This window comes from Janthinobacterium sp. NKUCC08_JDC (genome assembly GCF_019345575.1).
Classification (GTDB): Bacteria; Pseudomonadota; Gammaproteobacteria; order Burkholderiales; family Burkholderiaceae_D; genus Janthinobacterium; species Janthinobacterium aestuarii.
Genome location: NZ_JAHKQW010000004.1, coordinates 57,672 through 113,230 on the forward strand (window position 1 = coordinate 57,672; position 55,559 = coordinate 113,230).

Consider the following 55,559-nt stretch of genomic DNA (forward strand, 5'->3'; position numbering starts at 1 on the left):
GCGCGCGCCGCCGCCCGACAGCACGAGAGCGATGCGCGGGCGGGCCGGCGCGGGGGCAGGAATGGCCACGGTGGAACCAGGGGAAGGCGTGACGGCAGGAACGTCGGCTGCGGCGCCGGCTTGCGGCAAGGCGCACAGCGCCGCCACGCAGCCCGCCAGGACGGCACGGATCGAGAACATGAAGACTCCAGTCGCAATGGCGGCACGGCGCCATCGGCAAAATACGATAAGAACGGCGTTAATTCGACGGCGGCGTGCTGGTGGTGGTCACCTGCGGCGCCGCCGGCATGACGGTGGCCGGACGCTGCTGCTCCATCGGCAGCGGCGGCGGCACCAGATTCGATGCCGGCGCCGGGGCCGGTGCAGGTGTTGGGGTGGCGGACACGGGCCCCGGCAAGGCCAGCGCCTTGTCGTCGGCCACCAGGTCGATGCGCTTGCTCACGCCGCCATCGCGCAGCAGCACGTGGCGCGCATGCACTTCCAGCACCGTCACGCCGGGCACCACCTCGGCGCCTTCCGGCAAGGCCACGGACGGCTTGCCATCGGTCGAGATGATGGCCACGCTACCGCGGCCATTGCCGGCGGCCACCACGCCCTTGAGTTGGTAATTGCTGGCCGTGGCCACGCTGACCTGGCCGCCGAACAGCGAGGCGCCCGCCTCCACACTGGCATCCTGTACCACCGGTACGGCCGGCGGATTGATGGGGCGCTGCGGCGCCTTGAACAGCTGCATGGCCCAATAGGCCAGCGAGACGGACAGCGCCACGACGGCGAGCAAACTTGTAAATTGAGGCAAACGCTTCATGGCTTCCTTGGGTTTCTTATCTGACGAGCTGATTGATTTCGATAATCGGCATCAGCACGGCCAGCACGATCAGCAGCACCACCACGCCCATGGCCAGGATCAAGGCCGGCTCCAGCAGGCCGGCGATGGTGAGCGTGCGGCGTTCCAGGTCCTGCTCCTGCGCGCTGGCGGCGCGTTCCAGCATGGCCGGCAGCTCGCCCGTGATTTCACCCGCGCGTATCATGTGGATCAGCATCGGTGGAAAATGCTTTTGCGCCGACAGCGCGCGCGCCAGGCTCACGCCCTCGCGCACGGCGCCGCTGGCTTCCTGCACCAGTTCCTGCATCGCCACGTTGGTGAGCGTGTCGCGGCTCGTGTCGAGCGCGCGCAAAATCGGCACGCCGGACCCCGTGGTAATGGCCAGGGTGCTGGCAAAGCGCGCCGTGTTCAGGCTGCGCTCGAACTTGCCGTACAGGGGGGCCGTCAGCAGCCAGGTATGCCAGCGCCGTTTCAGGGCCGGCTGCTGCAGTGCGCGGCGCCAGGCGAACCAGGCGCCGGCCAGGATCACGGCCACGATGAGGCCATAGTTGCGCACGAAGTCTGACAGCGCCAGCATGATCACGGTGAGCATGGGCAGCTTTTGCTTGGTATTGGCGAACACGGAAACGATCTGCGGCACCACGTAGGTGAGCAGGAAGATCACGATGGAAAACGCCACCACGGTGACGATGGCCGGATACGTAAAGGCCAGCTTGACCTTCTGCACCAACGCATTGCGCCGCTCGATATAGTCGGCCAGGCGCGAGAGCACGCGCGACAAATGGCCGATCTGCTCGCCCGACGCCACCAGCGCCCGATAGATCTCGGCGAAATCGCGCGGATGGCGCGCCAGCACGTCGGAAAACGCGGCGCCGCCGATCACTTCCGAACGGATCGAGGCGATCAGGTCGCGTAGATACGGCCGCTCGGCCTGTTCCAGCAGCGCGGAAAACGCCTGCTCCAGCGGCAGGCCCGCTTCGAGCAAACTGGCCAGCTGGCGTGTAAACAGGGCCAGCTCGGTGCTGGACAGGCGCTCGCCGAAGCCGCGCCGCTTGGTCACGCCGGCGGCGTCGACCTGCGCGGCGATCGGCTCGACGGCCAGCGGCACCAGGCCTTGCACGCGCAGCTCGGCGCGCGCGGAACGGGGACTGTCGGCATTGAGCACGCCCTTGCGGGTGGCGCCCTGGGCGTCGACGGCTTCATAGCGGAATGCGGGCATGGTGGCGGGCCTAGTCTTTGGTCACGCGCAGCAATTCTGCCTGCGTGGTGGTGCCGTCGCGCAGCCAGCGTTCGCCATCGTCGCGCATGCTCAGCATGCCGTCCTGCAGGGCCACCGTGCGCACTTCCGCTTCCGACGCGCGGTTGTGGATCTGCGCGCGGATCTGCTCCGTCGTGCGCAGCAGTTCGTACACGCCCACGCGGCCCTGGTAGCCCGTCTGGCCGCAATGCTCGCAGCCGACCGCCTGCCAATACTGGCCGTCGAAGGTCTTGCAGGAGCCGCACAATTTGCGCACCAGGCGCTGCGCCAGCACGCCCAGGAGCGACGACGACAGCAGGAACGGCTCGATGCCCATGTCGAGCAAGCGCGTGACGGCCGCCGAGGCGTCGTTCGTGTGCAAAGTCGCCAGCACCAGATGGCCCGTCAGCGATGCCTGCACGGCGATCTGCGCCGTTTCCAGGTCGCGGATCTCGCCGATCATGATCACGTCCGGGTCTTGCCGCAGAATCGCCCGCAGCGCCTTGGCAAAGGTCATGTCGATGCGCGGGTTGACCTGCGTCTGGCCCACGCCAGCCAGGTCGTACTCGATCGGGTCTTCCACCGTCAGGATATTCGTGGTGGTGGCATTGAGCATCGACAGCGCTGCATATAAGGTCGTCGTCTTGCCCGAGCCGGTGGGGCCCGTGACGAGCACGATGCCGTGCGGCTGCGTGATCAGGCCATCGAACTGCGCCAGCATGGGCGCGCTCATGCCCAGGTGCTGCAGGTCGAGGCGGCCCGCTTCCTTGTCCAGCAAACGCAATACGGCCCGTTCGCCATGCCCCGTGGGCAGGGTCGAGACGCGCACGTCGACGGGTTTGCCGCCCACGCGCAGGGTGATGCGGCCATCCTGCGGCAAGCGTTTCTCGGCGATGTCGAGCTGCGCCATGATCTTGATGCGCGAAATCAGCGAGCCGTGGATGGCTTTACGGGGGCGCACGACGTCGCGCAGGCTGCCATCGATGCGGAAACGCACGACGGACGTCTGCTCGAACGGCTCGATGTGGATGTCGGACGCGCCTTCGCGCAGCGCCTGCGTGAGCAGCGCATTGATCATGCGGATGACGGGCGCGTCGTCGGACGATTCAAGCAAGTCCTCGATGGCCGGCACATCCTGCAGCAGCTTGGTCAGATCGAGGTCGGCGTCGAATTCATCGGCCATCTGCGACGCATCGCCGCCGCCGCCCGCGTAGGCGCCGGCAATGGCCGCATCGAGTTCGCCGCGCGGCAAGACCGTCAGCTGGATCTGGCCGAAACGGCGCGACACTTCGGCAATGGCCGCCGGCGCCGTCGATGCGGCCACCAGCACTTCGACGGGGGCGCCGTCGACGGCGCCCGGCCGGGCCAGCAAGCCGAAATCGCGCGCGTAGGCGTAGGGAAGCAGATTGCTCATGACTGCCCCATCACTTCTGCTGCTGCGGCAATTGCTGCTGGTATTGCTGCAGCAGCGGCTGCGGCGGCGTGGCCGCGTTGGCCGGCGCGCCTGGCGGCGGCGTCGGTGCCGGCGGCACGGGACGCGTCACCATGCTGCCGCCCACGGGCTGGCCATCCTGCAAAGCCGGCAGCACCGGCGTGCCCAGGTCTTTCAGCATCAGGTTGCCCGTGGCTGGCACGGCGGCCGTCTCGGCCGAACGCATGTAGTCATAGCGGTCGGCTGCCAGACTGCCGCTCTGCTCCTTGTTACGCACGATGACGGGGCGCAGGAAGATCATCAGATTGGTTTTCTTGCGCTCGCGCGTCTGGTACTTGAACAGGTTGCCGATCAGGGGGATGTCGCCCAGGCCGCGTACTTTTTCCGCATTGTCGCCCGTGCTGTCCTCGATCAGGCCGCCGAGCACGATGATCTGGCCATCGTCGGCCAGCACATTGTTTTCGATCACGCGGTTGTTGATGGTGATGCCGCTGACGGCAGCCGCCGTGGATTTGTCCACGCTCGACGTCTCGTGATAGATGCCCAGCTTGATCGTGCCGCCCTCGGAAATCTGCGGACGCACCTTCAGGGTCAGGCCCACTTCCTTGCGGTCGATGGTCTGGAACGGATTCGTGTTGGTGCCGGCCGTGCTCGTGTACTGGCCCGTCAGGATAGGCACGTTCTGGCCCACCTTGATGGTCGCCAATTCATTGTCCAGCGTGATCAGGTTCGGCGTCGACAGGATGTTGGCGTTGCCGTCCGATTCCAGCGCATGCGCCACGGCGCCCAGGCCCAGCGCGCCGTTGATCTGCTTGAAGATGCCGACCGTCAGGCCGCCCGTCGGCAAGACCTTGCCGCCGCCCGTGGCGATGGCGGCGATGTTGTTGCTGGTGCCCGAAGCGAACGACTGCAGCGCGCCCACGCGGTAGTTACTGGTGCTGTCGCCGGAAAGGCCCAGCCACTGCACTCCGAATTCGGAGGCCTTGGCCGACGTCACTTCGACGATCAGCGCCTCGATATAGACCTGGGCACGGCGCACGTCGAGCTGGTCGATCACGGCGCGCAGGTTGCGGTAGACGGCTTCGTTGCAGGTCAGGATCAGGGTATTCGTCGATGCGTCGGCCTGGATGAAACCGGCCGCGCCGCCCGACGACAGCTGCTGCGGCCCGTTGTTCAGCGAAGCGCCGCCCGTGGTGCCGCTTTGCGTATTGCCGCCCAGGCCAGTGCTGTTCATGCCGCTGTTGTTCTGGTTGATCTGGTTATTCGTGGCGACGTTGCTGGTGCCCTGCTGCGCCGACGCGGCCGTGCCGTCCGATGTCACCACCGAGCGCAGGGTCTGCGCCAGCTTCGTGGCGTCCGCGTTTTTCAGGTACACCACATGCACATTGCCCAGCTGCGTGGTGGGCTGGTCCAGCTTCGAGATCAGCGACTTGGCCAGGTTGGCGCGCGCCGCCGATGGCGCGCGCAGCACCAGCGAATTGGTGCGCGGGTCGGCCAGCACGGACACCTTGCCCGCGTCGGCCCCTGCGGCGCCGCCCGCATTGCCGCCTTCCATCAACTTGTTCACCATCGAGGCCAGGTCGGACGCGATCGCATAGCGCACGGGGATCACGTCCAGGTCCGTCGACGCTGGCACGTCAAGCGCGGCGATGATCTTCGCCAGGCGCTTGAGGTTATCCGCGTAATCGGTGATCACCAGCGAGTTGTTGCCCGGGTTGGCGTTGATCGTGTTGTTCGGCGAGATCAAGGGGCGCAGCACGGCCAGCAGGTTGGCCGACGATTCGTAGTTCAGGTAAAACACCTGGGTGGCGATCTGGTCGCCCTTCACCTGGCTGGCGCCATTGCCCACCTGGGTCGGCACGGATTGCAGCTTGGCGTCCGCTTCCGGCACCACCTTCGCATAGCCGTCGCCGGAGACCACCGCATAGCCTTGCAGGCGCAGCGCGGAGGCCAGCAGCCCGAACGCCTGGGTCTTGCTGATCGACTTTTCCGACACCAAGGTGATCGTACCCTTGACGCGCGGGTCGATGACGAAATTGATGTTGGTGTAATGGCCCACCGCCTTGATCACCGATTCGATGTCGGCGCCGACGAAATTGAGCGCCGCTTCATCGCCGGGCGCGGCCCAGACGGGTGCCGGCATGCCGGCCACGGAACAGCACAGCAAGGCGGCGGCCGACAGGCGGCGCAGCGAGAAGGAGGAGGTAATGGGGCTCACGGATGGTTTTTTCATTGTCTGAACTCTAAGGCGATGATGTTTTTTTCGCTATTGCTACGGCGCTGTCCCAGCAAATTCAACAAACTCGCCAAGGTCTCTTCATATCCTGCTGCGGCCTGGGCCTGGCCGGAAAACTGCATGCGCCCCTGTTGCAGGCTGCCGCTGCCGTCAAGCAGCAGCGGTCCCTTGATGGAGCGCAGTGTCAACGTCGCCTGCTGCCCCTGCCAATCGAAATCGAGCTCGTAGCTGCCCAGCGGACGCAAGGACGACAGGCGCGACGCCATGTCCGTCATCTGCAAGGTGGTGCGGCCGACGGCGGAAAACTGCCGCTGCTCCAGGGCCAGCTGCAAGGTGCTCCACGACAGGCGCATGCTGCCCGTCGGCGCCACGGTATTCAATGGCGCACCAAGGCCACCAAGGCCATCGGCGGGCAGCAGCAGGGCCGCCGGGCTCACTTGCCAGTGCGACCACGAGCCGCGCAGGTCCACCGGCTGCGACAACGCCTGCGGGTTCTGCAGTTCCACGTCCGCCGATCCCCACAGCACCGAGGGCGAAATGCGCCAGCTGAAACGCCCCGGCAGCAGCGGCGTCACGGCGCCATTCGCGCTGGCCGCCCCGCCGATAAAGGCCGAGCCGCGCCACAGGGTACCTTGCGCGTCGCCCAAGGTCAAACGTCCGCCCGTCTGCTTTTCCACGATGCCAGCGACCCAGCTGGCCGGGAAAAACACCAGCAGGGTGACGCAGACGCTGACGATGATGGCCAGCAGCCAGCCAAGCAGGCGCATCATCGTGCCGCGCCCGGGCTCTGGTGCAGGGTCAGGCTGGCGTCGACCAGCCCCGCCTTGGTCTGCGCCGTGATCTTCGCTTCCTGCACCGCCACGCGGCCTTCGCGGCGCAAGCCATCGAGCCACAGCATGACGCTGGCGAACGGCACGCCAGTCAATTGCACGCGCGCGTACTCTCCCGTCAGCGACAGCGATTGCGGCGCCAGGCCGCGCGCTTTCAGCGACGCATCGAGGCTTTCACGGGCCATGGGCGCGACCTGCACGGGCGCCTGGCGCGCCAGTTCGCCCGCTTCACGGGCCAGCGCCTGCAATTGGGCCGCGTTCTGGCGCAGCTCGGGCAAACTCTTTTGCAAGGCGATGCGGCCCGTCCAGGCAGGCTCGAAGAATACGGCGTAGACGAGGGCCAGCCCCGCCACGACGCCGCCGATGGCCAGCAGCTTGCGCTCCTGCTGCGTACGCTCCGTCCAGAACGCCTGCAGGTTCTGTTCCTGGCCAGTCAGCGCGGCGCGGACCTTGTTCAATGCTGCACTCATGCTTTTGCTCCCGTGGCCGGCGTGATCTTCCACACGCCCGGCGCCGTTTCATTCAAGGCCAGCTTGCGCGCGGCCAGGCCATCGCGCACCTGCGCCTGGGCGCTGGCGTCGACCATGTCCGGTTTCAGCTTGACGATCAGGCTGCGCTCGCGGTATTCCAGCGACGCCACCACGCCGCGCCCGGCCAGGCCGCCCAGCGCCTCGCCCAGGGCCGCGCTCATGCTCGTGAAATCATCCATGCTGGCTTGCCCGCTTTGCAGGCGGGCGGCGGCGATATTGCGCCGCATCTGCTCCGCTTCCAGGCCATACACGGGCGCTTCGTTCGGATACGCGGCCTTGAAGGTTTGCTGCATCGAGGTGCGCACGGTGGCGGCTTCGCGCTTCAAGCGCATCCATTCGATATTCATGCCGGCCAGGTTGACGACCACGGCCAGCAGCGCCAGGCGCAGCGGCCAGCGCCAGCGGCGCCATTCGGTGGCCGATCCCGTCGCCGTGCCCAGGGCACTCGCCAGGTCCAGCCCCGCATTTTTGGTGCCGGCGATCCAGTGCGCCCAGTGATCCAGCTCCACCGTCACGCCATCCAGGCCGGCGGCCAGCTGCTGGTACTGCGCCAGCTCGGCCTGCGCCACATAGACCGTCAGCGGCACGTCGCCGGCAAACGCGCGCGTCGTCAGCAGCGCCTGCTGCGGCTGGGGCGGCAATACGAGACCCAGGCCCTCTTGCGGCGCCTGGCGCAAGGCCAGTTCCAGGCCATCGCCGCTAGCCTGCAGAGCAGCCGTCACGCTGCCCGGCTGCAAGGGCAGGCACAGCTGCGATGGCAGCAGCGCCACCTTGCGCGCACCCTGCGCCAGCAAGGCTTTCACGAGTACCTCGGCCCAGGCGCGCTGCGCCACGGCCACCGTGCGCATGCCGGACGCGTCGGGCGCGCCGGCGGCCAGCAGGCAATCCTGGGCGTCGCCAAGGATGTGTTCTTCCACCAGGCCCGGCAGGGCCGCGCGCAGGCGGGCGCCGGCCAGCGGCGGGGTTTTCAGGCGCAGCAGGGTCACGTCGGCCGCCGCCAGCAGCAGCACCACCCGCTGCGCTCCGGCGATCAGCTGGCCCAGGCTGCCCAGCGGCGCGCTGCCCTGCTGCAGCAGGGCGCCGCCGTCGCCAGCCAGCACGAAGGAGCAGGCAGGCGCGCTGTCGGTGGACGCCTTGGCCGGGTGACGGATATACAATATTGTCAAAGTGACTCGCTTTCAGCTGTTAATTTTCCCGCAACCAGACCAGGCTGGTGGTGCGCTGCGGATTCGGCTCGCGCCACACCAGTGCCTGCGCATCGAGCGCGGCGCGGTCCAGGCGCACGCGGATCACGGTGAGGAAGTACTGACTTTTCACATCGATCTCCACGCCGTCGATCGGTTTCTTGCCGTTGATATTATTCTGGAAATTTGATCTATCGACAAACTTTTTACGCGGGTTGCTCAAGGTCAGGGCGCTGGCCTCGGACACGGACATGTCGGTGACGGCCGACAGCACCTCGGCCGGGGCCGTATTCACGTTCACCGCGGTCGGTTTCGGCAGCACGATGATGAAGTCGCGCAATTTCTCGATCATCTGCGGCGTATAGCCGGGCACGGCCAGCAAATCCTCGACCTGCGTGAACGCCACCGGTTCGCTGCTGCCGCCCGATGCGGGCGTGGCGGCGGGCGTCTTGCCGTCAGCGCCACTGTCGGCAGTGCGCGGTTTCGGCCGCGCGCGCAGCACGGCGTCGGCCGTCGCCTGCGCCAGGGAACTATCGAGCTGCAAGTTGGACAGCAAGCGCTGGTAGGCCAGCACGTTGGGCTGGCTGACAATCCCCGTGGCGGCGGCCAGGTTGGTGATATTGAAACGCGCCTGCGCATCGAGCGCGCGGCCCGAGACGGTGGCGTCGAATTTTTCCGTGTCGACCTTTTCGCGGTCCACATAATCGTCGAGCCGCGCTTCCTCGATGGGCGTGGCCCAGACGCCGTCAAGCGCCGTCAGCGTGACATTGTCCTGACGCAGCCAGAAGCGGGCAAAGTCGACCATGCCGCGCATGGCCCACTGCGTCTGCAGGCGCAAACGCTGGTTTTCCATCGAACGCACTTGCACTTGCTGCTGCCAGAACAAGCTGGCAACGACGGTAATCGCCAGCGCCGTCAGCAGCAAGGCCGTGATGACGGCCACACCGCGCTGACGCGAGGGACGTGTAAAAGTCCTCATCCCGGCCCCAGTAAAAAGACCTTGGACAGGCCCGCGTCCTGGCCCGGCATCTGCAAGGTCACTTCCAGGCCCGGCACTTGCGTGGAAATGGCGGCGCCCGCCGTCAGCACGTTCCAGGCGCCATTGCTCCAGCCGCGCATGACCATGCTGTCGACGCCGCGCATCAGGGCCACGTCGGCGCTCGAGGTATCGGTATCGTCGCGCGCCGCCTGCCACAAGGTGTCGAGCACGGCCAGGTCGCGCGTGCCGTTCGACTCGCGCCGCGTCAGCACGCCGCCGCGCAGGCGGTAAGTGACCACTTGCAACTGCTGCGGCTCCTGTTCCGACGCGGCCAGGCGCACCAGGGTCAGGCGGTCGGTCTCGGCTGTCAGGTTGGTACGGCCATTGAGCAGGCTGGCATTCTGGCCGGCGCCAGCCAGGTGGTCGCAATCGCTCTGCATCTGGGCAAACGCCAGCTGCATGCCGCGTGCCTGTTCGAGCTGGCTGGTCAGCACTTCGCGCGAGCGCATGATGCTGTCCAGGCCGCGCCAGCCCAGCACGGCGACCATGGCCAGGATGCCGATCGCCACGAGCAGCTCGATCAGGGTAAAACCGCCGGCAGGGACAGTGCGGCGCGCCATCAGTCGTTGAACGCCAACAACACCAGGCGCACGATGCGCCGGGCCGGATATTGCACGTCGTACACGTTGACGCGCACTTGCCGGATGCGGGGATTCGGCGTGGCCACCACTTCCTCTTCACAGATCAGTTTCAGATCGCCCTGTGGACAGTCGACCGTGCGCTTGCCCGTCTGCGGGAAGGTTTTTGCAAGGCGCAGGCGCACCAAATGGTTTTCCGCCGACCAGGTGGCCATCATGGCGCTGCGCAAGCCATCGCTGTTCTGCGTCAGGCTGCCGACGGCGCGCAAGGAGGCGCCCAGGGCCGTGCCGACGATGACGAGGGCGACCAGGACTTCCAGCAAAGTGAAACCGCGCTGGCGGCGGCGGAATGGGAACCGCATCATTGCTCGACCGTGAAGTGGCCGATGCCGTCGGCGCGGATGGCCACGCTGCGCTCGCCGCTGGCCAGGGTCAGCACGAAAGGCTTGTCGACCGGTTCGCGGCCGAAGATGATACGCAGCGGCTGGGCCACGCTGCTCGATGGCTGCACGCTGAGCAGCATGGGCGTGTTGGCAAACGCCCGCTCGCGCAGCAAATCGTCCTGCGTCACGGGTTGCCACAGCTTTTCATTGAGAACCAGGAAACGGTATTGATTTTCGTCCGCCTCGAACGCCACCTGCCGGCTGCGCACGATGGCTTCATCGCGCGCCAGCTGCAGCAGCAGGGCGATGCGCTCGGCTTCCTTTTGCAGGGCTTGCTGGCCATTCGGCATGGCGTTCAGCGAGACCAGGCCCAGGGTGACGCCGATGATGACCATCACCACCAGCAGCTCGATCAGCGTGAAGCCGCTGGCGCGTGGCCGGGGCAGTGCGCGGCCGGTGGTCATGGCAGGCATGCAATGGAAAACTTACAGTTCCCAGGAACCGATATCGGCGTCGTCGCCGCTACCGCCGGGCTGGCCGTCGGCGCCCAGCGAGATCAGGTCGACTTCGCCTTTCACGCCTGGCGACAGGAACTGGTACGGGTTTCCCCATGGATCCTTCGGCATCTTTTCCAGGTAGCCGCCCGCTTTCCAGCCATTCGCGGCCGGTCCCGTGGTCGGTTTTTCGATCAGCGCCTGCAAGCCCTGCTCGGTGGTTGGGTAGCGCTGGTTATCGAGGCGATACAGTTTCAACGCTTGCATCACGGTGGCGATGTCGACTTTCGCCGCCGCCACTTTCGACTCGCCCGTGCGGGCGATCAGCTTGGGCACCACCAGCGACGCGAGGATGCCCATGATCACCACCACGACCATGATTTCGATCAAAGTGAAGCCGCGCGCGCGGCGCTGGCGTATCGGATGGTTTGCTGCGTTTTGCATAAGAAAGAGAGAAGAAGGTGAGTAATGAGAGCAGAGTATAAAGCGGAAATATGACAAAGCCTGTCATATAGGGAAAAATTTCTGCGGGGGCTGTCAGGCCGGCAAGACCACTTTGCCGCAAACGGCGCAGCCGGGGTCGCGCGCGACGCGCATGCCGCTCCATTCCATGTGCAAACCGTCGAGCAGCAGCAGCCGTCCGGCCAGCGATTCGCCCGCACCCATGATCAGTTTCAGCGCCTCGGCAGCCTGCATGGCGCCCACCACGCCGACCAGCGGCGCGAACACGCCCATGGTCGAGCACGCCTCGTCCGTGAACTGCTGCTCCTGCGGAAACAGGCAGGAATAGCAAGGCTGGGTGCCCGTGCGCGGGTCGAACACGCTCACTTGCCCGTCGAAACGGATCACGGCGCCCGACACCAGCGGCACCCTGGCCGCCACGCAGGCGCGGTTGACGGCGTGGCGCGTGGCGAAGTTGTCGGTGCAGTCGAGCACCACCGTGGATGACAAGACCAGTTCGGCCAGGCGCGCGCCGTCGAGTCGCTCCTGCAAGGCGATGATGTCAATCTCGGGATTGATGCCGGTCAGGGTTTCACGCGCCGACAGCACTTTCGGCTGGCCCACGCGGGCCGTCGTGTGGGCGATCTGGCGCTGCAGATTGGTCAGGTCGACCGTGTCGTCATCGACCAGGGTCAGCTTGCCGACGCCACTGGCGGCCAGATACATGGCGGCCGGCGAGCCGAGCCCGCCCGCGCCGATCACCAGCACATGCGCATCGAGCAAGGCTTGCTGGCCTTCGATGCCGATCTGATCAAGCAGGATGTGGCGCGAGTAGCGCAGCAGTTGATTGTCGTTCATGGTTTTACGTCTACTGCAAACCCAGATCACACCCTGGGGTCGGACCCGCTGGGGGGATGCGCCCCAATGGGGCACATCCCGATCGCGAAGCGACTGACCCCGGCACTTGCATTGGGTTAAGCATCAAGGCTTCCGCACAGGAATCTTCTTGTCATCGGCCTTGATGTCGGAAGCAATTTCCGGCTTGGCGCCGATCTTTTCAACCTTGGCGTCCACCTTGGCCAGCTGCACCGGCAAGCCCTGGAAGTGGTTCAAGGCTTGTTGCAGCTGGAAATCGTCCTTGGCGCCGTATTCGAGCGGCTTGCGCTTTTTCGCCGTGGCGATCAGGCGCTGCTCTTCTTCCAATTGATCCTGCATGCCTTCCATCGTCGGCTTGGCCGCTTCCGGCTTGCCATCGTTGCTGCTCAAGTGTTTTTCCAGGTCCGCCTCGCGCACGCGCAGGCTGTTCCAGCCGTCGCCTTCGGCCGTTTCATCGACCAGCAAGTCAGGCACGATGCCGCGCGCCTGGATGGCCCGGCCTTTCGGCGTGTAGTAGCGGGCCGTCGTCAGCTTGACGGCCGTGTCGGCCGTGATCTGGCGCAAGGTTTGCACGGAACCCTTGCCGAACGTCTGCGTGCCGATAACAGTGGCGCGCTGGTAATCCTGCAGGGCGCCGGCGACGATTTCCGAGGCGGACGCGGAACCGGCATTGACCAGCACCACCAGCGGCACGGTTTTCAGCGCGGCCGGCAGCTTGGCCAGCGGATCGGCCTTGGCGCCGGGCGGCGCATAGAATTCGCGGCGGCCGTAAAACACCTGTTTCGACTCGGGCAACTGGCCCTTGGTCGAGACGATCACGGAGTTGCCGGGCAAAAATGCCGTGGCCACGCCGATGGCGCCCGGCACGACGCCGCCGGGATCGTTGCGCAAGTCCAGCACCAGGCCCTTGAGCTTGGGGTCTTGCGCATACAGCGCGTTGATCTTTTTGACCATGTCGTCGACGGTCGGTTCCTGGAACTGGGCGATGCGCAGCCAGGCATAGCCGGGCGCGACCATCTTGGCCTTCACGCTTTGCACGCGGATTTCCTCGCGCACGATGGGGAAGACCAGCGGCTTGCTTTCGCCCTTGCGCGACATCGTCAGCACCAGCTTGCTGCCGGGCTGGCCGCGCATCTTCTTGATGACTTCTTCCAGCTGCAAGCCTTTCAGCGGAATGTTGTCGAGACGGGTGATCAGGTCGCCCGCCTGGATGCCTGCCTTGGCGGCGGGGCTGTCCTCGATGGGCGAGACGACTTTCACGTAGCCGTCTTCCATGCTCACTTCGATGCCGATGCCGACAAACTTGCCCTGCACGCTTTCGCGCATTTCCTTGAAGGCATTTTTATCGAGATAGACGGAGTGCGGGTCCAGCGACGAGACCATGCCGGAAATGGCTTCCGTCAAGAGTTTCTTGTCTTCCACCTTCTCGACGTAATCGGACTTGATCAGGCCGAAGACGTCGGACAACTGGCGCAGCTCGTCGAGCGGCAGCGGGGCATTCGTGATCTTCTGCGCCACGGCCGGGAACTGCAGCGACATGCCGATGCCGGCCAGTACGCCCAGACCGATCAGGCCGATACTTTTGACTTTGATACCCATGTATTCTTCGCAATCTACAAATTCGCTGCCGCAGCAATGGTGGGAACTTAAAACTTCACCCAGGTGGCGGGATCGAAGGCGCGGCCCTGATGACGCAATTCAAAGTATAGCCCTGATTCCTCGTTGCCGCCGCTGTTGCCCGCGCTGGCAATGGCATCGCCACCCTTGACGGCGTCGCCCACCCGTTTCAGCAAGGATTGGTTATTGCCATAAATACTCATGTACTGGCCGCCATGGTCGACGATGATCAAATTGCCGAAACCGCGCAGCCAGTCGGAAAACACGACCCGGCCACCGGCGATGGCGTGGACTTCGCTGCCTTCGCCCGTACGGATGAACACGCCCTTCCAGCTGGGGCCGTCACCACGCTTGCTGCCGAAGCGGGCGGCGATCTTGCCCGTCACAGGCGCGCGCAGCTGCCCTTTCAGGCTGGCAAAGGCGCCGGCCGGCGCGGCCGGGCCCAGGCTCGGGCGTTCCGGCTCCGGTTCCGGCTTCGGTTCCGGTTTCGGCGCCACCTTGGCCACTTGCGGCGGCTCGTCGTCGTCGATCGGTTCCAGTTTCACGGGCGGCGGAGGCGGCGTCTGCGGCTTGATCTTGCCCGATTTGTTTTGTTGCTCTTTCGCAATGCGTTCGCGTTCGGCCTGCGCCTGGGCAGCCTTGGCGCGCGCGGCCAGCAGGCGTTCGCGTTTTTCCGCCGCGATCTTCGCGTCGGCGGCCGCTTTGGCGGCGGCGCGTTGCTCGGCCAGCAATTGCTGGCGTTTCTTTTCAGCCGCGGCGGCCGCGGCCTGCTCTTCGATCAGTTTGGCCAGCTTGTCGACCAGGTTGCCCATGCGCTGTTCGTCGCGCTCGACATTGCCCACTTCCTTGCGCTGCGCCACCAGGCGCTGCGACAGGGTCGTCAGCAAGGCGGCGCGGCGCGCCTTCTCCTGCACCAGCAGGGCCTTCTGGTCGCGCTCTTCCTGCGCAATTTCTTCCAGTTCATCCTTGGCGTTCTGCACGTCCGCCTGGTTTTTCTCCACGGCCAGCAAGTTGGCGCGCAAGGCTTCCAGCAGGCGCGCCTGCGCCTGCGAGACATACGCCATCAATTGCAAGTCGCGGTTGATGCGGTTGGGGTTGTCGCCCGACAAGAGCAACTTGATGCGGTCTTCGTTGCCGGCGACATATTGCTCACGCAGCAACTTTGACAGCTGCGTCTTTTGTTTCTCGACGGTGGCCGTCAATTGCTGGTGCTCTTGCCCCAGCGCATTGAGTTTCACGCCCGTCTCGCTTTGTTCCTGCGCCAGGTCGCGCAAGGCGCGGTTGGCGTTGGAAATAGCTTCTTCCGACTCGGCCAGGGTATCGGCCGCGTCATCTTTGGCGCTTTCCGTGCGACTGATGTCGCGCTTGAGCGCCGTCAGCTTTTGTTGCAATCCAGCACGTTGTGCTTCCGCGGCCGCCTTCTGCTTGCTGCGTTCGGTGGGCTTGGCGCCCTGCGCGGCGCCGCTGGAAAGCAGCAGCGCCAGGCACAGCATGGCACCGGCGCGCCACGCCGGCAGGGGTCGTTCAGCAGAGGGGGCGATGGCTGTGCCGCGGAAGAAAGACGACAAGTTACTTGGCCTTCCCTTGGTTCGCCACGGCTGCTTGCGCTGCCGCAATCGCTGCCGGGTCGCCCAGGTAGTAGTGACGGATCGGTTTCAGGTCGGCGTCCAGCTCATACACGAGCGGCTGGCCGTTCGGGATGTTCAGGCCGACGATGTCGCTGTCGCTGATGCCATCTAACATCTTGATCAGCGCGCGCAGGCTGTTGCCGTGGGCCGAAATGATGATCTTTTTGCCAGCACGGATGGCCGGGGCGATTTCTTCATCCCAGGCCGGCATCACGCGCGCCACGGTGTCTTTCAGGCATTCGGTCAGCGGAATCGACGCTTTCGGCAAGCCGGCGTAGCGCGGATCGTTGAACGAGGCGCGGTCGTCGTCTTCCGCCAGCGGCGGCGGCGGCGTGTCGTAGCTGCGGCGCCACACGAGGACTTGCTCGTCGCCATACTTGGCGGCCGTCTCGCCCTTGTCCAGGCCTTGCAGGGCGCCGTAGTGGCGCTCGTTCAAGCGCCAGTCGTTCTTGATCGGCAAATACATCATGTCCATCTCGTCGAGCGCCAGCCACAGGGTGCGGATGGCGCGCTTCAGGACGGAAGTGTAGGCCACGTCGAACGTAAAACCTTCCTGCTTGAGGATCTGGCCGGCGGCCTTGGCTTCGTTGACGCCCTTTTCCGTCAGATCGACGTCGGTCCAGCCGGTGAAGCGGTTATCGAGGTTCCAGGTGGACTCGCCGTGACGCATGAAAACGATTTTGTACATAGTTCTATCTTCTCAAGGGGTTCAAATCAAAAAAGCAAAACGTAAAAAGACCTCGTCCAGCTTCTATTTTATAATGCGCGGATTGACTTAAACCATTGGACCCTACGTGAAATTCATTATCGACCACATTTTTCTGTTTGCCATCGTCATTATTTCCGGCGGCGCCCTCCTCTGGCCACTGCTGTCGATGCGCGGCAAGCGCGCGACCGTGCTGGAAGTCACGCAACTGATCAACCGCGGCAAGACCATCATCGTCGACGTGCGTAGCGCGGAAGAATTCGCCACGGGCCACTTGCCTGACGCGAAAAATATTCCGCTGCCGGAACTGTCAAAACGCCTGGGCGAGCTGGAAAAATTCAAAACGCGCCCCATTGTAGTGGTTTGCCAGAAAGGTTCGCGTTCGGCAACCGCCGTCGGCCTGCTGGGCAAAGCTGGTTTCGCTGAGGCAACGAGCCTGGAAGGCGGCCTCGACGAATGGAAAAAGCAAGGTTTGCCATTGAAAACCTTGTCGCTGGCGAAGTAAGCCGGCACTTAACTGGAAGGAATCATCATGACTGTCCCCGTAATTGTGTATAGCACCGCCGTGTGCCCGTATTGCGTGCGCGCCGAGCGCCTGCTGGAATCGAAGGGCGTCGCCGTGCAAAAGATCCGCGTCGACCTCGACCCGGAAGAGCGCATCAAGATGATGGAACGCACGGGCCGCCGCACGGTGCCGCAAATCTATGTGGGCGACACCCACGTGGGCGGATTCGACGATTTGTATGCGCTCGATCAAGCTGGCAAGCTGGACCCCTTGTTAAATGGCACGGCAGCCTGATATAAAGCTGGTTCGAGAAATTGCTTGGTTTTTTGTCGTATTGTTTTGATACAATTGCCCTCGCACCTGATCTGGCCGCGCCTATCCGGCGCGGTTTACATACCGCAAGCACCATATTTGAACGGTGTGCCGTTCTTGTCCTTTACAACGAAAGCGTTCCATGTCTGACGAAAACCTGCAACCAGTCTTCCAAATCCAACGCGTCTACCTGAAAGACATGTCGCTGGAACAACCAAATTCCCCAGCTATTTTCCTGGAACAAGAAGCACCAGCGATCGAAGTCGCACTGGACGTGGGCGCTGCGCCTCTGGCCGACGGCATCTTCGAAGCCACCGTGACCATCACCGTCACCGCCAAAGTCGGCGATAAAGTCGCTTTCCTGGTTGAAGGCAAGCAAGCCGGTATCTTCGAAGCACGCAACATTCCTGCCGATCAACTCGATCCGCTGCTGGGAATCGGCTGCCCGAACATCATCTACCCTTACCTGCGCGCCAACATCGCCGACGTGATCACCCGTGCCGGCTTCCCGCCAGTGCACCTGGCCGAGATCAACTTCGAAGTGTTCTACCAACAACGTCTGCAAGCTATTGCTGACGCCGCTGCAGCAGCTCCCGCAGCCAGCGAAACGCACTAAGAACATCTCACCAAACCTGCTGCGCGGCGCGCCTTGCGGCCTGTGATGCTCGCTGTGCTCTAGCACAGCTGCGCTTCTCGGCCACAATGCACTGCCGCTCGCGACGGTTTTGTGAGTGTTCTATACTGCAGGTAAGAAACGGCGGCCTGGCCGCCGTGTTTCGTTAAGGTTCAAAAATATCATGTTGAAAAGTGCGCTCTTGAGCAAGTTCCGCTGGATGGCCGGCGCCGTGCTGCTGCTGGCGACCGCCGCCAGTCACGCCGTCGATTTCAAAACGGTGGGCGCAGCCCCCGTGATCCTGTACGACGCGCCATCCTCCAAGGGCGGCAAGCTGTACGTGGCGCCACGCGGCATGCCGCTGGAAGTCGTGCTCAGCTACGGCGAATGGGTCAAGGTACGCGACGCCAGCGGCGAAATGGCCTGGACGGAAGCCAAGGGCCTGTCGGCCAAGCGCAACGTCGTGGCGCGCGCCGCGAACCTCAAGGTGCGCGCCAGCCCCGACGATACCGCCTCCGCCATCCTCCTCGTCGACAAGGGCGTGCTGCTGGAAATGAGCGAGCAAGCAAGTTCCGGCTGGGTCAAGGTGCGCCACAAGGATGGCCAGAGCGGCTACGTCAAGACCAGCGAAGTGTGGGGCCTGTAAGCACCGCGTCCGTTCCCCCTGCCCCGTTTGAGGTTGCATGCAAGTTTCTCCTGAAGTCATTCCCGATAGTATTCCCGCCGCCCGCAAGATCACCCTCCTGGGCGCCGGCGCCTGGGGCACGGCCGTGGCCATGGCCCTGGCCGGCCGCCACGACGTGCTGCTGTGGGGCCGCAATGGCGACGCCATGGCCGCCATGGCCGCCAGCGGCGAAAACAGTTATTTGCCCGGCTTCCCTTTGCCGCCGCAACTGCGCATCAGCGCCGATTTCGACGCCGCCGTCGCGCATGCCAGCGGCGAACAGGGCCTCTTGATCGCCGCCTGCCCCGTGGCGGGCTTGCGGCCCATGCTGCATCAGCTGAAAGACAAAGCCATCGGCAACCTGGTGTGGCTCTGCAAAGGGTTTGAAGGCGGCACGGGCATGCTGCCGCACCAGATCGTGCAGGAAGTGCTGGGTGACACCATCCCCGGCGGCGCCCTGTCCGGCCCTTCGTTCGCGCAGGAAGTGGCGCGCGGCTTGCCGTGCGCGCTGACCATTGCCTCGCACAATGCGGCCTTGCGCGGCGCCGTCGTCTCCGCCCTGCATGGCGGCACCATCCGCGTGTATGCAAGCGACGACCTGGTGGGCGTGGAAGTGGGCGGCGCCGTCAAGAATGTGCTGGCCATTGCCACCGGTGTGGCCGACGGCCTGGGCCTGGGTTTGAATGCGCGCGCCGCGCTGATCACGCGTGGCCTGGCGGAAATCACGCGCCTGGGCACGGCCCTCGGTGGCCAGACGGAAACGTTCATGGGCTTGACCGGCATGGGCGATTTGATACTCACTTGCACGGGCGACCTGTCGCGCAACCGCAGAGTCGGCCTGGGCCTGGCGCAAGGCAAGGCGCTGGATACCATCGTGGCTGAACTCGGTCATGTGGCCGAAGGCGTGCCCTGCGCCAAGGCCGTGCGCGAACTGGCGCGCCGCATGGGCGTCGACATGCCGATCACCAATGCGGTGGCCGGCGTACTGTTCGATGGGGATTTGCCGCACGTGATGGTGCAGCAGCTGCTGTCGCGCGATCCGCGCGCCGAGGCGGCCTAAGGCGAAACCTAGCGCCCCGCCTTGGCCATCAAGATCGTCAGCAGCAGCAGACTGTCTTCGCGCGCTTCCAGGGCGTGCGCCTGGCCGCCAAGCAGATACAGCATCTGCCCCGGTCCCAGCACTTGCACGCCGCCATGCGCTTCCACCGCCACCTGCCCTTGCAGGCACAGCAAGGTGATTTCACCGAGCACATGATGCTCGGGCATGGTCTTGCCTTTGGGCATGCACATGCGGATCAGTTCCAGCTCATCCGTCTTGGCCAGCGCAATGGCGGAAAACTGCGACAGGTCGTCGCCGTCCCTGCGCAGCACGTCGATCACCTGTCCTGAACTTGCATGCTCCAATGCCATCATGTGCTCCTTCAGCAATTATTCGGCGACTTCCTCCGGCTCTTTCGCGCCGCGCATCCACTCGACCAGCGGCCACGCATCCTTCAAGCCTTCTGCCAGGGTCGGCAGCAGTTGCTCGGGGGCGTTGACGGGCAGCGGCACTTCGGTCCAGACAAAAAAGCTCTTCAGCTTGATGAATTCGATATGTTCGGCGTCCGCGTCAAACCCCTTGGGCGGGCGCTGCAGCTTGCCCTCGTTCTGGATGGTGCCGAAGCGGGCCTTCAAGCGCTTATTTTTCAGCACTTTGGAAAAGCCTGGCGCATCGTTGACCATGTGCTCGCGCAGCGCCTTCAGGCGGCCTGGTGGCGGCATGTACTCGCCGGCGCCGAACAGCAGGTTGCCCTGGCCGTCGATCTGCAGATAATACGTGGGACCGCCCGCCTTGCTGGGGCGGCGCATGTCGTTCGGTGCGATGGCGGCCGAAAAACGCGTTTTATACGGACTTTTATCATGGGCAAAGCGCACGTCGCGGTTGATGCGGAACATGGCCTTCTTCGGATTGCAGTATTTCACGGCCGGGTCGAACTTGCCCAGCTCTCCGATCAGGCTGGTGACCAGCGCCAGGAATTCCTCGCGCAGGATGTCGTAGCGGGGCTTGTTCATCACAAACCAGGGACGGTTGTTGTTGTCGCTCAGTTCACGTAAAAATTGGGTCAAATCACGCACATGCATGTGTCAAATTCCGATCAGCAACTATTTGGAAAGCTCTTTCGGGATGGGGCGCTTGCCCACCATCACGTCGAGTGCCGCTTCGCGATTCTTGCGCAGCACCGTCATTTTAGCTTTTTCGCCGGGCGGCAGTTGGGCGATCAGATTCAGCATTTCCGTCGTGTCGCCGACGGGCTTGCCTTGTACCGTCAGCAGGATGTCGCCGGGCACGATGCCCGCCTTGTCGGCAGGGCCGTTGCGCACCACGCCGGCGATGATGGCGCCGCTCGTGCGCTGCAAGTTGAAGCTTTGCGCCAGTTCGGGCGTGATGTCCTGCGTTTCCACGCCGATCCATCCGCGCACCACGTGGCCATCCTTGATGATGGCTTCCATCACCGTCTTGGCCGTCGAGACGGGAATGGCGAAGCCGATGCCGACGGAGCCGCCGCTTTGCGAGTAAATCGCCGTATTGATGCCGATCAGATTGCCGCGCGTATCGACCAGGGCGCCGCCCGAGTTGCCGAAGTTAATCGCCGCATCCGTCTGGATGAAGTTTTCAAAGCTGTTGATGTGCAGGTTGTTGCGGCCCAGGGCGGAGATGATGCCCATGGTCACCGTCTGGCCCACGCCGAACGGATTGCCGATGGCCAGCACCACGTCGCCCACGCGCGCCAGTTCCGACTGGCCCAGCACGATGACGGGCAACTTGTCGAGGTCGATCTTGATGACGGCCAGGTCCGTTTCCGGATCGAGGCCCACCACCTTGGCCGGCGCCTTGCGGCCATCGGTGAGCACCACTTCGATTTCATCGGCGCCTTCGACCACGTGGTTGTTGGTCAGCACATAGCCTTCATGGCTGACGATGACGCCGGAGCCGAGGCTGTTTTTCAAGTCGTCGTCATCCCCGTCGTCCGGGTCGCGGTCGCCGAAGAAACGTTTGAAGAAGGGGTCGCGCGCCAGCGGATGGGCGCCGCGCTTGGGGACTTGCAAGGTGAGGATGTTGACGACGGCGGGCATGGCGCGCGCCGCCGCGTCGCGGTAGGAGCCGGGCGCCAGGCTGCTCGACGCCGTTTCCACCACGGGCACCGGTTTCGCGGGAGAGCCCAACTGCTGTACCCGGCTGGCCGGGCGCAGCGCGCCGTACACAAAGTACAGCGCCAACGCGATCGTCACGGTTTGCGCAAACAATAACCAGAATCGTCGCATACAGTTCTCTGCCCAGGTCAGCCGGCCCGTGCCGGAACGACTTATTTTGCCAGATCGTTGCTATTCTGTCCGTTCTTCTGCAGCGAGTCGCGGATTTCACGCAGCAGCACGATGTCTTCCGGCGTGGCCGGTGCTGGCGCCGGCGCGACCGGTTCGCTGCGGCGGGCCTTGTTCATCAGGCGTACCATCTGGAAGATGATGAAGGCGAGAATGACGAAATTGAGCAGAATGGTCAGGAAGTTACCGTAGGCCAGCACGGCGCCCGCCTTTTTCGCTTCCACCAGGGTCAGGGTGGTGGCTTGGCCATTCAGGGGCAGGTAGTAATTGGCGAAATCGAGGCCGCCGAAAATGCGGCCGATAGGTGGCATGATCACATCTTGCACCAGCGAATCGACAATCTTGCCGAAGGCACCACCGATAATGACACCGACCGCCAGATCGACGACGTTACCCTTCATTGCAAATTCTTTAAATTCTTGCATCATTGCCATGAATTTCTCCTTCGGATAGATATAAAAACATGCCGATCATACTATTGATTCCTGGGGACACCAACTTGTGGTTGCCGGCAGGACCAATTCCGGCACAGCCATGCGCATCTAGTTCGAAAGAACTAGCCACCTCCTGCAAAAGTATATAAATTATGGTACAAGCAACGTTTTTGTTTTATTCGTTGTTTGCTTCACTTATAATTTGCGGTTGCCAGAAGTGGCTTTTTCACTTCCGGATAATCAACAAGAAACTGGCACGGGCTGCGCCATTGGCCGAAGTTCCGCAGGGATGTTGCCACGTTACCGTACAAAGATGCGGATCGCGGCAATCAGTGGGATAGAGCTTCGGCGACGGGTTTTTCGCGGCTGCCACTCATAATAAAGATTCGCATTTTGACTGATTGGGGTTTGCATGAGTAACGAAAAGCAGGTCGATTCAGGCCGTCGCGGCTTGCTCGTCGCCACGTGCGCGGCGGGCAGTGTAGTTGGATTGGCAACCGCGGGAGCCTTGGTAAGCACCTTCCAGCCGTCGGAGCGCGCGAAAGCGGCTGGCGCGCCGGTCGAAGTAGACATCACCACCTTGCAACCCGGCGAAATGCGCACCGTCGAATGGCGCGGCAAGCCGGTCTGGATCCTGAAGCGCACGCCGGAAATGATCGCGTCCCTGAAAAAGACCGACGGCAAAGTCGCCGATGCCAATTCCCAACGCAATCCCGCCGAATTCACGCCTGAATACTGCATGAACGAGGCACGCTCGATCAAGCCTGAAATTCTCGTCGCCGTCGGCATCTGCACCCACCTGGGCTGCTCCCCTTCCTCGAAATTTGCCCCCGGCCCGCAACCGTCGCTGCCCGATGACTGGGAAGGCGGCTTCCTGTGCCCTTGCCACGGCTCCACCTTCGACATGGCTGGCCGCGTGTTCAAGAACAAGCCGGCGCCGGACAACCTGCAAGTGCCGCGTCATATGTATCTGAGCGACACCAAATTGCTGATAGGTAAAGACGAGAAAGGCGAGGCTTGATCATGGCTGCTTTCAAAGAGACGAAATTCCCGGCAGACGCTCCCGTCGCCGAAAAAGCGCTGGGCTGGGTCGATGACCGCTTTCCCCTGACCAAGCTGTGGAACGACCAATGGGGCAAGTACTACGCCCCGAAAAACTTCAATTTCTGGTACATCTTCGGCTCGCTGGCCATGCTGGTGCTGGTCTTACAGATCGTCACCGGCATCTTCCTGACTATGCACTACAAACCGGATGCGGCCCTGGCCTTCAATTCCGTCGAGTACATCATGCGCGAAGTACCGTGGGGCTGGCTGGTGCGCTACATGCACTCGACGGGCGCCTCGGCCTTCTTCATCATCGTCTACCTGCACATGACGCGCGGCCTGCTGTACGGCTCATACCGCAAGCCACGTGAACTGATCTGGCTGTTCGGTTTCGCCATCTTCCTGTGCCTGATGGCCGAAGCGTTCTTCGGCTACCTGTTGCCATGGGGCCAGATGTCGTACTGGGGCGCCCAAGTGATCGTCAACCTGTTTGGCGCCATTCCGCTGATCGGTCCTGACCTGTCGCTGTGGATCCGCGGCGACTATGTCGTCTCCGACGCGACCCTGAACCGCTTCTTCGCCTTCCACGTGATCGCCATCCCGCTGGTACTGCTGGGCCTGGTTGCAGCGCACTTGATCGCCCTGCATGAAGTGGGTTCAAGCAATCCGGACGGCATCGAAGTGAAGGAAAACCTGGGCGCCGATGGCCACCCGGTCGATTCGATTCCTTCGCATCCTTACTACACCGTGCATGATCTGTTCGGCGTATCGATCTTCCTCGTCATTTTCAGCGCCGTCGTCTTTTTCGCGCCGGAAATGGGCGGTTACTTCCTCGAATACAACAACTTCCTGCCAGGCGACTCGCTGAAGACCCCGCTGCACATCGCGCCAACCTGGTATTTCACGCCGTTCTACTCGGTGCTGCGTGCCACCACGGCCGACTTCATGTACGTGCTGATGGGTGTCGTGGCCGCCTACGTGGTGTTCATCTGGCTCAAGTCGCGCCTGTCGACGGTCGTCAAGTCGGTCATCGCCGGCATCGCCATCGTCGCCATCATCGGCATGCTGCCGCAGGTGCTGGACGCGAAATTCTGGGGCGTGGTGTTCTTCGGCGGCTCCGTCGTGATCCTGGCGTTCCTGCCATGGTTAGACCATTCGCCGGTGAAATCGATCCGCTACCGTCCGACCTGGCACAAATACATCTATGCCATCTTCGGCCTGTCGTTCCTGATCCTCGGCTACCTCGGGACCCAGGCGCCAACGGATGCAAAAACCATCGTGTCGCAAGTGTGCACCCTGATTTACTTCAGCTTCTTCCTGCTGATGCCATGGTGGAGTGCCATGGGCAAGTTCAAGACCGTGCCGTCGCGTGTGACGTTCCACCCGCACTAAGCCGCTCTCACGCCACGCTCAAAGGACATACATCATATGAAGATTGCAAAAAAACTGCTCGCCATCCTGGCACTCGTGCCCGCCATGGCTCTCGCCAGCGAAGGCGGCTTTCCGCTGGACAAGGCGCCTGACCGCCAGACCAACATGGCGGCGCTGCAGCATGGCGCCAAATTGTTCGTCAATTATTGCTTGAATTGCCACTCTGCCGTGTCGATGCGCTACAACCGCCTGCGCGACCTGGGCTTGACGGAAGACCAGATCAAGCAGAACTTGTTGTTCACCAGTGATAAAGTGGGCGACCTGATGACGACAAGCCTGGCAGCGCAGGACGCCAAGGCCTTCTTTGGCGTCGTACCGCCGGATTTGTCGGTAATTTCGCGCGCGAAATCATCTTCCGCTGGCACAGGCGGCGACTACCTGTATACTTACCTGCGTACGTTCTATAAAGACGACACTCGTCCGACCGGCTGGAACAACATGGTCGTGCCGAATGTTGCCATGCCGCATGTATTATGGGAATTGCAAGGTGTCCAGACTGCCAAGTTCGTGGAAGAGAATGATCCGCACGAAGCTGGCAAGAAGATCCACAAATTTACCGGCTTCGAGCAGGTCAAGCCAGGTACGTTGAACAAGATCGAGTATGACAATGCGGTAGCCGACCTGGTCGGCTACATGGAGTGGATGGCCGAACCGGCACAGCAGACACGCAAGCGCCTGGGCGTGTGGGTGCTGCTGTTCCTGTCGGTCTTTGCTCTGCTGGCATGGCGCCTTAACGCGTCGTTCTGGAAGGAAGTCAAATAAGTGAGGCGCCGGCCATAGGCCGGTTTATGCCTGTTTCTGCGTTGTCCGCATGAGTGGACAAGCGACCTGGGGTGAGCCGTTCGCGGCTTCACCCCCTTTGTTTCTAAGGAACTATAAAAAATGATGGTTCTCTATTCGGGTACAACCTGCCCATTTTCGCAACGCTGCCGCCTGGTTCTGTTTGAAAAAGGCATGGACTTCGAAGTGCGCGACGTCGACCTGTTCAACAAACCGGAAGACATTTCGACCATGAACCCGTATGGCCAAGTGCCTATCCTGGTCGAGCGCGAACTGATCCTGTATGAATCGAACATCATCAACGAGTACATCGATGAGCGCTTCCCGCATCCGCAACTGATGCCGGCCGATCCGCTGATGCGTGCCCGCGCGCGCCTGATGCTGTTCAATTTCGAAAAAGAACTGTTCGTGCACGTGCACGTGCTGGAAAGCGAACGCGCCAAGAGCAACGACAAGGCCCACGACAAGGCACGCGCGGAAATCCGCGACCGCCTGACGACGCTGGCGCCGCTGTTCCTGAAAAACAAGTACATGCTGGGCGACGAATTCTCGATGCTCGACGTGGCTGTCGCGCCGCTGCTGTGGCGCCTGGACCACTACGGCATCGAACTGTCGAAGACGGCCGCACCGCTGATGAAATACGCCGAACGCATCTTCTCGCGTCCAGCGTATATCGAAGCACTGACCCCTTCCGAAAAGGTCATGCGCCGCTAAAGATAGGCCCGGCAGGCTACGCCTGCCGGGATATCTGCGTCTTTTGAATTACCGGTGCGCCCGCCTCAAGTTTGACAGCGGCGCTCCCGCCTCACAGTGCCTACCATGTCTGAAATCTCAACCAAACCTTATATGCTGCGCGCCATCTACGAGTGGTGCACCGACAGCGGCTACACGCCTTACCTCGCGGTCAAAGTCGATTCGCGCACCACGGTACCGATGGAATACGTGAAAAAGGGCGAAATCGTGCTCAACATCAGCTTCGGCGCCACCAGCGGCCTGAAGATGGACAACGACGCCATCCGCTTCCACGCCCGCTTTGGCGGCGTCTCGCGCGAAATCTACGTGCCGGTCGACAACGTGATGGCCATCTACGCCAACGAAAACGGCCAAGGCATGGCCTTCGAGCCCGTGCTCGGCAACGACGACCCCGACGCGCAACCGACGGACAGCCCGGCCTCCGCCGACGTCCCGCCGCCTGTGCTCGCCCCCACCGCCAGCGCCCCGACCCTGTCGTCCGTGCCGACCAGCTCTCCCGAACAACGCGACAACGCCACACCAGGCGACGACGAGCCACCAAAAAAAGGCGGCCGCCCGACCCTGACACGCATTAAATAGCGTATAATTCGCAACGCGCAGTTTTTGCCGACTTAGCTCATTTGGTAGAGCAGTTGATTTGTAATCATCAGGTGGCCAGTTCGAAACCGGCAGTCGGCACCAGAATAATCAAGCACTTAGCCCAGCCTTCACCGGCTGGGCTTTTTGTTTTAAGAGTCTGTGTAGGCACCATGTAGGTTTTTACCGCGCGACGCGACGGAAAGAATACGGCTATGATGTTCACATACCGACATTGTGTCATTCCTGGTGGAAATTAATAATATTTTTGCCAACTTCTCTTTTTTTTGATGTAACCTGTACTCAACGGTTATACATCTAGTGCAGCCAGCGCTACCCCTGTGCCAATTATGCTAATTAGTCATGAACGCGAGAAGCTTCTCAACGCGATAATTTTTTTCGCGAAGAACTCCAGCTATCTCGGAAAAATAAAACTCTGGAAATTGCTCTATTTTTTGGATTTTGAGCACTTCAAAGAAACCGGCCGCTCCGTGACCGGAATGCGCTATAACGCTTGGCCAATGGGGCCGGTGCCTGTGTCACTGCACAATGAGGTTGAAGCTCCAGGGGCTGACATGGCCGAGAAAATCCGGTTTGGGTCGAAAGTTGTCAACGGAAGTAACTCCATGCTGACGGTAACTCCCCTCACCGAGTTTGATCCGTCGCATTTTTCTAAACGTGAGCTCCGTTTAATGGAGCGCTTGGCCGCCGACTTCTACAAGACGAAAGCCGAGGACATGATTGAGGCCACTCATCTAGAGAACCAACCTTGGCATAAAATCTATAACGAGCTGGGCCTGAAGCAGCAAGAAATACCGTTCGACTTGGCGCTGCGCACTCAAGAGCAGGAAGAATTGCGTCATGTCGTGCGTGAGCGCGATGAGATCTTGGCTAATTGCATACATTAAATCAATGACACCAGGAACAATTCTTCAACATCAAAATTTCCGCTTCCACGATAGCGTAATCGGAAACAAAATAATAATTGTTCTTGGTTCACATGCCGGGGTAACTATAGTTGTAAAAACAACTTCCCGTAGCTACCGCTTTAGCTCTTGCTATGGCTGCCAACCTCTCGACCGCTTCCCAAATTTCCACTTGGTACAAAACTGCTGCATCTTGCCAAAAGCCACTTGGGTCTGCCTCGATGAGTATTATGAATTCTTGGATGCCGAACTCGTCTCTCTCCATTTCGCTGGCGATGTAAAACAGTTAGGAAACTTGCCTCCGGAAATCGCTGAAGCGCTCGTGGCCTGCGCGGTCGCATCAAATGACATTTCACACCATCAAGAAAAGATAGTCCGCACCGCAAACCCCTAGTTTGCCTACCTGATACTCAAACAATTCCCGGTTTCACCACCATAGAATATTTGCGCGCGACACTTCGTACATGCGGGCTAAGGCGCTGACGTTCTCGCCCTGCTCATACTTGGCGACGATTGCGGCGCGCTGCTCGACGGTGGTCTTCGACGGCCGGCCCAACGTCTTGCCTTCGCTCTTGGCGCGGGCCAGGCCCGACTGTGTACGCTCCACTAACAAATCTCGCTCCATCTCTGCCACGGCCGATAGCATGGTCAGCATCATCTTGCCGGCGGCGGACGCCAAGTCCAGCTTTCCGAGCGGCCAGCAGCTTAACGGTGTCGCCGACGTCCTGCGCATCGCGTCCCAAGCGGTCTGGCTTCGACACTACCAACGTTTCCCCATTTCGTATCTGAGCCAACAGCGCGGCGAACTGTGGACGCCGGGTAGCGCTGGTCTTGCCGCTGATGGTGTCAGAGAACCAGTAATCGACCAAGTGGCCGGACCCTCAATTTCGAGGCGCTGATTGTCAGAGGTCTGTTTTTTGGTGCTGACGCGGCCGTATGCAAAGGTTGCCATGGTAATTTTCCGGTAAGTAGCGTTAGAAAACACTGTTAGAACATACTTACCTGTTAGAAATTACAGCCTCTATATTTCCAACATGGATAATCGTTGACTTTGATAGATGTTGAAAAACGGTCATTTTATAACAGCTTGTTTTTGATACTAAAATTGCAACCATATAATCTGAGGAATAATCATGGTAGAGACTTTAAGTTTGGCAATACAAGGAGTGACCTTACTCCAAATAACCACCTTAGCCATAGCATTTCTTGGCGCCGTTCTAGGCATCATCAACACTTGGCATGGACTCGATAAATCTCGTGTCAAGCTTAGGGTTAGTCCCGCACACGCCATTCCGGTAGGTGGCGCGCCTTCGTCTATCAGACTTAGCATTACCGTGACGAACCTCAGCGCATTTGCGGTTACTGTGTGTGACGTTGGTATTCAATTTCGCTGGAGTAAAAAGCGAGGTACATTTTTTTCACCAATGACTGCAGACGGCGGGAAATGGCCGCGGCGGTTGGAACCAAGATCATCTGTAACCATCTACGCAGAGCGGCCTGACTCGCGCAGCAATGGGCGAATCAGGTGTGCCTACGCAACCACAGAATGTGGCGTAAAGCAGACGGGGAACTCCCCAGCGTTGAAGCAAATGGCGCGTGAAGGATAACCTCAGCCAACTTTCAGGTAGCTTCAAGCCCCTTCCAAGTTTCATCCCACGTAGCACTACAGTGGCATCCAGGCAAACCACGCACACCGTGAAGTCACTGCTTTAATCGAAAGCAATGTTACCAGTATGACGGTGGTGTTCAGAGCTTCGACACGCATTGCTGCACCGCGCAATGACTATCAGCACATTTAGGCGCAAGATGAGCACGTGCTTGCGCAATGCAGGCTCCCGATGTCTGGCTTGCCTATCTGGGGGAATATCATGTCCGCACACACTTACAAGCTGATCGAACTGGTGGGAACTTCGACCGAGAGCAGCGATCAGGCGATACGCGATGCCATTGCCAAGGCGGCGCTGACGGTCAAGCATATGGACTGGTATGAAGTGACGGAATCGCGCGGGCATATCGTCGATGGCAAGGTGGCGCACTTCCAGGTCACGCTGAAGGTCGGCTTCCGGCTCGAATAGGGTAGGTCGGCAACTCACCGCCGCCCGACCGCTCCCCGGCTCTCCAGCCACTCCCGGCCGCCGCTGTCCAGCGCGGTCTCGATGACCTTTTCCGGCAAGCTGTAGACGGTCGCCCAGCTGGCGCGGCCGTCCTGCGTGTTGGCGGGAAAGCTGTGCGTCTCGATGGGCCAATGGTATTTGCGTTTCAGCGCTTTCACGATGGCGGCCAGCGAGACGCGGCCTTGCAGCGGTTCGGCGCCGGACTGATCGCGGTTCGACAGCAGCACGGCCAGGACCTGGCCGCGGCCCGTGCGTGCGCCGGGGAAGGTGGGGGTTTTGTTTGCCATGGCCTATTTTACCGGGCAATTATCGGCGCGAGGCGATGTGCCGCACCTTTGATCTGGCGCAAACGCCGCATCGGCTTTGCGGCCACGATAGACGTTTCGACAGGTTGCCAGTGCCCCTCTGGCAGCTTGGTCCTACCATCACGGGGCACAGGAGCCTATCATGCACAGCCTGAACATCCACGCCATGCAATGGCAGCCCGTCGCCGATATTTCCGCCGTCAATCCGCTGCTGCCCGACGACCTCGCCTGCTTTCGCGAACTGCGCGACGTGCTGCAACGTTATGGCGCGCTCGACCGCTTCGGCATTTCCCTGATCCACCGCCATTTCGACATCGCCGACGACGAGGAGCTGATGGAGTACACGAATGCGGAAACCCGCACCTTGACGGTAAAGCCTGTCAAGAAAAGCGACATCGACTGGCAGCACACGACGATTACCAACTGGAAACTGACGGAAGGCGAGGAGGTGGCGCGCATCGGTTGCGGCTGCGCGCGCAATTCCGGCGGCCACCTCGGCTATCACCGGGGCACCTGAAAGCGGCGTCGGCCTTTCTTACACTTTGCTTCCACCGGCTCAGTCCGCTTTGCGCAAGCCCTTGATTCAATATGCTTTTTTTGTGTGGCACGCAAGCTGCTTATCACTGTCTACGAGATGAATCCAGGCAGGTCATTCTGGATTCTTTCTCCCCCGGATTTTCCGAGACTGACTACGATAAGAGGCTGCGATGAACGTCGATCACACACGAAGCAAGACCCTGGGTTGGCTGGGCGCACTGGCGGCGGCAAGTCTGCTGGCCAGCGGCCAGGCGCAGGCCGGCGCGTACGGCCTGGCCGTCAACGAATTGAACTCTTTCCGCATCACCACCAGCGCTGGCGCGCTGTCGCTGGCCGGCGCCAACCGCAATGCCAGCGACAGCGCCTTCTTCGAGGGCGGCGTGGCCGTCAATCCGCGCGCCGTCAATACGGGCCCGGCCGCCAACGCCGACGTGCTGCAAGTATGTTCGGGCGGCGGCTGCAGCGGCTTGCCGCAAAATAACTACGCACCCAGCCCCAGTTCCACCCTGGAGTTCGCGCGCGGCGACGCGCATGCCTTTGGCAATATGCTCACGGCCGCCGGCTCCACCGTGCGCGCCGTTGCGGAAGCACAGCGCGACACGGTCGGCGCCGCCACGGCCACGGCAGGCGATACGCTCACCGGCTCCGTCAACCTGACCCTGTCGAGCGCCGGCTTCATCACCTTCAACTTCATGGGACGGCGCGACCTGCGCACCAGCGTGACGACCATGGGTGACAAGTCGAGCGTGTCGATCATGGATATCTTCAATATCTCGTGCAATACTTCCAGTCCCGTGGGCTGCCTGTCGAACGCGAATGCCGATGGCGTGATCTTCCAGTTCGCGCCCGATGGCGACGCCAACAATGGCAGCGACGTCAATGGCAACCATACGGTCGGCAGCCTCGATCCCTTCAGCCTGAACATGACGGCCGGCACCAACGACCCGGCCACCGGGCGCGCCTTCACGAATGGCTTTGCGATGTTTTCGCTGACGTCGAATTTCGCCCTGCCCGCCGGCAGCTACACCTTGAACTTTTCCAAGTCCACGCGTACCGACATCGTCGTCATCGAACCCTTGCAAGTACCGGAGCCAGGCACTTTGTTCCTGCTGGGCACGGGACTGGCAGCCCTGGCTTTTACGCGCCGCCGGCAGCCGAAATAATCCGCAGCATGAAAAGCACGCGGCGCCCGCAAAGGCGCCGCTTTTTTATGCGGCAGAGATGTGTTAACCGAGCCGCGCCAGCGCCCGGCGCGCCAGCTGCAATTGCTGCAGATAATAGCGGTGCAGCATGGCGGGATCGCTGAGGTCACGCCCCAGCACCAGGCGCAGTTCGCTGACGGGGCAGTCGGCGGCCTGGATCTGCACCTGGGTACGCACCTGTACACCGAGTTGGCGAGCCAGTTGGCGCGCCGCCTGCTCCTGCGCGGGCCGGTATTCGACGCGTGTGCGCGCCACCTGGAAGCTGGTTTCATTGGCCAGGCGCACCACTTGCACGGGCGCACCAGCCAGGCTGCGCGCCAGCGCGGCTGCTAGGCCAGGCACGCCGTTGCCATTGACAATTTCCAGGCGCGGATGCGGCGCGCCGGCCACAGGCACGGACGCCGCCGGCAACGACGCGCTAACGGGCAGGCTGCGCACCGCCGCCGGCACGCGCTGCAAGCGGGCCATGCCGTCGCTCTGCGTGATCTCCACGCGCGCCATGGCGCGCGCATCCGGCACAGGCTCGGGCGCAAGCTTCGGCGGCGCCTCGGCACGCAACAAGGCCATGTCGCGCCGCACATCGTGTTCCTGCAAGCTGCTCGCCTGGCGCCGCATGACGGCCGCGCGCTCGTGCTGCCCCAGCCGTTCGAGCACCTGCGCCAGATGCCGCCAGGTCAGCGCATTGAGCGGGTCGAGCAGACAGGCCTGTTCCAGCGCAGTCAACGCTTGCGCATCGCGTCCGCTCAAATAATAGGCATGACCGAGATTGCTGAACAGATAGGCCTGCCGCGGCTGCGGCATGCCCGCCTCCTGCGTCAAGGCCAGCCAATGGGCGATCGCCGCGTCGTGTTCACCGCGCTGCGCATGCAGCACGGCCAGGCCATTGCGCGCGTTCACGTGGCGCGGCGCATGGCGCAGGGCTTGCTCATAGGCCGTTTGCGCCGCAGGCAAGTCGCCCCGCACGAAATGCTGGCGCCCCGCCGCATAGGCGGCATCGGCGTCGGACCACGCCGCCACCGGCAGGTGGGCCAGCTGCGTGGTACAGGCGGCCAGGCCCAGGCAGGCGCAGGCAGCGGCCAGGCGGGAAATCGTCAAGCGCATGGTAGTTCCTTTCAGCGGCTGGCCATGGCCGGCACGAGCACGCGATAGACTTCGATCACGGCCGGCCCCATGAGCACCAGCATCAGGGTGGGAAAGACGCAAAAGATCAGCGGGAACAGCAGTTTCAGGGCGATCTTCGCTGCCGCCTCCTCGGCCAGCAGGCTGCGCTTGCCGCGCAGGTTTTCCGAATGCACGCGCAATGAATCGCCCATGCTGGTGCCGAAGCGCTCCGATTGAATCAGCATGGCAACGAGAGTGTCGACATCTTCCACGCCGCTGCGCAGGGCCAGGTTGCGCAACGCCTTTTCCTTGGAAAAGCCGGCGCGCATTTCCATCAGCACCAGTTGCAATTCCTGCGCCAGCACCACGCTCTTGATGTGGATTTCGCCCGACACCTTCACCAGCGCGCGCTCCAGGCTCAGGCCCGCTTCCACGCACACGGTCAGCAAGTCGAGCGCGTCGGGGATGTTTTCAAAGATGTCGCGCTGGCGCCGTTTGGCCGTGCTGGCCAGCACCAGGTTGGGCAGGTAATAGCCGATGGTGGCGCTGACGCACAGCAGCAACAGCAGCACGCTGCGCAGCTGCGCCGCCATGGCGCTGGCCGCGTACAGGCCCAGCACGGTGGGAAACAGCAGGGCCAGCACGGTCTTCGCCGCAAAATACAGGGCCGGTGCGCTTGCCTGGCGCCAGCCCGCGTTCATGAAGCGCGTACGCAGCGGCGAACGTTCCCAGCCCTCTTCCGGCAGCGACAGCTTGCTGAACGGCTGCGCCACGCGCGCCACCCTCTCCACCCAGCCATTTTCCACCACCGCCTCGCTGGCGGCAGGCGCCGTGGCGCCAAACAGGCGCTGGCGCAAAGTGCCAGGAAAGAAGATCACCCACGCCAGCAGGGCCAGTGCCACCACCACGGCAAAGACGATCACGAGAAACAGCAGTTGTGCACCGCTCATAGCACCTCCTGTTTTAGATGCGGATGCGGATCACGTTGCGCATCCACACGACACCCAGCGCCACCATGCCGGCCGCATACCACAGCAGTTTGATGCCGCTGGGATCGGTCCACAGCAGGCGGATGTATTGCGGGTTGACCAGTGCCATGACGCCGATCATCACCACCGGCATCAGCCCCAGCACCCAGGCCGACATGCGTCCCTCGGCCGACAGCACGCGCACCTGCCCCAACAGCTTCAAACGGGCACGGATGATGCGCGCGATGCTGACCAGCACTTCGGCCAAATTCCCCCCCGATTCGCGCTGCACCAGCACGGCGATGACGAGGTAGCGCAAGTCCGTCAGCGGTATGCGCGCGGCCAGGTTTTGCAGCGCCTCGTTCATCGGCACACCGTAATTGATCTCTTCGTGCGCCATCTTGAATTCGCCGCTGATCGGCTCATTGAGTTCATCGCCCACCATCTGCAGCACGTTTGAAAACGAGTGCCCGGCGCGCAGCGCGCGGGCCAGGAAATCGGCCGCTTCCGGTAGTTGCGCCTCGATCTTTTTCAGCCGCGCCGCGCGCGCGCGCAGCACGCACAAGCACGGTGCGCTCACGGCGCAGGACAGCAGCAGCAAGGCGCCGGGCACGGGCATGGACCAGGCCGCCAACAGCAGCAAGGCGGCCAGCAGCAAGGCGCCGGTGCCGCCCAGGAATTGCGCCACCGACCAGGACAAGCCCGATTGCAGCAGCAAGCGGTCAAGCTGCGCCGCCTGCGGCAGGCGCCGCAGCCAGCGCTCGAGACCGGGCGAACGCGCATAGCGGCGCTGCTTGAGGATGGAGACCCGCTCGCCGCCGCCCTCGCCGCGCGCCGCCATCAGCCGCAAGCGCCGGTTGATGCGCCGCGCCGCGCTGCCGTGCGTGCCCGACCACCACAGCCAGACTCCCTCCACCATCAGGATGCAGGCGGCGAACAGCAGCACGGCAAAGCCGTAGAAGACCAGGTCCATGGTTCCCTCCTTACTCGTAGATGCGGTCGGGGTCGAACACGCTGTCTGGCACGGGCGCGCCGAACATGCGCAGGCGTTCCGTAAAGCGGGGCCGCACGCCCGTGGCGCAGAAATGGCCCTGCACTTTGCCGTCGGCATCGACGCCCGTCTGCTCGAAGCGGAAGATTTCATGCATGGCGATGATGTCGCCTTCCATGCCCGTCACTTCCTGCAGGCTGACCAGCTTGCGCGCGCCGTCCGTCAGGCGCGACACTTGCATCACCACCGTCACGGCCGAACAGATCTGCTGGCGCGTGGCGCGCGGCGTCAGGTTCACGTTGGCCATGCCGACCATGTTTTCCAGCCGCGCCAGCGCGTCGCGCGCCGTGTTCGAGTGGATGGTCGCCAGCGAGCCTTCATGGCCCGTATTCATCGCCTGCAGCATGTCGAGCGCCTCGGCGCCGCGCACCTCGCCCAGGATGATGCGGTCGGGCCGCATGCGCAGCGCATTGCGCACCAGCGCGCGCTGGCTCACTTCGCCCTTGCCCTCGATATTCGGCGGACGCGTTTCCAGGCGCACCACGTGCGGCTGGCGCAGAGCCAGTTCGGCCGCATCCTCGATGGTGACGATGCGCTCGCTGCCGGGAATGAAGCCGGACAGCACGTTGAGCAGGGTCGTCTTGCCGCTGCCCGTGCCGCCCGAGATCAGGATGTTGACCTTGGCCTGGCCCAGTGCCTGCAGCACCTGCACCATGGGCGGCGTCAGGCTTTTGTAGTCGAGCAGGTTGGCGATCGTCAAAGGCTGCACGGCAAAGCGCCGGATCGACAGAATCGGTCCGTCGACGGCCAGCGGCGGAATGATGGCGTTCACGCGCGAACCGTCGGGCAGGCGCGCGTCGACCATCGGGCTCGATTCGTCGACCCGCCGTCCCACGCGCGAGACGATCTTTTCGATGATCTTCATCAGGTGCGCATTGTCGTGGAAGGTCACGTCCGTCAGCTGCAGCCGCCCGCCCCGTTCCACATACACCTTGTCGCAGGTATTGACGAGGATGTCGGACACGCTGGCATCGGCCAGCAGGGGTTCCAGTGGGCCAAAGCCCAGCATCTCGTGCTGGATGTCGAGCACCAGGCTATGCCGCTCATGCTGGTTCAGCACGATGCGCTCTTCCTCGATCACGCGCTGCACCAGCAGCGCCAGTTCGTGCTTGAACTGCTCCGCCGTCAGGCGTTTTAACCGTTCCAGGTCGATACGGTCGAGTATCGTCTGGTGCATGGTTTTTTTCAGTTCCTGGTAGGCGTGCAGCGCCAGCGCGCCTTGTCCATTCGTGGCGGGGCGCACCGTTTCATTCGCCGCCAGGCGTTCGCGTAAAGTCATCTCGGCTCCCATGATGGCCCCCGGCGGGAGCCTTGACATCTATTCAGGTCCTAGGCCTCGCTGCGGCTGAACAGGCGGTCGAACAGGCCGCGGCTTTCCGTCACGCGGCGCGCCGTCACCAGTTCCACCAGTTCGGCCAGGCTGCGCGCCACGGCGCTGGTGCGCGACAGCTGCAGCAGCGGAATGCCCTGGTTGACGGAATCGGTGGCGGCGATGTAATCGTTGGGCACCGTATGCACCACTTCCGCGCCCAGCGCCTGCTCCAGGTCCGCCAGGCGCAGCCGCCCGCCCTTCTCATAGCGGTTGACGATCAGGCGCAGGCGCTCGCCCGGATAGCCGAGCGAACGGAAAATGTCGAGCAGGCGGCGTCCGTCGCGGATGTCGGGCAAGGCCAGTTGCAGCACCGGATAGATGGCGTCGGCGTTGTCGAGCGCGCGCAGCGACAGCGCATCGATCTGGCGCCCCACGTCGAGCACGATGTAGTCGTAGTGCTGGCGCGCCACGGCAAGGATGCGGTCCATGTGCTCGGGCTGCATGTCGACCTTGTGCGACGGGTCGTCGGCCGCCGCCAGCACGCCGAAGTTCGGCGTCACGTGCACCAGGCACGAGGCGAGAAAGGCGCCGTCCATGCGCGCGATCTGCGCGCAGATGTCGGACAGGGTCATGGCCGGCTTCTGGTCCGACACGTACAAGGTGGCGTCGCCGAACTGGCCGTGCAGGTCGATCAGCAGCACCTTGCAGCCGGCCAGGCTGGCCAGCGCGTAGGAAAAATTCGTCGACAGGAAGGTGGCGCCGCTGCCGCCCTTGCACGAGATGAAGGCGAGCACTTTACCGTCGCGCATCTGCGTCACGCCAGCCTGGATATCGACCCTGTCCATCGCCTCGTGAAAAGCCTTGTGCACCAGCGGCAGCTGCAGCACTTCGCGCATGCCGGCGCGCATGGCGCGTATCAAGACATCCTGCTGCTGGCCGCGCGTGAGCAGCATCAGCACGGCCAGCGGATACTGGCGCGCCAGGCGCTCGAGCAGGTCGGCTTCATCGGCATCGATGCCGCTGGCGTCGACGATCACCAGTTCCGGCGCTTCCGGCAGCATGCGCTCGACGGCGTCGCGCAGGCCGCTGCGCCGTTCCAGGAGGCGCAGCACGGGCATGCGGGCCGCCCCCTGCGCGGCAATTTCATCGTGCAAGCTGGCGTCGCGGCTAATCATCAAGGCTTTCATCGCACTTCCTCGCTTCTTTCAGGTCTACACATTCGGCTGCGCCGTCAAGTGGCGCTCAAGGACAAAAACCGGGATTGTCCGGATAGCCCAACGACTCGGCCACCGCCATGGTGGCGCCGTTGGGCAGGCGCACGGCGCCTGCGCCGGAGGGAAACATCACGTTCAGCAGCGGCAGGATGGGCCGGTATGGCACGCTCTCGCAACGCCCGCCGTCGCCAGGCACGCACAGGCGTGCGCGCACGAAACGGATGCAGCTGGCGCCATGCGGGTCGTCCAGGCAATTGATGCGGTTGCGTTGCGGGCAGCCCGGCATCACCGTTACCGGCACCGCCGCCAGCGCGGCGCCGCTGCTCGACTGCGACAGATAATCGATGCGCACATACGCATCGCTGATGCCGCCGCCCAGCGGCAGGACACCCGGCGCGGCCCGCAGCACGGCATGCGTGCGCACGGCCTGCAGCGCGCTTGCATTGCTGAAATCGGTGACGGCCGCGCCGCGCGCGGCACGCCGGGTAATCTCGTGCACCATATTCCATAGGTACACGGCGCGCGCCAATTCCAGCATGGCGAACAGGAAGAGAAAGAACAACAGCGCCAGCATGGCGAACTCGACGGCAAAAACGCCGCCCTGGCGCTGGCGGCGCAGGCGCAGGTTAATTGACATAGCGCAATGTCGCGTTGGAACGCAAGGGGATCGGCGCCAGCTGCGGCAGCCACGCGCGCGTCAGGTCGGGCAGGAAGACGATGGGCATGTCCACCGACACCTTGATATGCACCTGCTGCGGCGGCGTCGCGTAATTGCCGCAGTTGTAGGAATCGTCGGCATAGGTACAGTCCACGCTGACCCGGACGGACTCCATGGTGGGCCAGCTTTCCGCCATCGCCTCGACCACCATCTGGCGCGAAAATGCGACGCCCTGGGTCGCCGTGCCGATACTGGCCATCTGCGACAGCGGCATGGTCGCCAGGTAGCGCGCCGCATCGTGCGTACTTTTCTGCAGGGCCGTGTACACCAGCAGCGCGCGGCCGAACAGCAGCACGAAGGGCAACAGGCCCATGAAAAACAGCATGATCAGCGCCAGCTCGATGGCGGCGACACCATGCTGGCGGCGTGGCGCGCGGCAGGGCGGCCTCATTGCAGCAACTCCGCGGGGCCCATCAGCGCGCCCTCGGCCGCCAGGCCGTCAAATTCGGCGCTCAGCACGCCATTGGTGGCCGGCGCCGTCATGAAGAAGCGGCCGATGCCGCGCACTTGCGCCAGCACGTCGCTGCCGGCCGGCAGCGGGCAGGCCAGCAAGGGAATATGCAGCAGGCGCCGCTGTGCCACGCCCGTGTTGCCGGTCGGTGCCGTCTGGAATCCCAGCGTCTGGTATGGCGGCGTGGCAGGATAGCCGGACTTGGCGGCCGGCGCGGCGGGCAGGGCCGGATACAGCTTGCTCCAGTCGCTGGTGGCAAACGGCAGATAGCCGCCGGCCGGCTTCACGCTGCTGTACTTGACCGCCCTGCCAAACGACCACAGCGGCCCGTAACTGCCGACGGCGGGCGGCGTCGCGTTCGATTCCGGATCGGCCACGGACAGCAGCGGATTGCCGGTGCTCAGGGCGCTCGGCGCGTCAGGCGTGTTCGTCATCCACCAGTTCGCGGCCGCATTCGGATAGGCGCGGATATTCGTGTCGGGCGGCGACGTGACGGGATGGCAGCCGCTGCCCGCGTGCAGGTTGAAACGCGCGTTGAAGGCCGGCCACAAGGTGGAGGGAAACGGCCGGTGCACGTGCACCTGGGCGCTGCCGATGCGCGGGTACAGCACCGTGCCGCTGCACACAAACGGCAACACGCTGGTCTCGCCGACCTGCAGCGACGGTCCCACCATGCCCAGCTGGCCCAGAGGATTGAGCACGAAATGTTCGGCCGCCGGGCCGTTCGGATTGAGTTTCAACAGGTTATACGCCACGCCGCGGCGAAAGCCATATTCCAGCAGCTCGACGGCCGGCAGCAGCGCCGCATTCGTGCGCGCACTGGCCCCGCTGGCCGACAGTGCGCAAACGGCCAGCGGCGTCAGGTTCAGACTGGTACGTCCCGCCACCGCGCGCGCGCCCGTGTCGAGGGTGCGCAGCGCCGGTGACCAGGCGCCCAGGAACGCCGTCGCCACCCGCCCAAGCGACGGCTCATTGGCCTGCGTATCGATGCGCACGAACAGCGCCGTGGCCGCATCGGGCACGGCACCCGCCGCATGCCATTCGCTGGCGGGCGCGTCGGGCACGCTGGCGAAGCGGATGCTGGCGTCCGACAGGATGGCGCCCTGCATGCGGCGCCGCCACGCGCTCTTGTCGGCCGCGCTGCTCTTGGCCTTCGTCACGGCAGCAAGCAAGCCTTCGGGCGTGCCCACCAGTTCCGCGGCGGCCGCCAGCGCCGCGTTGTCGGCCAGGTTCTGCAATTCCGTCTTGCGTCCGATGACCTGGCCCACGTCGAGCGCCAGGCCGATAAAACCCAGCACCAGGATGAGCAGGATGGAAAAGGCGATCAGCATCGCCCCGCGCTGGCCCTGGCGTCTATTTGCCATTGCCGCCTCCCAGCATGAACTGCACCGGCTGCGGCGCCTGGCCGTTCGGTTCGACGAACGAGGCGCGGTAGCGCTGCATGACGGCGTGCGCGCTGGGCCCGTCCAGGCCGTCGGCAGGCTGGCGATTGCCCGCGCTGGCCGGATCGCGCACCTGCTGCGTCATGGCCAGGCGCACGGCGTCGCCGAAGCGCGGGTCCAGCTGCGGCGTGCTGCTGTGTGCGCAGGCGGCCAGCTGCATGGCCAGAGTCAAGGCGGCCAGGCGCCGCAGCAATATCAGGAGCGAGTTCGGCATGGCGTGTCTCCCCATCTCATTTCAACTCGAAGCCGTTGGCCGCGCGCGGTGGCGGCACGGACGGCAGCGCCAGCGGCAAGGTGCCTTCCATCTTGCCGCGCAACATCAAGTCCGTGCGCGAGGGTGGCGCCAGCTGCGCCGTCGGCAGCACGGCGTCCGCCGGCAACGGTTTCACCAAGTGCGCGGTAATGACGAACAACAATTCCGTGCGGTCATGCTGGAAGTCCGTGCTGCGAAACAGCGCCCCGAGGATCGGCAGCTCGCTGAGCCACGGCACGCCCGTGATGTTGCTCACCTGGTTGTTCTTGATCAAGCCGCCGATGGCATAGCTCTGGCCGTCGTACAGCTGCACCGTGGTCGAGGCGCGCCGCGTGGTGATCACGGGCAAAATCGAGCGTCCACTGACGCCGGCGGCGGAAATGCCCACTCCCTCGCGCGACAGTTCCGACACTTCCGGCGCCACCTTCAAATTGATGCGCCCGCCCGACAGCACGGTGGGCGTAAAACGCAGGCCGACGCCATACTCGCGCTCTTCCAGGGTGATCTTGTTGTTGTCCTGGCCGACGGGAATGAAGATCTTGCCGCCCGCCAGAAAACTGCCTTCCTGCCCGCTGATCGCCATCACCGTCGGCTCGGCCAGGATGCGCACCAGGCCATCCTGTTTCTGCGCCTCGATGGTCAGCTGCTGGCCATTCGACTTGCGTACGTCAAGCAAGCCATTGGCCGTGCCGCTCAAGAAATTCGACAGCAAGGTGGTGGCCCAGCTGCCGGACGCGAAGCGCAAGGTGGCGCCCACTTCCAGCCGTTCCAGCAGCGACTTCGACACTTCGGCGATCTGCACGGCCAGCATCACCTGTTGCGGCGCGCTGACGTCGAGCATATTGATGATGCGGCTGTTTGCGCTGCCAGCGGACGCCGTGGCGGCCGCCGGCATGGCGGCGCCGTCGGCGGGCTTGGGCAGCGCCAGCGGTGCGGTAGCGCGGCGCACATACGCGTGCGCCAGCTCGGTGGCGCGCAGCACGGCCCCCGCATCCTGCACCGTGCCCGACAGCACCAGGGTGTCGGCCACGGCTGTCACGCGGATGGCTTTTTCTTCCGGCATCAGGGCTGCCAAGGTCGTTTGCAGGCCGGACGGGTCCATGCTGACGCTGACGTTCACCACGCTGCACACACCGCTCCTGCCCTGGATGATCATATTCGTGCTGCCCACGTCGACACCGACCACATATAAAGTGTCGGGCGCGACCAGCATGGCTTGCAGCATGGCCGGATTGCCGACGCTGCGGGCCAGCACCGCCTCGGGCAGGCGCAGCATGCTCGACTTGCCCACCTGCAGCTGCAAGTTGCCCGGCGTCGCCGCTTCGCCGCCGCAGCGGGGGCCAGGATCGGCTGCCGCGCCGGCAAGCGGCAACAGCAGGCAGCACAGTGTCAGCAGGGCGCGGTTCATGAGCGTGTCCATGGTTGGCTAAAAACATTCGCGCGACTGGCGCGTCCCATCGATGACGGTGCTGCACTGGCGCTGTGGTTCCGGCGGCGCCTTCGCCACGCGCACCGGACGCGGCGCCACGGCCAGCACGGGGGCGGCGGCAGGCACGGGAGCAGGCTCGGCGTCGTGCGGTCCGCCCAGCAAGGTCAGCTTGGTGGCGCCCGCCGTCACGCCCGGCTGCGGATCGACCTGGTTGCGCAGCACCAGCGACAGGCTGCCCACGCTGCGCGCCAGGTCCAGGTTTTCCGCCTGTTCCGGCGTCACTTCCAGGGTCACGGCATTGACCACGCGCGGCTTGGTCTCGTCGCGCCCCACTTCCTGCGCCACAGCCAGCACGAGGATGCGTTCGAGCACGATCTTGGAAATGTTGCGGCTTTGCGGAAACGCGCGGTCGCCGGCATCTTGCTGGGTACTGACGATGATGTCGACATAGTTGCCCGGCAAGGCGAAGCCGGCCACGCCGATCACGTCGTTGACGCGCACGGTGATAGCGCGCCGCCCTTCCGTGATCAGGGCCGACAGGCCGCCCAAAGTGCCGACGGGCGCCAGCTTGGCCTCGCTCAGCGGTTCGCCGCGCAGCACGCTGGTTTTCAGCACGCGTCCCGCCAGTTTTGCCGGATCTTGCAGCGCGCCTTGCGGCAAGCTTTCCGCCGGCCACTCGGCCAGGCGCAGCATCTCGGGTGTCAGGCGCTGGCCCAGATTGACATCGGTGGAGGCGACGACGATCTTGCCCTTGCCGGCCGGCGTCTGGCGCAGCAGCCAGTGCGAGGCCAGCAGCACGGCCAGCAGACCCAGCACCACGGCCAGGACCATCATCAGGAGGGCGCGCCGGTTTTTCATGCGATACGCTCGCACAGGCTGGCGGCCGGCATGTCGCAGCTGGCAAACAGGCTGCTCCAGGCCTGCTCCAGGGCGGCCACCGTCAGGCGCGCTTCACAGCCGGCGAAGCCGGCGAAGTCGCCCATGCGCGCCAGCAATTCCTGCGGATAGCTGGCCAGCAAGGGCCGTCCCTGCGCGCCATGCAGCTGCAGCAAATGGTTGATAGCCATTTCGTCGATGGCCATACCGGCCAGCCGGCATTGCTGGCGGAACAGGGCGCGATAGGCGTTCTCGGCCAGCGGCCCCACCTGCACCTTGTAGCCGATGCGGCGCAGCAAGGCGGCGTCAAACAGCTCGCCCGGCGGCACGTTCGTGGCCAGCACAAGGGCATTATCGAACGGCACGCTGATCTGCACGCCGCCGGGCAGGCCCAGCTGATCGCTGCCGCGCGCCAGCGGCTGCATCAGCCGCGTCAGCAATTCTTGCGCGCCCAGGCGCTGGCGGCCCAGGTCGTCGATGATCAGCATGCCGTTATTCGCCCGCACATGGGGCGGCGCCTGGTAGCAGCCGCCGCTGGCGTCATGGCGCAGTTCCAGCATGCCGGCGTCGAGCTCGGCGCCCACGTGGATCACGGGACGCTGGCACAGCACCCAGCGAATATCCGTGCTGCGGCGTTCCAGCGCCTGGCGCGCATGGCTGACGTGCTGCGGCGCGGGCGGCAGGTGCTGGGCCGGATCGTACAACTGGATGATGTCGTGGCCGACGACGATGGCGTAGGGCACGGCGACGAGGCCGTGCAGCAATTGTCCCAGCTGCAATGCCAGGGTGGACTTGCCGCTGCCGGGCGGACCGTACAGCAACAGCGAGCGCCCCGAATGCAGGGCCGCGCCGACCACGTCAAGCATGCCCGGCCCCGCATGGGCGCCACCGAGCACGGCGGCCAGGTCATCGCTGCCGACGCGCTGTTCCTGTGCCAGCCACGACTGGCGCGCCACCATGGCGCGGTACGCTTCCAGGGTGACGGGCGCGGCGCCGATATACGCGCAGCGTTCGAGGAAGGTGCTGGCGCGCTGCTTGCCGGCGCTCGTCAGCTGGTACTGCACATCGATATCGGATTCGCCGCGCCAGGCCACTTCGGCCATCTGCTCCGTCACCATGAAATCGAGCACTTCGCGCAAGACATTGATCGACAGGCGCAAGCGCGTCGTCAGCGCCGACAGGTGCGTCTTGCCGCCCACAAACATCAGCTTGGCGATCAGTTCGACGACCAGCGGCCGCTCGAGTCCCGTTTCACGCAAGCTCTTCGGCTGCGGCGGCAAGGGCGGCATCAGGTTCGTGTCGGCAGGGCGCGGCACGCTGTCGGTGCTCATGGAATAGTCGACCTCGGTCATGCTGCGTCTCCAAGCCGGTTAGGACTGCATTGAACAGAATTCATTCTAGCGAGCGAGAACTGGCGTCCATTGATTCAGAGCAATGAATGCCAATCAGAAATAATTCCGCCCTTGCACCACTAGGCAGCCCAGGGCGACGGCCAGTCCGTACGGCATGTTGCCCACGCTGGCGCCGCTGCCCAGCGCGCTTGGCGCCAGCGGAATGCCGGCCATGCGCGCGATCATCGGCCACATCAGCTGGCGCAGATTGCCGAGGCAAACGCGCCACTTGCCCTGCCAGGTGATCATCAGCACGGCCATCACGCCGCCCAGGACAAATGTGGCAAAACAGATCTGCAGCACGGGCCAGGGACCGACAAAGGCGCCCACCATGGCGATCAGCTTGACGTCGCCGGCGGCCATGCCGCGCAGCACGTACAAGGGTAAAAAGAGGAAAAAACCCGTTGCCATGCCGCCCAGCACCAGTTGCGGCACGCGGTGTGGCCACAGCCACAAATGCAGCGCCAGCGCGGCGAGCATGCCCGCCAGCACCAGCCAATTCGGAATCTTGCGTTGGATCAAATCACTGACGGCGGCCCCCGTCACAAAGCACAGCAGCAGCAGGTCGCACAAGGCAGTTGCAGGCATGGCACACCTCCCGAAAAAAACCCGCCACTGGCCGGCCAGCGGCGGGCACCCGCTTAGGGCGTCAACACCAGGTTCGACGAAATATCGGTGAGGACGGCCAGCAAGTTGGTCTTGATCAGCAAGAAACCGGCCGTGATGGCGGTAGCCATCAACGCCGCGATCAGGCCGTATTCGATTGCCGTAATGCCATCCTCGTCATTGACAAACTGCTGTACTGCCGACAGGAAGGTATGCATGACAAGCTCCCAAAAGTGAATCACAAGTCCCTGGCGCAATCGGGTGGGAAACATTGCCCTTTCCTGCTAATATGTTTCCTGCCGTAAATTTCTGCGCCATTACATTGACTATAAAGCGTCCACGTTTTGGCAAATTGACGCGCCACAAGTTTCCACATGGAAATTATCAAACTCTGGTGAAATGGCGGCTGGCGCAAACAAATGTTGCGATCCGGATTGAAAGCCTGCGTCAGGGCAAGTTTTTTGCAATGCAGTGCATGAATCTCATGTATTTACATGAAATATTGCATACGTTAATTGCCTATTAGGCAAAAAGACATTATCCTGCTTAGCTCTTCTTTGGAAAGGCCTCTCGCCCGGCGGTACAGAGCGTCATGCCACCAAATAAATCTTGGCTTCTTGTAGACGGACGCGAACATGCTCTTGCTTGATGCAATGCTGGTATGACGACACTTGTGTGACCACTTTCCAGAGATCGACAATGGATTCCCTACTGAAACACATGGTGGACATGACCGGGCACCGCGACCACACGATGCTCGACATCTCCGTGATCTCGGCGGTCCAGGAACTCGCTGCCGCGTCGCAGACCCGTGTGTTGGCGCTGACCACCGTGCGTGGCCAGGTGTTCGTGCGGTCGCGGGCCATCATCGTGGCGGGCAGCGTAGCCCGCATGGAAGAGCATAACGACCCGACCCTGCCAGGCGAACCGCTGTCCGACTACCCGGCTCTGGCCGCCTGCATCAAGCGCCATGAAGCGAGCGCCGACACTCTGTGCGCGGACGGCCGCCACCTGCTGTGGCTGCCCATCTGGATCGGCGACCAGGTCACCACCTGCCTGGAAATCACCAATCCCACGCCGTATACGGGCGCCACCATCCAGGTGATCGGCGGCATCGTCAGCGTGTACCGCAATTTCCAGAACCTGCTCGACTACAGCGAACGCGATTCGCTCACCGGCTTGTTGAACCGCAAGACCTTCGACGACCAGCTGGCGAAAATCCTGCACAGCCGCGGCGAACCGGAAGCGGAAAAGCCGCGTCCCGTCGATGAAGAGCGGCGCCACCATACGGACACGGAACGGCAATGGCTGGCCGTGATCGACGTCGATCATTTCAAGCTGGTCAACGATAAATTTGGCCACCTGTATGGCGATGAAGTGCTGATCCTGATCGCCAACCAGCTGCAATCGTCGTTCCGCTCGCAAGACCGCATCTTCCGCTTCGGCGGCGAGGAATTCGTCGTGCTGCTGCGCTCGATCACCCTGGAAAATGCACAGAAAATCATCGACCGCTTCCGCACCAATGTCGAAGCGCACGACTTCCCGCAAGTGGGCAGAGTGACCGTCAGCGTGGGCTTCGTCAGCATCAACGCCTACGAAGCGCCCGTCATCATCCTCGGCCGCGCCGACCAGGCCTTGTATTACGCCAAGAGCCATGGCCGCAATCTGGCGTGCCACTACGACGAACTGGTGGCAAAAGGCTTGCTGACAACCATTACCTCGAACGATACGGCAGAGTTTTTCTAAGCGTCTGCAAGGGAAAGAAAACGCATGGGATCGACTTGCCACTTGGCGGCCGACTCATGGCCGACGATCTTGTCGGCGCCGCCGAAGCCGAAGCCGCGCGACAGGTCGACCGTTTCCGGCTTGATGTAGGTCTTGCTCTTCGTACTGAAAAACACATTGACCTTCGGCGCCAGCAGATTGCTTTCGTGCGCCTCGATGACGACGGCCAGGCGGCCCGATTCCAGCATCACCATGGTGCCCACCGGATAGATACCCACGCAGCGCATGAAATCCTGCGCGAACACGGGATTGAAGTGGAATTTGCTCCACTCATAGATCTTGCGCAAGGCTTCGGCGGCGGGAATACCCTTGTGATAGCTGCGGTCCGACGTCAGCGCGTCATATACGTCGACGATGGCGGCCATCTGCGCCAGTTCGCTGATGGCGTCGCCGGCCAGCTGGTCCGGGTAGCCGCTGCCGTCGCGCCGTTCGTGATGGTGCAAGGTAATGTCGAGGGGAATGGCGCCCACCTCGGGCGACTGGCGCAGGATGTCGTAGCCGTCGCGCGGATGGCGCTTGATCTGGATAAACTCTTCCGAGCTCAGGGGGCCGGGTTTGTTCAGCACGCTATCGGGCACCAGCGCCTTGCCCGTGTCGTGCAGCAAGCCGCCGAGACCGGCCTGGTGCGTGGTGGCCGCATCGATGCCGCGCGAGCGGCAAAACGCCACCAGCAGCGCACACACGCTGACGGAATGCAGGAAGGTGTAGTCATCCTTGCTCTTGATGCGCAACAAGCCGACGAGGGCGCCGGGATTGCGCAGGATCGATTCGGTAATATCCTGCACCGTGTGCTGCACGCGGTCGAGCTCGACCGCCTTGCCCAGGCGCACATCAGCCATCACCGTGCGCACCAGGCTTGCCGCCTGCCGCCGCACCTGCGTGGCGCGCGCCAGTTCCATGCCCAGCGACACGCGCGTGACCACTTGCGGCGGCGTGGCGATCTGCACCAGTTCGCGTTCCGTGTCAGCCTGCGCCTGCGCCACCGTGGGCGCGTCCTGCACGTCGAGGCCCTTGCCGCTGTCGATCACCACGTCGTGGATGCCGGCCTGCACGATCTTGCGGATTTCATCGTCGCTGCGCAACAGGAAACGGTTGCGCACGAATGGATGCGTCATCCAGTCGCAGCTGAGGTCATGAATGTACATGCCCACTTTTAATTGAGACGAATCAACTTTCTTGAGCATGCTGTCATCCCACAAATACGCGGCTGGAACACCGAAGGCGTTAGAATGAGTATAACAAAATTGTTATTCTGCTGGCCGCGTTCGGCGCTGCGGCGCAATATGCTGCTTTTCCGCTCAACGCACCGCTTTTGGGACCCATGGAACTGCGCCAATTACGCTACTTTGTTGCCATCGTCGACCACGGCTCGCTGTCGCGCGCGGCCCTGATCCTGCACGTGGCGCAGCCGGCCCTGACGCAGCAGCTGCGCCAACTGGAAGAGGAACTGGGCGTGCAGCTGCTGCACCGCTCGGCGCAGGGCGTGCTCAGCACGGACGCGGGCAAGGTGTTTTACGAACATGCGCAAGCGATTTTGAAACAGGTGGCCGACGCCCGCTCGGCCGTCACGCAAAGCGCCACGCGGCCGTCCGGCAACGTCACCCTGGGTTTGCCGCACAGCATATCGGGCGCGCTGGCCCTGCCTCTGCTGCTGGCCGCGCGCGAACGCTACCCTGAAATCACCCTGCAACTGACGGAAGAAATCACGGGCAACCTCAATGAACAGCTCAAATCGGGACGCATCAACCTGGCCGTGCTGTTCGACGATGGCCAGCTGACCCCGTTTGCCTGCAGTCCCCTGGTGGAAGAAGAGATGCGTTTCATCTGCCGCAGCGATTCACCGTTCGCGCCCGCGGGCTCGGCGCTGTCGTTCCCGCAGGCGTTGAGCGCCACCCTGATCCTGCCGGGCCTGCAGCATGGCGTGCGCCCGCGCATCGACAGCCGCGCCCGCGAACTGGGCCTGGAGACGGCGAACGTGATCGAGATCAACTCGATCGCCATCCTGAAATCGGCCATCCTGGCCGGCATGGGCGCCACCATCCTGCCCGCCGCGCCCCTGCTGGCCGAACTCGACAGCGGCGCCATGCGCAGCTACGCCATCCACAGCCCCGTCCTGTCGCGCACGGTGGCCCTGTGCGCCTCGAAAAACATTCCCCTGACGAACGCAGGCAATGCCGTGAAAAACCTCGTGCTGCAAGTGGCCGCCGAGCTGTGCGGCAGCGGGCGCTGGGCGGGGGCGCACGTGCTGTAGCGAGCATTATTTTTCCAGCAATAATTTCTCAAAAGAAATAAAATGATGGTCTTATTCATTTCACCATCGTCATCATGTTCTTGCTTACCACTTCCTTGCGCCGTCTGGCGGCAAGCGCCGCCCTGCTGCTGCTAATGCAGGGCGCCCAAGCCGCCCGCCCGCAATCCGAATTTCCCTTGCGCGAAGTGCTACTCAGCGATGTTGCGCAGCCCATTGAAAGAAAAGAAATCGAGGTGGTGGTATTTATTGCGCCGGACAGTTGCACGCCCAAGACCCATGAAAGTACCTGGGGTACCATCGTCTCGTCGGACAACACCTCCCTGTTCAAAAGCTGGGCTTGCCGTGCCTATGTCGACGCTGCCAAGGATCCGAAAGAAGAACTCGCCTTCGTCCCCATGCCGCCCGCGTTCAAGCAACCATCCATCCTCGACACCGTGCAGGGACTGCCTGCCAGCACGACGGGGCGGCGCTACGTGGCTCTGGTGGACTGGAAATATGCAGATACCACGCTAGGAAAATGCAATAGCTATGGCTGCCGTTCTTCCTTCATCATGCTCGTTGAAGCGGTGGTATATGACCGAGTGGCGAGTAAAACCATCTGGCATTCCATAGAAACGACGCGTGCCACCATGAAGGACCTTCACTACGATGCAAAAGAGGCCAGATCCATGGGACCACTTAACGTCTCTATTGCGCTGAATGGGATCATGGGACACAAAGCCCAGCACGAAGCAGAGGAACAAGGCCTGCGCCGCACGACCGCCCTGGAGCCGTCAAGTGCGCCTGGGCAAGCGGGCACGGTACTCAACAGAAAAGCCAATCTGATCCTCTTTAACCGCATGCCGCAAGAAACGGTAGATAGCGAGAAATTCGAAGATGGCAGCACCTTCTACACTATCGAGGCCAGCCATCTGCAGGGCAGCGCGAAAAAAAACCTCTACTATCATGATTCCGGCACACATGTGGCGCTGGAACTGGCACCGGGCACATACGAGCTCGCCTTCTACAAAAAGCGCACGACCGTCAATATCAAGGAAAATGGTCCTCCCATATATCTGAGCTTTGATACAGGTTTCATGAGTAGTCTCAGCGTCAATGAGCTTAGTCCCCAAAAAGCCCTGGAACTGACGCAAGACTCGCTCAATGGCTTGCTGCCCGAATTGACGCCAGTGGCCTATCCCTTGCGCGCGCGCAAGCTGCAATGGACCCTGCCCTAAGCGTGCACGGCAAACATGGCCTGTCTTGCGGCACAAGATAGGCCATCAATTTTTCTTATACCCCCATCGGCAAACCATATTTGCCCCTCTCCCCCACTCGTTCTACACTGACCACATTAACTATTTTAAATTTAAAATAGTTATGTGCCGCCCACACGCGGCCATCCCGTCTGCACAGCGCGCGCCTTACCGGGCGCGTCCCTTGTACAGCCGTCATCTGAAACACCCTTTTGGAGACAGCCATGTCCGTGACCACGGAAAACGGCTCCGCAGCGTTCGCTAGAAACGCCGGTGCCGCGCCATCTACACCCCCCGACACTTCCCGTTTGACCACCGTCAGCCTCGACGACAAATACACAGCCACTTCCGGCGCCATCTTCCTGTCCGGCATCCAGGCCCTCGTACGTCTGCCGATGATGCAGCGCCTGCGCGACCAGGCTGCTGGCCTGAACACGGCCGGTTTCATCTCCGGCTACCGCGGTTCGCCCTTGGGCGGCCTCGACGAGAACCTGTGGAAAGCCAAGAAACAGCTGGAAGCGCACCACGTGCAGTTCGTGCCCGGCGTCAACGAAGACCTGGCCGCCACGGCCGTCTGGGGTTCGCAGCAGGTCGACCTGATCGGCCCGGCCAAGTACGACGGCGTGTTCGCCATGTGGTATGGCAAGGGTCCTGGCGTGGACCGCTGCGGCGATGTCTTCAAGCACATGAACCATGCGGGCACGGCGAAACTGGGCGGCGTGCTGCTGGTGGCCGGCGATGACCATGGCGCCTATTCGTCGACCCTGCCGCACCAGTCCGACCATTTGTTCTCCGCCTCGATGATCCCCGTCCTGTATCCATGCAATGTGCAGGAATACCTGGACCTCGGCATCCACGGCTGGGCCATGTCGCGCTTTTCCGGCTGCACGGTCGCTTTCAAGGCCCTGGCCGACACGGTCGAATCGTCGGCCTCCATCGATGCCGACCCGTTCCGCGTCGAAGTGAAAATTCCGCAGGATTTCCAGATGCCTGAAGGCGGCCTGAACGCGCGCCTGTCGAGCATCCCGCTGGGCCAGCAGGCGCGCAACCAGGAAGCGCTGATGCAGGATTACAAGATCTATGCGGCCCTGGCCTACGCGCGAGAAAACAAGCTCAACCACACCACCATCGACAGCCCGAACGCCAAGCTGGGCATCATCGCGTCCGGCAAATCCTACCTGGACGTGCTCGAGGCGCTGGAAGAGCTGGGCATCGACGAGCAAATGGCGGCCGACGTCGGCATGCGGCTGTTCAAGGTCGCCATGCCGTGGCCGCTGGAACCGGACAGCGTGCGCGAATTCGCGCAAGGCCTCGATGAAATCCTCGTTGTCGAAGAAAAACGGCAAATCGTCGAATACCAATTAAAAGAGCAGCTGTACAACTGGCGCGACGACGTGCGCCCACGCGTGATCGGCAAGTTCGACGAAAAAGGCGAATGGGTGGCGCCGCGCGGCGAATGGCTGCTGACCTCGAAGGCGGATTTTTCCGTCTCGCAAGTGGCGCGTGTCATCGCCAGCCGCATCGCGCGCCTGATTTCCGACCCCGTCACGTGCGACCTGATCAAGGCGCGCCTGAGCTTCCTCGACGCCAAGGATGCGGTATTAAAGAAAGCCGTGAACACGCCGTTCCGCCCCGCGTTTTACTGCTCCGGCTGCCCGCACAACACATCGACCAAGGTACCCGACGGCAGCCTGGCGCTGGCCGGCATCGGCTGCCACGTGATGGCCACGTCGATCTATCCGGAAATGAACAAGCTGACCACGCACATGGGCGGCGAAGGCGCGCCGTGGATCGGGCAAGCCGCGTTTTCCGAACTGCCGCACGTGTTCCAGAACCTGGGCGACGGCACATATTTCCATTCCGGCTATCTGGCCATCCGCGCCGCGCAGGCGGCCAAGGTCAACATTACCTACAAAATCCTCTACAACGACGCCGTTGCCATGACGGGCGGCCAGCCCGTGGACGGCCTCATCACCGTGCCCATGATGGCGCAGCAAGTGGCGGCCGAAGGCATCGCCCGCATTGCGCTGGTGACGGAAGATCTGAGCCGCTACAGCGACCGCAGCAACCTGCCCGTCCACCTGACCTTGCACGACCGCAAGGACATGGATGCCGTGCAGCGCGAATTGCGCGAAGTGCAAGGTGTATCCGTGCTGATCTACGACCAGACGTGCGCGGCAGAGAAACGCCGGCGCCGCAAGAAAGGCGAGTATCCGGACATTGCCAAGCGCATGGTCATCAACGACGCCGTCTGCGAAGGCTGCGGCGACTGCGGCGTGCAGTCGAACTGCGTGTCGATCTTGCCGAAAGAGACGGAATTTGGCCGCAAGCGCACCATCGACCAATCCTCGTGCAACAAGGATTACTCGTGCGCCAAGGGCTTTTGCCCCAGCTTCGTCACCGTCGAGGGCGGTAGCCTGAAGAAGACCAAGACGGGCGCGAGCAAAGCGGGCGAGACGGACAACTTCGGCCCCCTGCCGGAACCCGTCCTGCCCGCTTGCGACGCGCCGTACAACATCCTGATCAACGGCATCGGCGGCACGGGCGTCATCACCGTCGGCGCCCTGATGGGCATGGCGGCGCACCTGGAAGGCAAGGGCGCGTCCGTGCTGGACATGACGGGCATGTCGCAAAAGAACGGTTCCGTCACCTCGCACGTGAAAATCGCCAAATCCCCCGCGCACATCCGCGCCCAGCGCATTGCCACGGGCGAAGCGGACCTGATCCTGGGCTGCGACATGCTGACGGCCGGGGCGCAGGATGCCGTGTCGAAAATGCGTCCGGGCCGCAGCCTGGCAGTCGTCAATCTGCACGAGCAGCCGCCGGGCACGTTTGCGCAGAATGCGGACTGGCAATATCCGACGGCCGAAGTGCGCCAGCTGATCGAGGAATCCGTCGGTGGCGCCGATGCGGCCGACTTCATCGACGCCACCAAACTGGCCACCGCGCTGATGGGCGACTCGATTGCCGCCAACTTGTTCATGCTCGGCTACGCCTGGCAAAAGGGCCGCATCCCGTTGACGGAAGCGGCCTTGCTGCGCGCCATTGAACTCAATGGCGTGGGCATCGAATCGAACAAGAAGAGTTTCCTGTGGGGCCGCCGCGCCGCCGTCGACGTGCGCCGTGTCACGCAAATCGCCACGCCGTCGCAAGCGATCATCGTGCAAATGCCGCAAAGCCTCGACAGCGTCATCAAGAAGCGCGTGGAGTTCCTCACGGCCTACCAAAACGCCGCGTATGCGGATGGTTATGCGACCTTGGTGAAACAGGTGCGCGACCGCGAAAACACCCTGGGGCTGGGACAGAAACTGTCGACCGCCGTGGCGAAAAGCTATTTCAAATTGCTGGCCTACAAGGATGAATACGAAGTGGCGCGCCTGTACACGGATGGCCGTTTCGTCGAGCAATTGCAGCAGCAATTCGAAGGGAATTTCTCCGTCAAATTCAACCTGGCGCCGCCACTGTTTGCGAAAAAGGATGCGAAAGGGCATCTGGTGAAAGCGGAGTTCGGTTCCTGGATGTGGCGCGCCTTCAAGCTGCTGGCCAAAGCCAAGGGCTTGCGCGGCGGCACCTTCGACCTCTTCGGCTACACGGCCGAGCGCAAGATGGAGCGCGCGCTGATCGTCGAATACCGCGAACTGCTGGCCGGCCTGCTGGTCAACCTGACGGCGGAGAACCTGTCTACCTGCGTGGAACTGGCCTCCCTGCCCGAGAAAATCCGCGGCTTCGGCCACGTCAAGGAAGCGGCCGTCGATACTTACCGCAAGGATAAGGCGAGACTATTGGCCGTGCTGGCGGATGGAAGCAAGCACGCGGCATAAAAGACAACGCAGAGCCTCGGCTCTGCGTTTTTTTTATTCGGGGCAGCGCCCCACCGTCGCTCCCGGCAACAGCACCGGCTGCCAGATTTCCTGCAGCCGTTCCGGCGGCGTGCCGGCCAGCAGCGATTCCAGCATTTCGACCATCTTCGCGCCGGCGCGGCGCAGGTCGGGCTGGTCGATGGTGGTGACGTTGATGCCGATCAAGGTGTCTTCCACATTGCCCCAGACGATGACGGAGATTTCCTTGCCGATCTCGATGCCCGCATCCATCAGCGCGCGCACCACGCCCACGCCGGACAAGTGGTTGTCGACGATGACGGCCGTGGGACGCGGCGAGCAGGCCAGCAATTGCTGCATGGCCTGGTAGCCGCTGCGGCGATCAAAAGTATTGTCGAGCAGATAGGCGGGATCGACCGGCAAGCCCGCTTGCGCCATGCAGCGGATAAAGCTTTCCTTGCGCTCATACGCAAAATGCAGATCCAGCGGCGCGCTCAGCAGGGCGATGCGCTGGTGGCCATGCGCCGCCAGGAAAGACACGGCCAGGTCGATGCCCGTGTCGTTGTCGTAGTCAAAATAGGCGTACGGCGCGTCGATGCGCGTGCGGCCATTCGCGACAAAGGGAAAGCCCACTTTCGTCAGGTAGGCGATGCGTTCGTCGACCACCTTGGTGCGGCCCACCACCAGGCCATCGACCTGGCGCCCGCGCACCATGTTTTCATACGAGGGCTGTTCGTTCTGCGGCGACACGGGCGCGATGATTAAACTCATCTTCGACGCTTCGACGGCGTCGGACATGCCATTGACCACGGAAAGAAAGACGCTGTCGCCCAGGTCGCTGGGCAGCAAGGGATAGATCATGCCGAGCACATTCGTGCGGCCGACGGCCAGGCTGCGCGCAAGCGGATTGGGCCGGTAGCCGACTTTCTTGGCGGCGGCCAGGACGATTTCACGGGTGCGGGAATTGACTTCCGGATAGCCGTTCAACGCCCTGCTGACTGTCGTTTTCGACATGCCGAGGGCAATTGCGAGGCTCTTGAGATTCATGTTAACTACCTGTCTGTATGGCAAAAGAAACCAACTCTGACCGTCCATTATAGCCCAGAGCGCCAAACAGGCCGCGCATTAGCGGGCGCAGACATGGTATAAAAACAACAATACATTGACTATCTAAAAAGCAACGTTTTAAATGTGAGCACTTGTGCCCCTCTACGGCACGGCGTCACCGATGGCAGAGAAACAATGCTCGCAAGCGACAGCATGTACTCACTTCGACAATCATTGCCTCACCTTTGGCATGCCGCTTCGGCAACACAGGGCGCGCGCGATAGCATTATCAAGAAAACATATTGACTGGAACTGTGCGAGAATTTGTCCTACTCTTGATTCAGGTAAAGGTTACTGCCAGGCATGTTGCGTCTGATGCAACACATGGCCCGGGCCCCCTCCCTTCCCTGTACGCCTGGACATACTTTCAAAGGTGAACAATGTGGTATCGCTAACGTCCGTCAACAACTTGCAAGCCTCGCTGGCCACGGCGCAGCGCAGGGTCGAACAAGGCCAGAACCAGGTGCAGCGCGACAGCGAACAGCTGGCACAAAGCCGACAGTTGCTGGCGCGGGAACAGGAATCGCTGAGCCAGACCCAACGCAGCAGCCAGCAAGCGCAGGCCGATGCCCCGGCCGCCGTCAAGGCACCGCAGCTGGACCAGGCGATCAAGGTGGCCGTGCCACAACAAGCGGCCCCGGCCGCACCGAAAAGCACGCCCCAGCTGAACGGCTATGGCCAGACCCTGGGACGCCTGATCGACGTGACGGCCTGAGCCAGCGTTACCGCGCCATCTCTTCTTCCAGCATTGCCAGCCACCATTTTTCGCCTTTTTTCGGCTGCGCCAGGTCGACCGCCTCGCCCATCTGCGGCGTGGCCAGGTTCACGCCCTGCTTGGCCGCCAGCCCCGTGATGCGGTCGAACGGTTCGTGCCAGGCATGCAGCCCCAGGTCAAACGTGCCGTTGTGTACGGGCATGAGCCACTTGCCGCGCAAGTCCTGGTGCGCTTGCAAGGTCTGTT

General features: G+C 62.8%; 58 protein-coding genes, 1 tRNA gene and 1 pseudogene (2 of these 60 cut by a window edge). 20 read left to right on the forward strand and 40 right to left on the reverse strand.

Features of this window, described 5'->3' with window-relative positions; translation table 11 throughout:
- The 17 genes from KO538_RS12530 to gpmA form a co-directional block, all read right to left on the reverse strand.
- Positions 1–180: the 5' portion of a patatin-like phospholipase family protein gene (locus KO538_RS12530; protein WP_072455807.1), read on the reverse strand. It extends 2,079 nt beyond the left edge of the window; 180 of the gene's 2,259 nt are visible here — the first part of the coding sequence; its start codon is at positions 178–180; the stop codon falls past the left edge of the window.
- A gap of 58 nt (positions 181–238) precedes the next feature.
- The gene (locus KO538_RS12535; RefSeq protein WP_080698615.1) at positions 239–805 is read right to left on the reverse strand and encodes a type II secretion system protein N; all 567 of its coding nucleotides are present in this window, start codon (positions 803–805) and stop codon (positions 239–241) included.
- A 16-nt stretch (positions 806–821) separates the two neighbouring features.
- The gene (gene gspF, locus KO538_RS12540) at positions 822–2,042 is read right to left on the reverse strand and encodes a type II secretion system inner membrane protein GspF (RefSeq protein WP_034753056.1); all 1,221 of its coding nucleotides are present in this window, start codon (positions 2,040–2,042) and stop codon (positions 822–824) included.
- A gap of 10 nt (positions 2,043–2,052) precedes the next feature.
- Positions 2,053–3,474, reverse strand: a complete 1,422-nt coding sequence (gene gspE / locus KO538_RS12545; protein WP_034753054.1) for a type II secretion system ATPase GspE — start codon at positions 3,472–3,474, stop codon at positions 2,053–2,055.
- 10 nt (positions 3,475–3,484) lie between these two features.
- On the reverse strand, positions 3,485–5,725 hold the full coding sequence (gene gspD, locus KO538_RS12550; RefSeq protein WP_219328493.1) for a type II secretion system secretin GspD: 2,241 nt from the start codon (positions 5,723–5,725) through the stop codon (positions 3,485–3,487).
- Complete coding sequence (locus KO538_RS12555) at positions 5,722–6,498, reverse strand: type II secretion system protein N (RefSeq protein WP_219328494.1); 777 nt, start codon at positions 6,496–6,498, stop codon at positions 5,722–5,724. The genes gspD and KO538_RS12555 overlap by 4 nt, the downstream gene beginning before the upstream one ends.
- Positions 6,495–7,028, reverse strand: a complete 534-nt coding sequence (gene gspM, locus KO538_RS12560) for a type II secretion system protein GspM (protein ID WP_072455811.1) — start codon at positions 7,026–7,028, stop codon at positions 6,495–6,497. Before gspM ends, KO538_RS12555 begins: the two co-directional genes overlap by 4 nt.
- On the reverse strand, positions 7,025–8,254 hold the full coding sequence (gspL, locus tag KO538_RS12565) for a type II secretion system protein GspL (protein ID WP_257620328.1): 1,230 nt from the start codon (positions 8,252–8,254) through the stop codon (positions 7,025–7,027). The genes gspM and gspL overlap by 4 nt, the downstream gene beginning before the upstream one ends.
- A gap of 19 nt (positions 8,255–8,273) precedes the next feature.
- Positions 8,274–9,251, reverse strand: a complete 978-nt coding sequence (gspK, locus tag KO538_RS12570) for a type II secretion system minor pseudopilin GspK (RefSeq protein ID WP_219328495.1) — start codon at positions 9,249–9,251, stop codon at positions 8,274–8,276.
- A complete protein-coding gene (locus KO538_RS12575; protein ID WP_070304516.1) occupies positions 9,248–9,871 on the reverse strand; it encodes a type II secretion system protein J in 624 nt (207 codons plus the stop codon). Before KO538_RS12575 ends, gspK begins: the two co-directional genes overlap by 4 nt.
- The gene (gene gspI / locus KO538_RS12580; RefSeq protein ID WP_070304515.1) at positions 9,871–10,254 is read right to left on the reverse strand and encodes a type II secretion system minor pseudopilin GspI; all 384 of its coding nucleotides are present in this window, start codon (positions 10,252–10,254) and stop codon (positions 9,871–9,873) included. The genes KO538_RS12575 and gspI overlap by 1 nt, the downstream gene beginning before the upstream one ends.
- Positions 10,251–10,745 (reverse strand): GspH/FimT family pseudopilin, encoded by a 495-nt coding sequence (locus KO538_RS12585; RefSeq protein ID WP_051991350.1) that lies wholly within the window; start codon positions 10,743–10,745, stop codon positions 10,251–10,253. The genes gspI and KO538_RS12585 overlap by 4 nt, the downstream gene beginning before the upstream one ends.
- 12 nt (positions 10,746–10,757) lie before the next feature.
- On the reverse strand, positions 10,758–11,210 hold the full coding sequence (gspG, locus tag KO538_RS12590) for a type II secretion system major pseudopilin GspG (protein WP_058051125.1): 453 nt from the start codon (positions 11,208–11,210) through the stop codon (positions 10,758–10,760).
- Positions 11,211–11,303: 93 nt separating this feature from the next.
- On the reverse strand, positions 11,304–12,065 hold the full coding sequence (locus KO538_RS12595; protein ID WP_219328496.1) for a molybdopterin-synthase adenylyltransferase MoeB: 762 nt from the start codon (positions 12,063–12,065) through the stop codon (positions 11,304–11,306).
- Between the two features lie 123 nt (positions 12,066–12,188).
- Positions 12,189–13,682, reverse strand: a complete 1,494-nt coding sequence (locus tag KO538_RS12600; protein WP_034753035.1) for a S41 family peptidase — start codon at positions 13,680–13,682, stop codon at positions 12,189–12,191.
- A gap of 47 nt (positions 13,683–13,729) precedes the next feature.
- On the reverse strand, positions 13,730–15,193 hold the full coding sequence (locus KO538_RS12605; RefSeq protein ID WP_219328674.1) for a murein hydrolase activator EnvC: 1,464 nt from the start codon (positions 15,191–15,193) through the stop codon (positions 13,730–13,732).
- A 76-nt stretch (positions 15,194–15,269) separates the two neighbouring features.
- Entirely contained in the window at positions 15,270–16,016 is a 747-nt protein-coding gene (gpmA, locus tag KO538_RS12610) for a 2,3-diphosphoglycerate-dependent phosphoglycerate mutase (protein WP_034753030.1), read from the reverse strand.
- 106 nt (positions 16,017–16,122) lie between these two features.
- Between gpmA and KO538_RS12615 the strand changes: the two genes are divergently transcribed.
- The 5 genes from KO538_RS12615 (at position 16,123) to KO538_RS12635 (ending at position 19,188) form a co-directional block, all read left to right on the forward strand.
- Positions 16,123–16,539, forward strand: coding sequence for a rhodanese-like domain-containing protein (locus tag KO538_RS12615; protein WP_219328497.1), 417 nt, complete (start codon positions 16,123–16,125; stop codon positions 16,537–16,539).
- 27 nt (positions 16,540–16,566) lie between these two features.
- The gene (grxC, locus tag KO538_RS12620) at positions 16,567–16,833 is read left to right on the forward strand and encodes a glutaredoxin 3 (RefSeq protein ID WP_034753025.1); all 267 of its coding nucleotides are present in this window, start codon (positions 16,567–16,569) and stop codon (positions 16,831–16,833) included.
- Positions 16,834–16,993: 160 nt separating this feature from the next.
- Positions 16,994–17,467, forward strand: coding sequence for a protein-export chaperone SecB (gene secB / locus KO538_RS12625; protein WP_010394167.1), 474 nt, complete (start codon positions 16,994–16,996; stop codon positions 17,465–17,467).
- Between the two features lie 181 nt (positions 17,468–17,648).
- Positions 17,649–18,110: an SH3 domain-containing protein gene (locus KO538_RS12630; RefSeq protein WP_051991348.1), complete on the forward strand. Its 462-nt coding sequence runs from the start codon at positions 17,649–17,651 to the stop codon at positions 18,108–18,110.
- Positions 18,111–18,147: 37 nt separating this feature from the next.
- The gene (locus KO538_RS12635; protein WP_219328498.1) at positions 18,148–19,188 is read left to right on the forward strand and encodes an NAD(P)H-dependent glycerol-3-phosphate dehydrogenase; all 1,041 of its coding nucleotides are present in this window, start codon (positions 18,148–18,150) and stop codon (positions 19,186–19,188) included.
- 8 nt (positions 19,189–19,196) lie between these two features.
- Here KO538_RS12635 and KO538_RS12640 read toward each other — a convergent pair whose 3' ends face one another.
- Genes KO538_RS12640 through mscL form a run of 4 tightly spaced genes read right to left on the reverse strand, consistent with a single transcriptional unit; the run spans position 19,197 to position 21,922 of the window.
- Positions 19,197–19,541, reverse strand: a complete 345-nt coding sequence (locus KO538_RS12640; protein ID WP_223278961.1) for a hypothetical protein — start codon at positions 19,539–19,541, stop codon at positions 19,197–19,199.
- Between the two features lie 15 nt (positions 19,542–19,556).
- A complete protein-coding gene (locus KO538_RS12645) occupies positions 19,557–20,249 on the reverse strand; it encodes a DUF2461 domain-containing protein (RefSeq protein ID WP_070304509.1) in 693 nt (230 codons plus the stop codon).
- 21 nt (positions 20,250–20,270) lie between these two features.
- The gene (locus tag KO538_RS12650) at positions 20,271–21,431 is read right to left on the reverse strand and encodes a Do family serine endopeptidase (RefSeq protein ID WP_072455825.1); all 1,161 of its coding nucleotides are present in this window, start codon (positions 21,429–21,431) and stop codon (positions 20,271–20,273) included.
- Between the two features lie 41 nt (positions 21,432–21,472).
- Entirely contained in the window at positions 21,473–21,922 is a 450-nt protein-coding gene (gene mscL, locus KO538_RS12655) for a large conductance mechanosensitive channel protein MscL (protein ID WP_046681989.1), read from the reverse strand.
- 412 nt (positions 21,923–22,334) lie between these two features.
- On the opposite strand from mscL, the gene petA reads away from it, so the two are divergent.
- The 7 genes from petA to KO538_RS12690 all read left to right on the forward strand — a co-directional run bounded on the left by petA (position 22,335) and on the right by KO538_RS12690 (position 27,414).
- Positions 22,335–22,943: a ubiquinol-cytochrome c reductase iron-sulfur subunit gene (petA, locus tag KO538_RS12660; protein WP_034753009.1), complete on the forward strand. Its 609-nt coding sequence runs from the start codon at positions 22,335–22,337 to the stop codon at positions 22,941–22,943.
- Between the two features lie 2 nt (positions 22,944–22,945).
- Positions 22,946–24,358 carry a cytochrome bc complex cytochrome b subunit gene (locus KO538_RS12665; protein WP_219328499.1) on the forward strand — a complete coding sequence of 471 codons (1,413 nt, stop codon included), beginning with the start codon at positions 22,946–22,948 and terminating at the stop codon, positions 24,356–24,358.
- Between the two features lie 36 nt (positions 24,359–24,394).
- The gene (locus tag KO538_RS12670) at positions 24,395–25,159 is read left to right on the forward strand and encodes a cytochrome c1 (RefSeq protein ID WP_034753006.1); all 765 of its coding nucleotides are present in this window, start codon (positions 24,395–24,397) and stop codon (positions 25,157–25,159) included.
- A gap of 120 nt (positions 25,160–25,279) precedes the next feature.
- Positions 25,280–25,891, forward strand: coding sequence for a glutathione S-transferase N-terminal domain-containing protein (locus KO538_RS12675; RefSeq protein ID WP_010394154.1), 612 nt, complete (start codon positions 25,280–25,282; stop codon positions 25,889–25,891).
- 105 nt (positions 25,892–25,996) lie between these two features.
- On the forward strand, positions 25,997–26,509 hold the full coding sequence (locus KO538_RS12680; protein ID WP_046681987.1) for a ClpXP protease specificity-enhancing factor: 513 nt from the start codon (positions 25,997–25,999) through the stop codon (positions 26,507–26,509).
- 26 nt (positions 26,510–26,535) lie between these two features.
- Positions 26,536–26,611: transfer RNA gene (locus KO538_RS12685), tRNA-Thr, on the forward strand.
- 245 nt (positions 26,612–26,856) lie between these two features.
- Positions 26,857–27,414 carry a Panacea domain-containing protein gene (locus KO538_RS12690; protein ID WP_219328500.1) on the forward strand — a complete coding sequence of 186 codons (558 nt, stop codon included), beginning with the start codon at positions 26,857–26,859 and terminating at the stop codon, positions 27,412–27,414.
- A 445-nt stretch (positions 27,415–27,859) separates the two neighbouring features.
- Here KO538_RS12690 and KO538_RS29755 read toward each other — a convergent pair.
- Positions 27,860–28,301: pseudogene (locus KO538_RS29755) on the reverse strand (recombinase family protein).
- A 999-nt stretch (positions 28,302–29,300) separates the two neighbouring features.
- Between KO538_RS29755 and KO538_RS12700 the strand changes: the two are divergent.
- Positions 29,301–29,507 (forward strand): dodecin, encoded by a 207-nt coding sequence (locus KO538_RS12700; RefSeq protein ID WP_034753599.1) that lies wholly within the window; start codon positions 29,301–29,303, stop codon positions 29,505–29,507.
- Positions 29,508–29,521: 14 nt separating this feature from the next.
- Here KO538_RS12700 and KO538_RS12705 read toward each other — a convergent pair whose 3' ends face one another.
- Positions 29,522–29,833 (reverse strand): hypothetical protein, encoded by a 312-nt coding sequence (locus KO538_RS12705; RefSeq protein WP_034752996.1) that lies wholly within the window; start codon positions 29,831–29,833, stop codon positions 29,522–29,524.
- 160 nt (positions 29,834–29,993) lie between these two features.
- Here KO538_RS12705 and KO538_RS12710 point away from each other — a divergent pair, with 160 nt between their 5' ends.
- Both KO538_RS12710 and KO538_RS12715 read left to right on the forward strand, forming a co-directional pair.
- Positions 29,994–30,368 (forward strand): hypothetical protein, encoded by a 375-nt coding sequence (locus KO538_RS12710; protein WP_219328501.1) that lies wholly within the window; start codon positions 29,994–29,996, stop codon positions 30,366–30,368.
- Positions 30,369–30,558: 190 nt separating this feature from the next.
- The gene (locus KO538_RS12715) at positions 30,559–31,551 is read left to right on the forward strand and encodes an EDSAP-1 family PEP-CTERM protein (protein WP_072455836.1); all 993 of its coding nucleotides are present in this window, start codon (positions 30,559–30,561) and stop codon (positions 31,549–31,551) included.
- Positions 31,552–31,614: 63 nt separating this feature from the next.
- On the opposite strand, the gene KO538_RS12720 is transcribed toward KO538_RS12715, so the two are convergent.
- From KO538_RS12720 to KO538_RS12785, 14 genes are all read right to left on the reverse strand, one after another.
- Entirely contained in the window at positions 31,615–32,691 is a 1,077-nt protein-coding gene (locus KO538_RS12720) for a LytR C-terminal domain-containing protein (RefSeq protein ID WP_219328502.1), read from the reverse strand.
- A gap of 11 nt (positions 32,692–32,702) precedes the next feature.
- On the reverse strand, positions 32,703–33,641 hold the full coding sequence (locus KO538_RS12725; RefSeq protein WP_070304505.1) for a type II secretion system F family protein: 939 nt from the start codon (positions 33,639–33,641) through the stop codon (positions 32,703–32,705).
- Positions 33,642–33,654: 13 nt separating this feature from the next.
- A complete protein-coding gene (locus KO538_RS12730; protein ID WP_219328503.1) occupies positions 33,655–34,632 on the reverse strand; it encodes a type II secretion system F family protein in 978 nt (325 codons plus the stop codon).
- A gap of 10 nt (positions 34,633–34,642) precedes the next feature.
- A complete protein-coding gene (locus KO538_RS12735; RefSeq protein WP_080698639.1) occupies positions 34,643–35,989 on the reverse strand; it encodes a CpaF family protein in 1,347 nt (448 codons plus the stop codon).
- A gap of 50 nt (positions 35,990–36,039) precedes the next feature.
- A complete protein-coding gene (locus KO538_RS12740) occupies positions 36,040–37,209 on the reverse strand; it encodes an AAA family ATPase (protein WP_034752983.1) in 1,170 nt (389 codons plus the stop codon).
- A 55-nt stretch (positions 37,210–37,264) separates the two neighbouring features.
- Complete coding sequence (locus KO538_RS12745) at positions 37,265–37,873, reverse strand: TadE/TadG family type IV pilus assembly protein (RefSeq protein WP_219328504.1); 609 nt, start codon at positions 37,871–37,873, stop codon at positions 37,265–37,267.
- Complete coding sequence (locus tag KO538_RS12750; RefSeq protein WP_070304501.1) at positions 37,863–38,345, reverse strand: TadE/TadG family type IV pilus assembly protein; 483 nt, start codon at positions 38,343–38,345, stop codon at positions 37,863–37,865. The genes KO538_RS12745 and KO538_RS12750 overlap by 11 nt, the downstream gene beginning before the upstream one ends.
- Positions 38,342–39,769, reverse strand: coding sequence for a pilus assembly protein TadG-related protein (locus tag KO538_RS12755; protein WP_034752981.1), 1,428 nt, complete (start codon positions 39,767–39,769; stop codon positions 38,342–38,344). Before KO538_RS12755 ends, KO538_RS12750 begins: the two co-directional genes overlap by 4 nt.
- Positions 39,759–40,061 (reverse strand): hypothetical protein, encoded by a 303-nt coding sequence (locus tag KO538_RS12760; RefSeq protein WP_034752980.1) that lies wholly within the window; start codon positions 40,059–40,061, stop codon positions 39,759–39,761. Before KO538_RS12760 ends, KO538_RS12755 begins: the two co-directional genes overlap by 11 nt.
- Before the next feature lie 16 nt (positions 40,062–40,077).
- On the reverse strand, positions 40,078–41,508 hold the full coding sequence (locus KO538_RS12765; protein ID WP_219328505.1) for a type II and III secretion system protein family protein: 1,431 nt from the start codon (positions 41,506–41,508) through the stop codon (positions 40,078–40,080).
- Positions 41,509–41,526: 18 nt separating this feature from the next.
- Positions 41,527–42,387, reverse strand: coding sequence for a Flp pilus assembly protein CpaB (gene cpaB, locus KO538_RS12770; RefSeq protein ID WP_219328506.1), 861 nt, complete (start codon positions 42,385–42,387; stop codon positions 41,527–41,529).
- A complete protein-coding gene (locus KO538_RS12775; RefSeq protein WP_219328507.1) occupies positions 42,384–43,757 on the reverse strand; it encodes an ATP-binding protein in 1,374 nt (457 codons plus the stop codon). The genes cpaB and KO538_RS12775 overlap by 4 nt, the downstream gene beginning before the upstream one ends.
- Before the next feature lie 93 nt (positions 43,758–43,850).
- Entirely contained in the window at positions 43,851–44,384 is a 534-nt protein-coding gene (locus tag KO538_RS12780) for a prepilin peptidase (RefSeq protein WP_070304497.1), read from the reverse strand.
- Positions 44,385–44,437: 53 nt separating this feature from the next.
- Positions 44,438–44,620: a Flp family type IVb pilin gene (locus tag KO538_RS12785; RefSeq protein ID WP_219328508.1), complete on the reverse strand. Its 183-nt coding sequence runs from the start codon at positions 44,618–44,620 to the stop codon at positions 44,438–44,440.
- 481 nt (positions 44,621–45,101) lie between these two features.
- Between KO538_RS12785 and KO538_RS12790 the strand changes: the two genes are divergently transcribed.
- Positions 45,102–46,148, forward strand: coding sequence for a GGDEF domain-containing protein (locus KO538_RS12790; protein WP_034752974.1), 1,047 nt, complete (start codon positions 45,102–45,104; stop codon positions 46,146–46,148).
- Here KO538_RS12790 and KO538_RS12795 read toward each other — a convergent pair.
- Entirely contained in the window at positions 46,145–47,371 is a 1,227-nt protein-coding gene (locus tag KO538_RS12795) for an HD-GYP domain-containing protein (RefSeq protein ID WP_034752972.1), read from the reverse strand. The two genes, KO538_RS12790 and KO538_RS12795, sit on opposite strands and share 4 nt — an antisense overlap.
- A 137-nt stretch (positions 47,372–47,508) precedes the next feature.
- On the opposite strand from KO538_RS12795, the gene KO538_RS12800 reads away from it, so the two are divergent.
- The 3 genes from KO538_RS12800 to KO538_RS12810 all read left to right on the forward strand — a co-directional run bounded on the left by KO538_RS12800 (position 47,509) and on the right by KO538_RS12810 (position 53,494).
- Entirely contained in the window at positions 47,509–48,438 is a 930-nt protein-coding gene (locus KO538_RS12800; RefSeq protein ID WP_219328509.1) for a LysR substrate-binding domain-containing protein, read from the forward strand.
- A gap of 74 nt (positions 48,439–48,512) precedes the next feature.
- Positions 48,513–49,655, forward strand: coding sequence for a hypothetical protein (locus tag KO538_RS12805; protein ID WP_219328510.1), 1,143 nt, complete (start codon positions 48,513–48,515; stop codon positions 49,653–49,655).
- Positions 49,656–49,897: 242 nt separating this feature from the next.
- Positions 49,898–53,494 carry an indolepyruvate ferredoxin oxidoreductase family protein gene (locus tag KO538_RS12810; protein ID WP_219328511.1) on the forward strand — a complete coding sequence of 1,199 codons (3,597 nt, stop codon included), beginning with the start codon at positions 49,898–49,900 and terminating at the stop codon, positions 53,492–53,494.
- A 33-nt stretch (positions 53,495–53,527) separates the two neighbouring features.
- On the opposite strand, the gene KO538_RS12815 is transcribed toward KO538_RS12810, so the two are convergent.
- Positions 53,528–54,538, reverse strand: coding sequence for a substrate-binding domain-containing protein (locus KO538_RS12815; protein ID WP_034752966.1), 1,011 nt, complete (start codon positions 54,536–54,538; stop codon positions 53,528–53,530).
- 442 nt (positions 54,539–54,980) lie between these two features.
- On the opposite strand from KO538_RS12815, the gene KO538_RS12820 reads away from it, so the two are divergent.
- A complete protein-coding gene (locus KO538_RS12820; protein ID WP_034753595.1) occupies positions 54,981–55,313 on the forward strand; it encodes a hypothetical protein in 333 nt (110 codons plus the stop codon).
- A gap of 7 nt (positions 55,314–55,320) precedes the next feature.
- Here the strand turns inward: KO538_RS12820 and KO538_RS12825 are convergent, their stop codons facing one another.
- On the reverse strand, positions 55,321–55,559 hold the 3' end of the coding sequence (locus KO538_RS12825) for an MBL fold metallo-hydrolase (RefSeq protein ID WP_219328512.1). It continues 805 nt past the right edge of the window; 239 of the gene's 1,044 nt are visible here — the last part of the coding sequence; its start codon lies off the right edge, out of view; it ends in the stop codon at positions 55,321–55,323.

Bases quoted from the DNA above. Each gene is read 5' to 3' on its own strand.
- KO538_RS12535 (WP_080698615.1), bottom strand. From the start codon at position 805: ATGAAGCGTTTGCCTCAATTTACAAGTTTGCTCGCCGTCGTGGCGCTG.
- gspF (WP_034753056.1), bottom strand. From the start codon at position 2,042: ATGCCCGCATTCCGCTATGAAGCCGTCGACGCCCAGGGCGCCACCCGC.
- gspE (WP_034753054.1), bottom strand. From the start codon at position 3,474: ATGAGCAATCTGCTTCCCTACGCCTACGCGCGCGATTTCGGCTTGCTG.
- gspD (WP_219328493.1), bottom strand. From the start codon at position 5,725: ATGAAAAAACCATCCGTGAGCCCCATTACCTCCTCCTTCTCGCTGCGC.
- KO538_RS12555 (WP_219328494.1), bottom strand. From the start codon at position 6,498: ATGATGCGCCTGCTTGGCTGGCTGCTGGCCATCATCGTCAGCGTCTGC.
- gspM (WP_072455811.1), bottom strand. From the start codon at position 7,028: ATGAGTGCAGCATTGAACAAGGTCCGCGCCGCGCTGACTGGCCAGGAA.
- gspK (WP_219328495.1), bottom strand. From the start codon at position 9,251: ATGAGGACTTTTACACGTCCCTCGCGTCAGCGCGGTGTGGCCGTCATC.
- KO538_RS12575 (WP_070304516.1), bottom strand. From the start codon at position 9,871: ATGGCGCGCCGCACTGTCCCTGCCGGCGGTTTTACCCTGATCGAGCTG.
- gspI (WP_070304515.1), bottom strand. From the start codon at position 10,254: ATGATGCGGTTCCCATTCCGCCGCCGCCAGCGCGGTTTCACTTTGCTG.
- KO538_RS12585 (WP_051991350.1), bottom strand. From the start codon at position 10,745: ATGCCTGCCATGACCACCGGCCGCGCACTGCCCCGGCCACGCGCCAGC.
- gspG (WP_058051125.1), bottom strand. From the start codon at position 11,210: ATGCAAAACGCAGCAAACCATCCGATACGCCAGCGCCGCGCGCGCGGC.
- KO538_RS12595 (WP_219328496.1), bottom strand. From the start codon at position 12,065: ATGAACGACAATCAACTGCTGCGCTACTCGCGCCACATCCTGCTTGAT.
- KO538_RS12600 (WP_034753035.1), bottom strand. From the start codon at position 13,682: ATGGGTATCAAAGTCAAAAGTATCGGCCTGATCGGTCTGGGCGTACTG.
- KO538_RS12605 (WP_219328674.1), bottom strand. From the start codon at position 15,193: ATGCTGTGCCTGGCGCTGCTGCTTTCCAGCGGCGCCGCGCAGGGCGCC.
- gpmA (WP_034753030.1), bottom strand. From the start codon at position 16,016: ATGTACAAAATCGTTTTCATGCGTCACGGCGAGTCCACCTGGAACCTC.
- grxC (WP_034753025.1), top strand. From the start codon at position 16,567: ATGACTGTCCCCGTAATTGTGTATAGCACCGCCGTGTGCCCGTATTGC.
- secB (WP_010394167.1), top strand. From the start codon at position 16,994: ATGTCTGACGAAAACCTGCAACCAGTCTTCCAAATCCAACGCGTCTAC.
- KO538_RS12630 (WP_051991348.1), top strand. From the start codon at position 17,649: ATGTTGAAAAGTGCGCTCTTGAGCAAGTTCCGCTGGATGGCCGGCGCC.
- KO538_RS12635 (WP_219328498.1), top strand. From the start codon at position 18,148: ATGCAAGTTTCTCCTGAAGTCATTCCCGATAGTATTCCCGCCGCCCGC.
- KO538_RS12640 (WP_223278961.1), bottom strand. From the start codon at position 19,541: ATGATGGCATTGGAGCATGCAAGTTCAGGACAGGTGATCGACGTGCTG.
- KO538_RS12645 (WP_070304509.1), bottom strand. From the start codon at position 20,249: ATGCATGTGCGTGATTTGACCCAATTTTTACGTGAACTGAGCGACAAC.
- KO538_RS12650 (WP_072455825.1), bottom strand. From the start codon at position 21,431: ATGCGACGATTCTGGTTATTGTTTGCGCAAACCGTGACGATCGCGTTG.
- mscL (WP_046681989.1), bottom strand. From the start codon at position 21,922: ATGGCAATGATGCAAGAATTTAAAGAATTTGCAATGAAGGGTAACGTC.
- petA (WP_034753009.1), top strand. From the start codon at position 22,335: ATGAGTAACGAAAAGCAGGTCGATTCAGGCCGTCGCGGCTTGCTCGTC.
- KO538_RS12665 (WP_219328499.1), top strand. From the start codon at position 22,946: ATGGCTGCTTTCAAAGAGACGAAATTCCCGGCAGACGCTCCCGTCGCC.
- KO538_RS12670 (WP_034753006.1), top strand. From the start codon at position 24,395: ATGAAGATTGCAAAAAAACTGCTCGCCATCCTGGCACTCGTGCCCGCC.
- KO538_RS12675 (WP_010394154.1), top strand. From the start codon at position 25,280: ATGATGGTTCTCTATTCGGGTACAACCTGCCCATTTTCGCAACGCTGC.
- KO538_RS12680 (WP_046681987.1), top strand. From the start codon at position 25,997: ATGTCTGAAATCTCAACCAAACCTTATATGCTGCGCGCCATCTACGAG.
- KO538_RS12690 (WP_219328500.1), top strand. From the start codon at position 26,857: ATGCTAATTAGTCATGAACGCGAGAAGCTTCTCAACGCGATAATTTTT.
- KO538_RS12700 (WP_034753599.1), top strand. From the start codon at position 29,301: ATGTCCGCACACACTTACAAGCTGATCGAACTGGTGGGAACTTCGACC.
- KO538_RS12705 (WP_034752996.1), bottom strand. From the start codon at position 29,833: ATGGCAAACAAAACCCCCACCTTCCCCGGCGCACGCACGGGCCGCGGC.
- KO538_RS12710 (WP_219328501.1), top strand. From the start codon at position 29,994: ATGCACAGCCTGAACATCCACGCCATGCAATGGCAGCCCGTCGCCGAT.
- KO538_RS12715 (WP_072455836.1), top strand. From the start codon at position 30,559: ATGAACGTCGATCACACACGAAGCAAGACCCTGGGTTGGCTGGGCGCA.
- KO538_RS12720 (WP_219328502.1), bottom strand. From the start codon at position 32,691: ATGCGCTTGACGATTTCCCGCCTGGCCGCTGCCTGCGCCTGCCTGGGC.
- KO538_RS12725 (WP_070304505.1), bottom strand. From the start codon at position 33,641: ATGAGCGGTGCACAACTGCTGTTTCTCGTGATCGTCTTTGCCGTGGTG.
- KO538_RS12730 (WP_219328503.1), bottom strand. From the start codon at position 34,632: ATGGACCTGGTCTTCTACGGCTTTGCCGTGCTGCTGTTCGCCGCCTGC.
- KO538_RS12735 (WP_080698639.1), bottom strand. From the start codon at position 35,989: ATGACTTTACGCGAACGCCTGGCGGCGAATGAAACGGTGCGCCCCGCC.
- KO538_RS12740 (WP_034752983.1), bottom strand. From the start codon at position 37,209: ATGAAAGCCTTGATGATTAGCCGCGACGCCAGCTTGCACGATGAAATT.
- KO538_RS12745 (WP_219328504.1), bottom strand. From the start codon at position 37,873: ATGTCAATTAACCTGCGCCTGCGCCGCCAGCGCCAGGGCGGCGTTTTT.
- KO538_RS12750 (WP_070304501.1), bottom strand. From the start codon at position 38,345: ATGAGGCCGCCCTGCCGCGCGCCACGCCGCCAGCATGGTGTCGCCGCC.
- KO538_RS12755 (WP_034752981.1), bottom strand. From the start codon at position 39,769: ATGGCAAATAGACGCCAGGGCCAGCGCGGGGCGATGCTGATCGCCTTT.
- KO538_RS12760 (WP_034752980.1), bottom strand. From the start codon at position 40,061: ATGCCGAACTCGCTCCTGATATTGCTGCGGCGCCTGGCCGCCTTGACT.
- KO538_RS12765 (WP_219328505.1), bottom strand. From the start codon at position 41,508: ATGAACCGCGCCCTGCTGACACTGTGCTGCCTGCTGTTGCCGCTTGCC.
- cpaB (WP_219328506.1), bottom strand. From the start codon at position 42,387: ATGAAAAACCGGCGCGCCCTCCTGATGATGGTCCTGGCCGTGGTGCTG.
- KO538_RS12775 (WP_219328507.1), bottom strand. From the start codon at position 43,757: ATGACCGAGGTCGACTATTCCATGAGCACCGACAGCGTGCCGCGCCCT.
- KO538_RS12780 (WP_070304497.1), bottom strand. From the start codon at position 44,384: ATGCCTGCAACTGCCTTGTGCGACCTGCTGCTGCTGTGCTTTGTGACG.
- KO538_RS12785 (WP_219328508.1), bottom strand. From the start codon at position 44,620: ATGCATACCTTCCTGTCGGCAGTACAGCAGTTTGTCAATGACGAGGAT.
- KO538_RS12790 (WP_034752974.1), top strand. From the start codon at position 45,102: ATGGATTCCCTACTGAAACACATGGTGGACATGACCGGGCACCGCGAC.
- KO538_RS12795 (WP_034752972.1), bottom strand. From the start codon at position 47,371: ATGCTCAAGAAAGTTGATTCGTCTCAATTAAAAGTGGGCATGTACATT.
- KO538_RS12800 (WP_219328509.1), top strand. From the start codon at position 47,509: ATGGAACTGCGCCAATTACGCTACTTTGTTGCCATCGTCGACCACGGC.
- KO538_RS12805 (WP_219328510.1), top strand. From the start codon at position 48,513: ATGTTCTTGCTTACCACTTCCTTGCGCCGTCTGGCGGCAAGCGCCGCC.
- KO538_RS12810 (WP_219328511.1), top strand. From the start codon at position 49,898: ATGTCCGTGACCACGGAAAACGGCTCCGCAGCGTTCGCTAGAAACGCC.
- KO538_RS12815 (WP_034752966.1), bottom strand. From the start codon at position 54,538: ATGAATCTCAAGAGCCTCGCAATTGCCCTCGGCATGTCGAAAACGACA.